Raw genomic sequence first — 57,671 nt, forward strand, 5'->3', positions numbered from 1 at the left:
CTCCATAGGATTGACTTTTCTCCGAGCTTCCCATTCCCTGTTCTCTTGGGCAGGTTAAGGGTCGGATGGACTTTGTTGGATAAGCCGCCAACATCAGCATTTCACTGAATTAATTAAAAATTAAGCCCACCTATAGAGGTGAAGCCCGTACAGCTTGTTAGGCTGCACAACGAGTCGCACTGTTTTGGCAGACAATGCGTATGGGTGTGAATGCTGCGGTAATGCTTCCGCTTCCATCATGTGAAGTTGTCAGGAAAATATACTTTTCAATTACATCATCCCCTTTCCCTACACGTATATAATCAGGGAGTTTCGCTGTAATAAAGATGCGTTCCCCCCTGCCTAAAGCCCCTGCTGTTTCGTACAGAATGCCTTTGCCACCGCCTACTATGGCATCAAAGAAACTGAACGCTTCACGGTTCTGTACAATCTGATAATCTCTGCCCACTACCCCCAGTACGGTGTTGTTATCTGTGCGGATATTCGCAAAACAGCCGTCTACTTCCAGTTCCGTGCTTCCTATTTCTATGCTGTCAGCATCCTGCAAGATACCTGAGCTTTTTGTGAATAAAGGGCTTTTTGCCACCTCGTAATCCAGTCCTGCTTGTCTGATGGCTTCCCCGCTTGTCGGATACTGCTCCACAACCTGCCCCAGACCGTGCCATGCATTTTCATTCACGCTGAAAAATGAATATTTCCCTGTCTTATCGTTATAATTGATATTATGTGCCATGATAACTAATTCTTAAAAGTTTATAATTGCCCTAAAATGTTCTCTGCCAGATGTCAAAATGGGACATCATCTTTCGGAGGCTTTGCTTTAAGTATTTTCTTTTCAACTTTAACAGCTGACTGCGCCGTATCGGATTTCTTACCGCCCCCGTGGAGCTTAATCTGTGCGGTATTGAAATTCAGTCCTGCTCGGGGTTCTCCGTCATTGCCTGTCCACGCCCTTGCGCTTACCCTTCCTGTCAGTTCCACAACAGTGCCTTTAGTAAGGATACTGGCTACTTTCGGGCTTATCCAGTAGGCACACTCAAAAAATGTAGTCTGCTCTACTTTGTTGCCTTCTTTAGTGCGGTAGCTGTCATTGATGGCTACTGAAAAATTCACTACCTGTCTGCTGTCGGGCAACGTGCGTACCTCTGCATCTTTTGTCACTCTTCCAATGATGTTCATGATTTCTGATTTTTATGATTAATTTTTATTTTTTTGAAATTTATTCGGCAATGAGAGGAGGCGCTGTTTTGTTTCATCACTGCTGTTTTCAATATTTCATTTTTCATTTCTGACATTTTTTTTTATTCGTCTAAAGAGCCGGAGTATGCTTTGTTTGGTTTCAGGAGCATAAAAAGGTTAGTGTTCAGCACCGGCAGGGCTTTGATAAAAAATACAACCCGGATGGGTGGAGATTTTTTAGCAAATCTGAAAGACACGGCCTTGCTGGTACGCTCGGAACACGGAGTTACCTTTGCTCTTGAAATCGGACAAACAGCATACTGGTTTTTTGATAAAAAGCAGCGGGAAGCAATTGAGATACTTTGGAAGAAATACAACGAGGAAGAAAAAAATAAGCAGGCCTGCGCATGAATCTACTTTTTCCATTATTGATCCTGGCATGAGGCAGTCCTAGATGCTATTCTTGATTTAAGTTTTACCGAAACGCAGTCATCCCGGGAGATGAAAAACTTTTAATTGGAATAGATCAAACTATCTGCAGCATTAATTCGAAGTTATTCCCTGCTGCAGCTGGATTACATCCTGTATCGTGCCATTTATTCTAGTAATGACATGACACAGATACTGATTTCATAGCTGCCCTCAAATACAGACATACAATAAATATCATTTAAGAAACGTTTTGGAAGTGAATTGTAATTTCATTTGATGCACTTGTTTTGCAAAAGAATTATTACTTAGCCACAACAAATAATGGCAGGATCACAACATTAGCAGTATGCAGATACTGCTGTGGCAGCACTTGTATTTTAAATATTTAAATTTCCATGATTAAAAAAAAATGACCAATTTAGTGCAGACTAATAATAGACCAGGAAAGATTTTGTAAGTAGACATAAAATGGAAGATTATGTTTATTATGGACGCCCGTCCGGTACGTAAGAGTATCGGCGGGTTTTTCCATTTGACATTTTAAATACATTTAAAATTTTACCACAAAGGGGGAAATATTATAAAATACATCAGCCTTTCAAAGCAACAAAAATTAAAACAGACATCGTTTTTTTGTATAGCTGCCTAAGTCGAATAATTATCCATCAGTTTGTTCTGAAATTGAAGATGATTTAACACTTAAGATTGTGCTGAAATATATCTTTTTTCTCCATTAGTTGAAATTTTGTTAAAAAAAACTAATCAAACTATTATTTAACAAAATAAATTATAAATTTATTAGTAGTAAAATTACACTAAAGTGAATCCGTAAGATAATTTCTAAAAAAAATATTAATCAAACTTTCGAAAAATGAGAAGAAGCGGAGAAATAATAATTATTGAGGATGATGAGGATGACAGGCTACTGCTCAATGACATTTTTGATATCTTGGATTACCCCAATAAAATCGTTTTTTTTGAAGATCCAACCCAGGTTGAAACATACTTATCAGATCCGGATGTGAGCCCCTTTATGATACTGTCAGATATCAACATGCCAAAAATGGATGGCTACGAACTAAGGAACAAAATTCTTGCCAACAAGGACCTATGTGAAAAATGTGTGCCCTACATTTTCCTTTCCACATCAAAAGATCCCCAGAACATAGCAAAAGCGTATAGCTGCCAGGTACATGGCTATTTTAAAAAAGGAGATGATTTTGAATCCTTGAAAAAAATGATCCAAAATATTGTAGAATATTGGCGTACGAGCCTTACCCCAAAATCAGTGGTTTAATTTAAATAAATCACTAATGACCATCGAAATGGCAACAATACCAATTCATTTTAGAATGTTGCCTGCTCAAATCATTGTTTGTCGGGATGATACTGATTGTTATTTCTATTACATACAAACCAACAAACTTATACAACTGATAGTATCAAAATAAAAATTAAAGATCAAGATACAGCTATAAAGGAAAGGCAAACCCCAATAGTTATATGCAATACCATATAAAAAGGTGCCCATTAGCATATAAATAATAAATACCATTTTTCTTAAACAGTATTTAACTCAACAGTACAAGATTACCGATACTATTTTTACTGCTCACTTTTGATAAACGCTCAGTGTTTATTTTTTATCAAATCTTTTTCAAACCTCATTGCATTAATTTTACAGATACAGGCGCAGGCATAAGTTTTAATCCATTGAATTGTTTAGTTACAAATAACAAGAAACAAAATTCAAGCAAAAAAGGCCGCAAAATATAAAACAAGGCATAACAACTGCCCAATGTATTTTAAATACGATCGAAATTTCATTTTTATTCAATTGCTGCAAAAAACATAATCCGTTACGTAATGCCGTAAAAAAAATATGACACTAATTAATATCTTTGCTATAATGAAAGATAAATATCAAGACATAAAAGATAAAGAAGAAATTAAACTAAGTCAAAGAATATCCAAAATTGATCGTCGACAAAACCGAATTATTTTTATTCTATTCGCCGCTTTAATTGTTACTCTTGCGGCTTTTTTGTATGTTTCAATCTGCGCACTGAAATAAACTATGGGCTTAAAAAACTAATCTGCTATCCTGATAAGCGCCTTCACTTTACATAAGTAAAATTTTTAAGAAATATAGATTTCGTGAAATCTTATATATACTGTTCTAAGGATCACTTTCATTCTTAAATAAGCGATGCAGCTGAGAGATCAAGCATCAACAAAGGATAGCCAAAAACGACAACAGAACTCATCTGCTAGAAAGTCTCCTGTGGTAATCTAAGCTCTGATAACCAGCAATTTGACAATATCTTTTTATAAAAAATTTAAGTTCAAGAAAAAAATCGCTGCACATTTATTTAAAATCTTCATCTCGAGGTTCTGCTTGTTCTATTACTCTTAATAGATCTGCTTTTAATTATAGAATCACTCTGTGTGTTTTTTATAGAATAATTTTTGGCTTAATTAATATGATTGCTTTTATAAGCAATAAACAGCTAGTAATGGCATTACATCTGGGCAGCAAGGTAGAATAACACAAAAAAAAAAATCACATTTAATATTTTGTGGCAAAATTGCGGCACAAGGGATTTTTCAAAACTTTAAATTTAGTAATGAAGCACATTGCAGCATCTGGTACGAAAATTTTTAAAAAGCTTTCTAAGCGCTATAAATATGGCTCTTTCCACGGTTCATTAAATGATTCTGCACATTCGTGTTTTATACCAGTAATCAGAAAAAAAAAGTCAAAACAGGTCTTCGAAAGCCATTTATGATTAAGAATTTTTAAACTGTATATTTTTATATGGTCATAAAATTGATTAAACAAAATAAAAAAAATTATGAGCGAGCAAATAACAAAAGACGATTTAAGACAGTTTACGCTGATGATCATTAATGAAATAAGAATTGATCGCCAGAAGCAAGAAGAATTCATTCCTGACTGGCTCAAAAGCTGTGTTGTAAAAAAAGCATTGAGTATTTCTTCGGCCTCACTTCAGAGTCTTCGTACAACTGGAAAAGTAAGGTGCAGAAAAATACTCGGTTCTTATTACTACAGTAAAAATGATCTGGCAGATCTTTTTAAAGATTAATAGGTTATGGAAATAAATACTCTATTTGATTACTTAAAGCTATTTGAAAAAGATACCAGATTAAATGTATGGCATTTTTCATTACTCAGTGCAGTTTTGTATCTAGGATACAGACAGCGCCAATCTAAAATTATTAAAGTCAGCAGAAGCAGAATAATGTCGTTGTCGCATGTAAAAACCCTGCCTACTTACCATAAATATTTTAAAGAGCTGCAGACAATGGGGTATATCAAATATACACCCTCTTATAATCCAGGATATCAAAGTGAAATTGAACTGTTGTCAATTAAATAAAAGAGAGCAATCAGACAGCAGATCTCATTATTTTTTTAAGTCGCACTTTTTCAAATTAAACACATCAATGTGCTTAGTACCAGTTTAACATCAAAAATAAAGCGCCTCTGACTGCCTTTAAACGAGCTGTTAAAAATTTATGCTTTCAATAATGATAATCCATCATTATTCATCATTATTGATCATTATTCATATTAATGAATTATCATTATTTTAGCAGATTGGTAAGTAAATTGCTTTTAATAATAATAATAATAATAATAATAATAATAATAATAATAATAATAATAATAATAATAGTAGTGCTAATATTATTATTGCAGAACAAAAAAAGCCATTGTCTTCCAATGGCCTCTATAATATAACTGCCGGGCAGTTTAAAATTTGTCGCAATCTTTCTATCTATATAAAATTACAGGTTTTAAGACTGCAGACTATGGAATCAATACGGCACGACCTTTAATCTGCCCGCGACGCATTTTATCGTAAACTTCATTTATCTGCTCCAAAGCAAACTTTTCAATTTCAATATGGATTTTTTCCTGTCTTGCCAGTCCCACAACCTCCATTAGCTCTATACGGGATCCCCAGTATGGATTAGTCATAGTGACACCAAAGGGCAACCCATTCATGCTGTATTGGTAATATCCCCCGCCTAGTCCGACAATGGTTAAATCACCGTCCATACCAACAATTTTAGTTCCCAGTTCTATCGTAGAGGTTGCGCCTACAAAATCCAAAATCACTTTGGCTTTTTTTATTCCTGTAATTTTTAAAATCTGGTCCGCGGCATCGGCATCTTTAGAATTAATAGTGTAAGCAGCTCCGAGTTCTTTGGCGAATACCAGCTTATCCTGGGTCACGTCGCATGCGATTATTGCGGCGCCTGATATTTCTCTTAAAATCTGTATTGCAACGTGGCCTAATCCTCCCACTCCTATAACTACAGCATACTCGTCCGGCATAAGTTTAGGCAGCGACCTTTTAATTGCTGAGTAAGGCGTAAGAGCGGCATCAGTTAATGGTGCCGCAATTACCGGATCCAGGTCATAAATAGGCACTAATAATCTAGAGGATGGCACCAGCATATATTCTGCCATGCCGCCATTAAGGCCCAGCCCTCCTCCGTAGCCTAATTCACTTTGATGGTCACAGTAATTTTCTTTCGACTGCTGGCATGGTTTACAATGTCCGCATCCCCAAGGTCCATATACCAGTACGGCATCGCCTTTTTTATAATCTTTTACAGTTTCACCAACCGCCTCAATCCATCCGGCATTTTCATGACCGAGAGTAAACACCATATCACCAACTGTGCCCTCATCAATAATATGCAGATCAGAATGACAGACTCCTGCCCCACCAATCTTTAACAAAACCTCATCTCCTTTGGGAACAGGTTTTTCCAAATCATTAACTACCCTTACATCTTTATGTCCAAAATAGCGTGCTGCTTTCATAACTTATATTTTTTTTTAAATCATAATTTCGTAAGAAGCAATTTACAAAAAAAAAGCTAATTGCGCAGCAGGTGTTTTTTAAAGTTTTGTTAATAAACATCTTATGCTCTTGGGATGTACAAATAATTCACGTGCATAAGGTATCTCTGACACATTTTTTATGATTCTGCAATACTCAACTTCAATTTATTGTAATCCCTGCTATTTCCCTTATTTCTTCATTAATGAAAAATAATACTTCATTTGCTGCGGCATTTCAAAAGTTTTAAAATAAACGCAATCTGAAAATTATATCCACAAGGGATCTTAAAGCTTTTGCCTGATTAAATTATTATTTAAAAATCCCAATCAATAAAGCGTATTGAGTATGTTCACTGCTAAAACAGGACTATCTTTAAAGCAAATTTTATATTAGGTTTAAAGTCATCAAGTATACAGCGAGAGCTGTAACTGCGGTGTAAATTAAACCCCCAAAAATAACATATCCTAATCTCTTATGGACTGTAGAAAACTTTCCAGGAAGACTTTTTTGAAATTTAATATTAGAAATTACAATTAGAATTGTCCATAGCAAATAACTTAAAACTGCAATAATGATATGAGAGAATAAAGTAATTTTAAAGAAGCTGGTATTATAATAATTACCTTGAGAAGCTAAACTGCCAGATCCGCCGGCTGACCGAATTAATCCTTCTAATGCTAAAACACCAATAACACATATAATAAAAGTAATATTTTGGATCCTGCGATGGGTTTGATAATTTCTTTTCTTTGCGATTTTCACTCCATAGTAAACCCCAAAAGGAGAAAAAAGCGTGAGCAGTAAAACGGCAGTCATAATAACAATAGTTGCATTCATTTTTTTGTTTTTAATTAAGTTTTATTTAAGTATTCAAAGTAGATGTTTTCCTGCGAATCATTTGTTTCGAGCTTTAATTTGCATTAACCTTTAACGTTTCAAGTTTGCGAAGTCCTTTTTTTTTATCGATCAACCATTACTTTGCTGCCAGATAAAAATCATAGGAATACACATTATAAGGCAAAAGTTTTTTTGAAAAAAAATACGAAATTACACTTCCGAATAAAATAGGAACAAACAATAAATATCCGTTTGGAAGTAAATTACATATCAGAACCAAAGAAGTAAAGGGAGCAAAAAGAGAAGCAGATAAAGCAGCAGCTGCCCCTACCAAGGCAAAATTTAATGGAATTAAATTTGCTCCAAAATAATTATTCCCGATAAAGGCAACAAGCAGCCCTAAAAATGCTCCGCAAACAATACTAGGTGCAAATACACCTCCGTCTCCACCTGCACCAAGTGTAAGGGATGCCGCCAGCGGTTTTAGCATTGTAATGATTAATAAGAAAAAAAATGAAACGTTTGGAGTTGTTGCTGATTCGTGCAGCACCTCTCGAAGGGCATCGTAACTATCACCATATAAGCCTGGGTAAAAGTAAATTAATACCCCAACAATCAAAGCTCCTAAATTAACACGTATGAAATTGTTCGAAATAGCACCGAAAAGACCTTTAATCCGGGTAACTAAAAGTGTGAAATAAACTGCTAAAACTGCTGCAAAAAGGCTTAAAATAATAAAAAACGGAAAAGCCGTCCAATTCCAATCTGCAATAGTATATAAGAGTAAAGGTTTATTATCAAATAAAGAAATAAACAGCCAGCTTACTAATGCTGAAGAAGTACAGGCAATAACCAATGTTTTGCTTATTTTCCTTGCAATAACCTCCATAGCGAATAACCAGCCAGCCAGAGGACTGCAAAATAAAATAGCAACTCCCGCGGTCACCCCTGCACAGATTAATTCCCTTTTATATATTTTTGCAGACAAATTCTTTTTGTAAGCAAAGTTTCCAATAGTAGCCGTGGCCACTACAGTAGATACTTCTATACCGGTGGAACCTCCGAATATTACTGTTAGAAAACCATTAATGTAATGCGAGGGTATTTTGAATAAAGGCAAATGGTCTTTGCGCTGGTCAAGTGTTTTATATATTTCGGTTATTCCTTTATTTTTCCTATTCTTGAATGCATATTTTCTCAAAAAATAAATCGCGGTAATTCCAATTGTAGGAAATAAAATTATTGCTACTGAATAATTGCTGGCAATATTAAATAGGCAGTGTTCAAAAAATTCTGTTAGCTTTTTTAGTGAAAATGCGAGCAATGCCCCGCAGAGCCCAACAAAAATAGATATAAGTATAAGTTTAAAGTAGTTTCGATGAATTATCTTGTGTCTTTCCATTTAGCGGGTAAATATTTTTTTGTTTAAAAAAGCAAAGTTAAATATTAAAAAAGGTTATTTGTATTTTCTATTTTTTTTACTTAGAAAATTAATAGTGAATCGTTAAAAGATTTTTTAAAGCCAAAAGAGGTCGTGCCATTCTTTGTCATTTAATTCATGAAAGAAAGCTTTTTCGCTTACTGTAATTTGATTTGATGCCATATTGTTTCTGATTAAAGTAAATATTTTTTTTTCTTCGAAACGTATTAATATTTCAAGATCTTCCTCAATAGGGCTTAATGATTTTTCAACTTCAATATTTTTTGTAAAATGTTTTTTTATTCTTCGATGCAGCTTTAATGCTTTTTTAATTATTTCATTTTCCATTCCTAATATCGGAAAAATATATTCCTCCTCTATCTCAAAATACGGTGCCAATTCATTGCTGTAATACCAATCGGCATAATTTTTAATTCTTTCATGGCAATTTTCTGTCTAATTTCTTCTTGAATTGTACAATACAATTATCAATCACTGACGACAGTCTTCTTTTGTGTCCAATAATATTCCTTTATTAGTTGATTAGCTGCAGCAAAAAAACTTAAAACTTAAATCAATATTGGATATTAGATGCTGCTTTTCATTACTCTTGTTTCATTTTACACCAAAAACATATTTTTTTTGCTGATATATTAAAAATTGTATTTCCCTCAAAAGTAAATTTTCATATTCAAGCTTCTCTTTTTGCAAATCTTGAATATTTCATAAAAAACAATGGTGCCTATTCAGAACAAAGATAGATAAGTAACTGAAAAACAATTACTTAAAATCAACAATAAACTTTTATCAATAAAATACTATTTCTGTGATCTTCAACACAATAGTATTTTTAGGTCATTTTATAAATACAAAAATGTTATAATTAATTACTTTTTTTCATCAAATCATGTTGCAAATTATAATTTGCAACAACTTTACTGAGTCGTAATTACAAAATACGCTGTAAATTTTTGTTAAATTTGATAAATGAGACATCATAAAAGAAAAACTCAACTCTCATAATTTCAAAAGTACATTTCAATATCACTGCCTTACAGTTCTAAAACTAACTATAGTTACGCTTTCGATTTTTTCAAATTTATTAACAAATTTTATCATTATGAAACAAAGTAGACTTAAGAATGGATTAAAAAACGCGCTTCTTTTGGTTGTATTACTATCCTTTAGCGGAATCGAAGTGAAGGCCCAGAACAATAAAAAACCAAATATTCTTGTTATTTGGGGAGATGATATTGGTATAAGCAATGTTAGTGCTTACAGCGATGGACTCATGGGGTACACAACCCCTAACATAGACCGAATCGCAAACGAAGGGATCCGATTTCTACAGTATTATGGCGAGCAAAGCTGTACTGCTGGACGAGCAGCTTTTTTAACAGGTCAGCACGGAATTCGCAGCGGCCTAACTAAAGTTGGCTTCCCAGGAGCACCAATGGGAATGAGCCAGTTAGATCCTTCTATTGGAGGCATTATGAAAGGTTTAGGCTATGCAACAGGACAATTTGGTAAAAATCACGTAGGAGACCGTAACGAGAGTTTGCCAACGGTAAATGGTTTTGATGAATTCTTTGGAAATTTATATCACTTAAATGCAGAAGAAGAGCCAGAGTTGCCGGATTATCCTAAAGATCCTGAATATGTTAAAAAATATGGACCAAGAGGTGTTTTAAGATGTACGGCAACAAATGTTGACGATCCAAGTATTCCTGATGCCCGTTTTGGGAAAATAGGCAAGCAAAAAATTGAAGACACAGGAGCCCTGACTAAAAAGAGAATGGAAACAGTTGATGATGAAACCTCTGCAGCTGCTATTGATTATATTAAAAGACAAAATGCTGCCGGCAAGCCTTTCTTTGTTTGGTTCAATGCTACTCGCATGCATTTACGCACACACGTAAGAAAAGAGCACCGCGGTAAATACACACACGGAGACAGTGAGTACATTGACGGTATGATTGAACATGATCAAATTGTTGGAGATCTTTTAAAAGCATTGGACGATTTAGGAATTGCCGATAATACTATTGTGGTGTATTCAACAGATAACGGGCCACATATGAACACTTGGCCTGATGGGGCTATGACTCCATTCCGCTCGGAGAAAAACACCAACTGGGAAGGTGCTTTCCGCGTACCATGTGTGGTTAGATGGCCAGGGGTAATCAAACCAGGACAAATAAGCAACGAACTAATGTCTCATAATGACTGGATGCCAACCTTGGCTTCGATAGCAGGCGAGCCGGATTTAGTAAAAAAAGCATTAACAGGGTATAAAGCAAATGGGAATACTTATAAAGTACATTTAGACGGGTTTGATCAGTCGGCATTGTTACGCGGGACCGGAAAGAGTGTAAGAGACAAATTCTTCTATTCTGATGATGATGGCTTGTTGGTGGCTTTACGTGAAGGAGACTATAAATATGTATTTGCTGAGCAACGTCTGCAGGGAACTATGGGATTGTGGGCAGAACCTTTTACGGAATTGCGTTTACAAAAGATATTTAATTTAATGCAGGATCCTTTTGAAAGAGCTGATATCACTTCAAATACTTACTGGGATTGGAATCTTAACCATGTTGGTGCTGCTTATGGTATGATGAACGATGTTTTTGCATTTGCAGCCACATTCAAAGATTATCCGCCTCGCTCTTTTCCGCCAAGTTTTAATCCTACAACGGTACTAAGACAGACCTTAGATGATATAAAACTAGAAAGAACCCTTCAAAAGAATAATACCACTAAGAAAAAGTAATAAACTGTAAAAAAAACAGGATTTTTTACCATCCTGTTTTTTTTTAATTTAATATGTTTTTGATATGTATAAAAAAGTGCTATTTATACCAGTTTTGATTTTTTTGCTTGTTTCATGCAAAGATAAATCAGAGAATAATATTGTTACAGATTCAACCAATGCTAATGTTGCGGCAACAAGCGGAGATCCTCTGCCAAGCTGGAATGATGGAACTTTAAAGAAAGACATCATTGCTTATGTTGAAAAAGTAACCAAAGAAGGAAGTCCTGATTTTATTCCGGTCGAAAATAGAATTGCGACATTCGATAATGACGGAACACTTTGGGCTGAAAAACCTTATGTTCAGGAATTATTTGCGTTTTACAGAGTAAAAAAAATGGTGGAAGCTAATCCTGCCTTAGCACAAAAACAACCTTTTAAGGCTGTAGTTGAGAAAGATAAAGCTTTTTTTGAAAAAGGCGGTGACAAAGCACTAATAGAATTAGTGGCAGCAACTCATACCGGTATGACTGAAGATGAATTTGAAACAGATGCTAAAGATTTCTTTGCAAACACCAAGTTTCCCGGCAAAAATGTCCCTCTAAAACAAATCAGATACCAACCGCAGTTAGAACTTTTAAATTATCTGCGTGCAAATGGTTTCAAAACTTTCATTGTAACAGGTGGAACTGTTGAATTGGTCCGGGCAATATCTGCTGATTTTTACGGAATTCCAAAAGAGCAGGTCGTAGGAACTTCTTTCAAATACAAATTTGATGATGCTAAAAACATAGTGCAAAGAGAGCCTGCTTTGGGTCATTTTAATGATAAAGAAGGAAAACCTGTTGGCATTCAATTACACATTGGCCAACGTCCTGTTTTTGCCTGCGGAAACGAAGGCGGTGCCGGTGATCTTGCCATGCTCAGATATTCGCAAGGAAACAAATACCCTTCTTTTCAATTAATTGTAAATCATAATGATTCGATCAGAGAATACAGTTATCAGGAAAAAGATAACCTGTCATTAAATACTGCAGCAAAATACAAATACCATGTCGTTAGTATTAAAGACGATTGGAAAAAGGTTTTTACAGATAAATAAAAAAATGGTTGTGGTTAGTTATTTTTTTTTAGCAATACAGCTTTTAAATAAAAGCTGTACGCTTTTTTTTACAATTACAAAAATTTAAAAGTATTCAATTATGAAATCTACCATATCAAGTCGCTCGATCCAAATATTATTCAGTATAACTTTTTTTCTTTTGAATTTTACTGTATCTGCTCAAGAAGAAGCACCTAAAACAGGAGCAAATGCTCAGGAAATAGCTGATAAATTAGCAAATCCGGTAGCAAGTCTTATTAGTGTCCCTTTACAAAATAATCTGAATTACGGCATAGGTCCGTATAACGGATCAAAGTATGTTATAAACGTACAGCCGGTAATTCCGTTCAAATTGTCAGAGAATTTAAATTTAATAACACGTTATATTCTCCCAGTGGTAGATCAAAGAGATATAACAGGTGAAAATACACATCAATTTGGTTTAAGTGATGCAACGGTGACAGCTTTTTTTGCTCCTAAAAGTAAAGGGTTAATTTATGGTTTTGGTCCTGCTTTTTTAGTGCCTACTGCAACTGATAAATTTTTAGGGACCGAGAAGTTTGGAGTAGGCCCAAGCGCATTAGTGATGCATCAAGGAAAAGGGCTTTCAGTAGGTTTTATTGCTAATCAAATTTGGTCTGTGGCAGGTGATGAAGACCGTGCTGATTTTAATCAGTTCTACACACAGATATTTGTTTCTCATAGTTATAAGAGTGGTGCCAGTTTAGGGGTTAATGCCGAAATAACTCAAAATTGGGAAGGAAAAACAACAATGATCACCATAAATCCATCTGTGGGCGGGGTGACAAAAGTAGGAAAACAAATGGTTCAATTTGCGATAATGCCTTTGATTCCAGTTGTTGGGCCATCAGAATCTAAACCTGACTGGGGTTTAAGAGCAGTTTTGGCTTTTGTATTTCCTGAATCATAAAAAAGGATTTTTACCAAATTATAAAAATACTTAACAGAAAAACAGCTTACCAATACAATTATAAAAAAACTAACCTTAAATTATTAAAGTTCCTTTTCAATAAACATTAAAACTTCAGATAACGATATAAATTTAAAGAGCATTTATTTCTATTGAATCTAGGAAAAAAGATTTTGTTCCCTTTATTGCGTTTTTCTATGAATTAAAAACAAATAGAAACAAAAGGATAAAAAGTAAAATGAAAACCGTTTTAAAAGTTATTAAAATAGTGCAACTAATCTGATTGATGATATGACAATAATCAAAATTAATAAAACACTGTTTGTTTTAACTGTATTTACGGTAATATCTAGTATCGAAACAATGGGGCAAAAAATGGTTCAAAATACTGCGGCTTGGATTGGTTATGAAATGTATCTGCCCTTTAAAGAAGATGGAAGATGGGGTTTACTGCTGGAAGGATATTCAAAAGGAAGTGATTTGGTATCAGAGCTGCAGGGAGCCTTTTACAGAGCAGGAGCCAATTATTATCTTAGAAACGGGAACCGGTTAGGCGCGGGTATTGCTTATCAATGGGATCTGCCTTATGACGAACTTTCCTTGCCGTACAATAATCCGGATTATAGAGTATACGAACAATTTATCTGGCGTATAGTCAAAAAAGAGGGAAATAAAGTATGGTCGCAGCGTTTTAGGTTAGAACAGCGCTGGCTTGGAAGAAAAGACGATCCATACAGCCAAAGTGACCATTTTGATTACTATAAGTTCGAAAATACGTTTCGCTACCAGCTCCGGTACCAATATTGGTTCAAACCCCGATGGGCCGCTGTGATTTATGATGAACTTCATATTAGAACCAATGCAGCAAGTAGTGATGAGAATTATTTGGATCAAAACAGGTTGTATTTAGGTGCCGCTTACAGTCTTGATAAACGAAGAGAAATTAGAATGGAATTGGGCTATATGAATCAGGTCTTTTTTAAATCATCAGATACTGAAAATGGTTTAAGCCGAATGAATCATACAATCAGAATTACCCTTACAACAGATTTGCCATTTAAAAGAAAATAAATCTAGAAGTTATGACTGACCAATTCAAATCAATCAATGATAATAAATTTGATCCGGCAGCATCAAAAGCAGCACGTTATGATAAAGGTGCCGCGATCAGAAAAGTTACGCCTCGTTCCCAGCAGCAGCAGTGGGCTCCAACCGAAAATCGTCAAGATCCAGTAGAAGTGCTGATTAAAACCAGTATTGGCAGAATCGAGAGTTTGCTGCCTATCCGATATTCACGCATGATAGAATCGCCATTTGCATTTTTTAGAGGAGCTGCTGCAATAATGGCCTCTGATTTAGCACAAACACCTAATACAGGAATTGATCTTCAGCTTTGCGGTGATTGTCATTTAATGAATTTTGGAGGATTTGCAACTCCAGAGCGTAAATTGGTTTTTGACATTAATGATTTTGACGAAACGTTTCCAGGACCTTGGGAATGGGATATAAAAAGACTTGCGACAAGTTTTGTTATCGCCGGAAGATCAAAAAAATTTTCCAATAAAACCTGTCAGGAATCCGCCTGGCTTGCAGCGGACAGCTATAAAAGGCACATGATAGAATATAGCAAACTATCTGCTCTTCAAATTTGGTACGCCGATATAGATTTAGCCCAATTGATTGAAAAAGGGCATGACCAAGATATCAAATCTTTTCAGCAGAAACAAATAAAAAAAGCAGCAGAACATACAGCCCATGAAAAAGAGTTTGCAAAAATGACACAACTTGAAGGCTCTCGAGCCCGTATAAAAGATAATCCTCCTTTAATTTTTCATCCAATAGATCATGAGGGAATACAAATTTTAAAAGAAGCAGAAACCATACATAGACGTTACCTTGAAACATTGTCTGATGAAAAAAAAGTACTACTAAGCAGGTACACTTTGCATGATCTGGCAATAAAAGTAGTTGGAATTGGAAGTGTTGGTACCCGCTGCGGCATCAGTTTATTAATGTCAGCCACAGGGGAACCCATTTTTTTGCAATTTAAAGAAGCCAGGCTAAGTGTATTAGAATCGAACTTAAAAAATAAAGGAAAGTACAGTCATCAGGGCGAACGTATTGTAAAAGGTCAGAAACTGATGCAGTCTGCATCAGATATATTTTTAGGATGGACAAATGATGATAATGGCAAGTTTGTCTATATACGACAGCTGAGGGATACCAAAATAAAACCAGTTCTTGAAATTATGAAACCAAAAAATCTTAAAGATTATGCAAAGGCATGCGGCTGGGCCCTTGCAAGAGCCCATGCTCGTACGGGAGACCCTTCAGTATTATCAGGTTACATGGGAAAAAGTAATGAGTTTGCTAATGCTATTGCAAAATTTTCAATTTCATATGCAGACCAAAACCAATCAGATTATAGTAAAATGCTTGAAGCTGTAAAAGAGGGAAAACTGCCTATTTCTACGGAAATCTAGGCATATAGTAATTAATAAAATAGAATATATGAGTAAAAAGTTTTTGTTTTTGATAGGTCTTGTGATTATGTCAATCACATCAAAAGGCCAGACGCAGCGTATTGATTCTTCTGCAGTTTATCTTTTACACCGAGCTGCCGAAACCTTGCAGGATATAAAGTCCTGCAGTTTCACAGCTGTTACAACTTATGATGTGCCCAACGAAAGCTTGGGACTTGTAAAACACAGCACAACGGACAAAGTTATTATGACGTTTCCTGATAAAATGAAGATTTCTTCCGTTGGTGATAAAGGAACCCGTGCTTTATGGTACAATGGTAAAAAACTAAATTATTATTCATTTGATAATAATACTTACGGTTTTACCACCGCTCCCGGTTCAATAATTGAAACCATTGATGAAGTAAGTAAAAAATTTGGCATTGAATTTCCCGGGGCAGATTTTTTCTACCCTGCTTTTTTACAAGATCTGCTCTCAGAACAAGGAAATTTAATTTTTCTGGGAAAAACAATAGTCGATGGCCGTGAGTGTTTTCATATTATCGGAAATGATAAAACAAAAAGCTATCAATTCTGGGTAGGTAATGACGACCTGCACCTGCCTGTAAAATTGGTCATTATTTATACTTCTGATAAAGACAAACCTCAATATGAAGCTCTTTATAAAGATTGGGCCGTTAATCTGGATTATCCAGATTCTATGTTTGAATTCATAACACCTCCAAAAGCTACTAAAGTAAGACTTGCACCTAGAGAAACCACTAAATAATCCTATAAACGATATAGTTATGAAGTCATATCCATCTAAAAATAAAATCAGCATCATAATTACGGCTTTTTTTGCTCTGTTACTTATGATTCCAGAAGAAGCAGCAGCACAGCGTTTTGGTCATTTTACCCCCGTAAGACCAATGCCCAGACCAGCACCGATGCCTCGTCCGATGCCCAGACCAATACCGCCTGGACCAAGACCGGTTCCGCCTCGTCCATTACCGCCGCCGCCACATCCGTACCCGCACCCATATCCAAGACCATTACCGCCACCGTTTCACCCTTATCCAGTTCCATATCCCTATATCTACCATCCTTTTGTGCCTTACTATTGGGGACCAACATGGTACCCGATAGGTTTTTTTATGGCAACATTAACAACAGCTGCCATTGTAATTACGGTTGAAAATAATCAATACCATTATGATGATGGAGTGTATTACCAAAAAGAATCTGGTGGGTACAAAGTAGTGCCAGCACCATTGGGGGCAACGATCTCAGAACTGCCAAAAGGTTATGTTACCATTAATGTTACCGGGACAGCCTATTACTACTATGGAGGGGCTTACTATGCAAAAGCATCCAATAAATACAAAGTAGTAAATGCGCCAGTTGGAGCCATTGTTATGCATCTGCCTGAGGGAGCTGAAGAAAAAACTATAGACGGCCAAAAATACATGATTTATAATAATGTTTATTACCAGCCTATTTCTAAAGACGGCCAGGACAGCTATGTTGTTGTTCAGGGAAAATAAGAAACTGGAAATTTAATATTTTATCATATTATGAAAAAGATTAGCAAACATAAAGCAGGAATCAGAAATCTTTTACCAAAAAAAATCATACTGTTTTTTTAACACAATTACAAAAACCAACTAGTCAGCGGCTTATAAAAGAAAAAGCATCCAATTTACAGAGCCATGCATACATTGTAATTGTTTAAGCTGAATTTTAACCTTCAAGTTAAACTAGTTCAATCATTAATTTAAAATAACCATAAGATGAACATCAAAATAAATCTTCGAATAATCCAAGCATTGATGCTTGGATTGTTTTACAGCTGTTCTCCAACTGTAAATGTTACAACTGATTACGACCATGCAGTAAACTTCAAAGAGTATAAGACTTTTTCTCTTTATGATTTAAAAGCGCAGCAGGGACAGATAAACCAGTTAAATGCAGATCGAATTACAAAAGCGATACGCAGTGAAATGATAAGCAAAGGTTTCATTGAAACAGCCTCTAATCCAGATCTAAAAGTAAACGCAGTAACAATTTTAAAAAATAAAACCCAGGTTACGGCTAACTCTGATTTTTATGGCTATGGAGGAATGTACCGCCCTTATGGATACTGGGGCGGCGGTGCAATGATGGGTGGTGCCACTACATCCTTTAATACCTATGATTATGTTGACGGCTCTCTAATAATTGATATTGTATCTACAAAAACTCAAAAATTATTATGGCAGGGAATCGGAAATTCCCAGATTGACAGCAGACCTGATAACCCTGAAGAATTTATCGCTGATTCGATCAAAAAAATTCTTGCAGGATTTCCGCCCGGCGGCACTAAAAAATAATATGTGCATTAATTTAAAAAGTATTATGCTGATTTGGAACCAAAGGCATAATACTTAAAAATACAACCAAAATTTGATAGTCTGTAATTTTATATAAGACGACAAATCCAAAAAAAGATTCAAACCTATGAAAGACACCATACTTTTACTTTCCTTCTTTATAGCTGCAATAGCTGGTCTGGCACTATCTTTTGTAATTCTGCTTTCGAAAAAAAAATATGAAGCAAGCTTTTTCTTAGGTCTTTTTCTCTTGAGTCTTTCTTTTGTAAGCATATATAATTTTCATTTAGCCTCTGCTACAATCAAAGAGTTTTCAGATATTTTAATTATTGCCAGATCATTTATTTTTCTTGCGGCTCCATGTGCCTTCCTTTACATACGATCTGTATTGTCTGCAAACCTGAAATATAAAAAGTATGACTGGCTGCATTTTCTGCCATTTATCCTTTACTTTTCTCTAAGTACAATGATGTGGCTTGATAGTTTCTTCTCTCTTAACATTCTACGGCCTTTGCCTTTTAGCTTTTATAACCCGTTATCTTTTCTGAGCTTGACAATGTGGCTTCTTTACGCACTTCTACAGACTGTTATGATTCTAAATTATGACTGGCAAAAATTTACAGAAAAAGAAATTAACAAAATAAAGGCTTTGACATGGATCAGGGTATATAATCTGATGACGCTCTTTTTATTTTCTACCCTGTTTGTGCTTTATTTTCTAAATACCCACGATAATATAAGTTTCTCATCGTACTGCTTAATTTCTTTAGCTTTGCTTTTTACATGCACCTGGCTGTACTTTCAGCCTCAGGTATTCTATGATACAGGCTTACATCTAAACACTAATGAATTCTATCTGATTGATGATGATCAAAAAGTTTTAGAAACAGAATTCAAAACAAAAAACACACCGTTTATAAGGGAATCAAATTTTGAGTCAGAAAAAAAATACCTGTATCTCGCTCGTCTTGAAAATATTTTTAGCAAAAAGAAAAGATTTCTACGAAAAGATCTAACTATTAGGGATGTAGCATCTGAAATTGGCCTATCAGTAAACCAGCTTTCCAATCTGATCAATTCAGAACTTAATGCCAGCTTTCATGACTATGTAAACCTTAAAAGAATAGAATACTTTAAGGAAAAAATTAATAGTTCCAAATGGGAAGGTTTATCATTAGAAGGTATGGCCTGGGCATCTGGTTTTAAATCCAGGACAACCTGCTTCAGGGCATTTATAAAACATACGGGGAAATCTCCTTCAGAATATTTCAAACTAATCAGAGTCAAACCACAAAAAAGAAATCCTAATTACAATTATAGCAAATAAAGGAAATTTAAAATTTTGAACTTCTTAATTTTTAAAACTATGATTATGCAAACAAAGTCTAAATGCCATATACGAACCATAAAATTAATCACTTTACTGCTGATGCTATCAGGTTTTTTAAGCCGGGCACAGCTCAAAGGAGGGCATATATTGGGGGCAATGGGACTGCAGTCCGGGACCCAGACACCTGAAAATACTTTAAGCGTATATATTCCCGGATATTTTTACACGGCATCCTCTCTTCGCAATGCCTCGGGCGAAAAGACAGCTGTCAATCCTGATTTAACTATGAGCATTACAGGCGCAGGCGCATCATATGTCAGCAGTTTTAAGATTCTCGGAGCCAATTACGGCGCCACTGTCCTTCTGGCTTTTGCTGGAAATACAATTCAGGGAAATAATGTTGACTCCAGAAATTCCCTGGCTTTCACCGATACATATATTCAACCCCTGCAGCTTGGGTGGCATACTAAAAGAGCCGATTTTGTTTTTAGCTACCAAATGTATCTGCCAACAGGAAAATTTACTGCAGGAGCATCAGACAACAGTGGACTGGGCATGTTTATGAATGAATTTTCAGCGGGGACAACCTTCTTTTTTAACGAAAAAAAAACATTTCATTTTTCAGCTTTGGCGTCATATGAAATAAATGGGAAGAAGAAAGATACGGATATCAAAACCGGAGATATTTTAAGTATTGAAGGAGGACTGGGCAAAACATTCTATTTTATGAATTCTGAAAAATCAGCTCCAAAAGGGCTGCTGAATGCGGGATTAATTTATTATCTGCAATATAAGGTCACAAGTGATGAAATTCCTCTGCCTTTAATTGGCGTTGTAGAGGGTAAAAATGACAGCATCGGCGGAATTGGAGCCGAGGTAAACTACTTTCATATAGGATGCAGCACCTCGGCCGGGCTTCGCTGGATTACGGAAGCAGATGCTATAAACAGATTTCAGGGAAACACTTTTTTTCTTACTCTTGCCCACGTTTTTAAATTTGAAAAAAAATAAAGAAAAGATCACCCTGAAGTAGTTTTATTGGGAATAATGCTATTGGAAATAAATCTTAAATTATAAAAAATGGAAAATTATTGTTCACATTATAATGATTCTGGCAGAAAATTTATTACTAAATTATTTTTAATCTGCGCATTGTTTTTATTTTCGATTCATACTGTAAGAAGTCAAAAACATCATACTGTTTTTAAAGATTCCCTTGACGGCGCCTTTGATGTTAGTGATTTTTTAATATACGCTCATGGTTTTATAGTGATCCCTACCCTTATTACCGAACCTGCTTTAGGCGGTATTGGCGGAGCCATTGTACCTGTTTTTCTTAAAAAACACGACCCAATTATTGACCAAAACGGAAAAAAAAGGTTTATCGATCCTGATATTACTGGAGCAGCGGCTCTATATACTGGAAATAAAAGCTGGGCCGCAGGAGCATTTCGCGCCGGAAGTTTTATAAAATCTAAAATAATGTATCGTGTTGGAGCTGGTTATGGTGATGTCAATATGTCTTTTTATGAAAATTTACCTACTGGTGAGGATGCAAAAATTGATCTTAATTTTCAATCATTTGTGTTCTACTCCCGAGTCATGAAGCAGTTTCGAAATGCAAAATGGAGTGCTGGGGTTCAGTATTTATTATTAGATTCTAAAATTAATTTTCCGGATTTAAACAATCTCCCTGCCTTTGCAAAGCTTAAAGATATAAAAAGTGTCGTGAGCCAGTTAGGAGGTGCAATTCAGTTTGACGGGCGTGACAATATATTTACACCAAATAAAGGAGTAAGACTGCAGGCTGATTTTTTCTGGTCTGATAATTTACTGGGAAGTGATTACGAGGCATGGAGGGTAAATTTATCAGCAATTGGTTATCAGCCCTTAACTAAAAAATTAATTGGGGGGCTCAGACTCGAGGGAGAGCAGGCATTTGGAAGTCCCCCTTTTTACCTTCGACCAGGAATAAATTTAAGAGGAGTTCCCGCGGCCAGATATCAGGGAAAAACCAGCATTATTGCTGAAGGGGAATTAAGATGGGATTTATACCGACGCTGGAGTCTTATGGGATACGGCGGTGTTGCAAGCGCATTTGATGATTGGGACAAAGCATTTGCCAAACCTGTTGTTTACAGCTATGGTACCGGATTCAGATACCTTATAGCCCGAAAATTTAAACTCCGAATGGGTGTTGATGTAGCAAAAGGTCCTGAAGACTGGGCATACTATGTCGTTTTTGGCAGTAATTGGCTTCGATAATTTTATTTCCCCTGAAATAAATTAACTCGTAAAAAATCTAATTATGCAAAAATTCCTTCTTTTATTCTTATCTTTTTTATGTTACTCAGTACTATGGAGCCAGAAAAAAACAGCGGACACTACAGCGCTACAAAGTCCTCATACCAAAAGCATAGATTTCAATATAATGCCTTATTTAAATTATAACAGGACTCTTGATTTTATGTTTGGAGCTATTCCAATGATGATGTACAAAATCGACAAAACAGATACAATATCTCCAAAATCTTTATCCGGATTAACGGCCGTATATACTACCAATAAATCGTATTTTATAGCACTGTTTAACAAATTTTATTTTAAAGAAGATCAATGGCGGCTGCAATTATTTTTTGCAGCCGGTAATCAAAATGAACAATTTTACGAGGACGATATCGATATACCAGCTTTTTACAATTATCAAAGTAAGAGAATCATGGCAGGGGGAACCCTTCAATACAAAATAGTCAAAGCCTTTTATGGCGGTATTGGCTATTCATATGCCCATTATGACACTGCATATCAAGACAATGTAGAACCATCTTCAATCACACATACAAATGGTTTACAGATAATTGCTATGTACGATACAAGAGATGCAATTTATTATCCTACAAAAGGCACTAAAACTAAATTAAGATGGATAAGTTATCCAACATGGATTGGAAATGAGGTTAGTGCAAACAAAATTCTTACAGAGTATAATAAATATTTTCCAATGCGAAAAGCTGCTGATGTGCTGGTTGCTCGTTTTTCTGGTAAATTTGGATTAGGGAATATCTCTTTTGACCAGCAGATAACTATTGGCAATGAAGATATAAGAGGGTATTCCCAAGGAAAATACCGGGGTGACGGACTTATTGACATACAGGGTGAATACAGGTACAATTTTGGCAAAAAAATGGGGCTTGTTGGATTTGCCGGTGTTGCCACGATTTACGGATCTGATACTGAAAGTTTCAATTGGGGGCTCTACCCAGGAGCAGGCATTGGTTATCGATACCGGGCTTTTAAACATGAAAAATTTAATGTAGGGCTCGATGCAGCGGTAGGAAAAGGTGATTGGGGGCTATATTTTAGAATTGGAGAAGCTTTTTAGTGATTTTACAACGATGACCTGAGGCATTACTATTTTCCAAGTCCTCAAATTTTCCTGTGGCAACAAAATATATGTAGGTCTTTTAAAATCAAATATAAAAGAGAATTTATTTGATAATATAGATTATCTACAGCCTATTTTAAAATGCAAAAAACTAAATAAACCGAATTTAGGTCTGCGCAATGATGCATTGAATTGTTGAGTAAAAAAAAACAGTGGTCACATTTTGGGAATTTACGAGATTATATCATTACGATTAATAAATTTTTCAGGTTATTAAAGCCCATTCAAAGTAATGCTTATCTTACCATCTTATGATTTGATTGGACTTCTGATTGAATCAGAAAAATTATAAGCATATAGGCACTAAGTATGCCTCTTTATTTAAAAGACAACGCTGGAGCATCATTTTCGAAGGTTATAAAATTAAATTCAAAAATCTATAATTTCCTCTCTTAGATATCCTGCTAGTAAAAACATTTATTGCTTTAAGCACTCAAAAAAAGCTTTATTTGAGATCATTGAAGACATTTTTATCCTTCAAATATGCAAATAAGCTGAATTATTAATTTATTGAGTATGTTTTAAAAAATCTCCGTCAATAATAAGAAGTTTTACATGGTTTTCCGCACCTGTAATGGAACGATGTGAGCTAAGTTCATCTGACACGACATATGTTTCTCCTTTGATTAATTTAATTTTTTCACCAGTACTCAATTCGCTGACAAATTCACCTTCTAAACAATGAACAATATGGCCTTTTTGACACCAATGATCTGCTAAATATCCCTTTGAGTATTCTACCAATCGTATTCTCAATCCTGAAAATTGAATTGTCTGCCAATATGCTGTCCCTGTTTCTCCCTTGTATTGATCCTTTTTAACTAAAGACCAATCTATTGCCTGAAATGGTATATTGCTCATTCTTGATTATTTGTTAACTTTTATTAATGCCTTTCAAATTTGTAGTTAAAGCTAAAGATCTGCAGCTATTTAAAAAACTGAATTATAAAATAATAGTAATACTTCATCCATAAATTAATTTTTAAACCACTGCATAAAATTTGGTTTAAAACAGCAGCTTAAAACTTTGTCTTAATAAGATCTTAGAGATAATTCCTTTAATAATTTTTCAGCTTAAAGTGTAAATATTCTTTCAAACTTTATTACAGAAATTCCGGTGGGCAGGACCTTAGGGGCCTTAATGAGCTTCTCCGCAAGAAGAGATGCTGGTAAGGGCCTAAACTCCTTAAGCATTCCAACAGCATTAAAGACTCGCACAGTATTAATCATAATCTTTTCGCTCATTCCTCCAGTTTCATCTCTTACCAACAATCCTGGTTTGAAAATGATGCACTGCTCGAAATAAAACTCCGAAATCATTTCTTCTAAGATTCCTTTCATCCTTAAATAGAGTATCCAGCTGTCAGAAGATGCATTAAGAGAGGATTCTAAGATGAAAGAGCTTACCCCATTTTTCCAAGCCAGCATAATGAAGCCCGTTAAGTCTATAAGGTCTGATTTCCAAGGGTTCTCTCTTTTTTTTAAAGCCGTTTCAAAACAGAAAAAAAGTATATCTCCTACAACGTATTTCTTATACGAATTAATTTCGGAGAAGTCGACAATATATTCCTTGAATTTAGCATGCTTCTTCCCTGTCGGTTTATTTACAAAAGCAACAACAGAAGTATAATCAACATCTAGTAAAAGCTTATCAACTAGTAACCTACCAGTTAAGCCAGCAGCTCCAATGACCAATGCCTTCATAATATATTTTTATAAAATAATAAGTTTATAACACCTTTATTCAACATTTTAGAGAGTTAAAATAAATCCATTTTACCTCTCTACTATTTTATTTCTTTCCTTTTTATTGTAAGAATATTTGTGTATTTTTATAAATCATTTTTAATTTCATTACAGATATGGAAAGTTTTATTATTAACAAAACATCTAGTGGAGAATTTCAGTTCATTTTAAAAAATGAAAAAAATCACATATTAATGACCAGTGGAAGCTATTTAACAGAATTAAATTGCAAAAAAGGAATTGAACGATTCAAAATTTATGCTCAGCACCATAATAAATTTTATAAAAGGACTAGCTCTAATTGGCAGTTCTATTTTTATCTCAAGGCTGCCAATGGACATATCATAAGTATCAGTAAACCTCACGATAGCGTTTTGTCAAGAGATGAGGCCATTGATTGGGTAAAAAAATTCTGCTCAAAGCAGTCCTAAGAAATATAACTTTTAAAGCAATCTAAATTTTTATGGCAGCGATGCTGTTAGATAAAAATTCCTATAAAAAAATGAACGATTTTCCTCTTATTTCTTAGCAAAACAATAACAATTTCATATAAGAAATCTATATCCCGTAAAAATCACAGATAAACACAGATCTTTCTTAAATATCTTAAAATCTCACTTCATATTAATCTTTTATTTAAAGTGAAGATAATCAAAAACACTAAAATAAACTAAGAAAATTTTTACTTTATTTTAAGATAAAAAGTCACTAAGTTACTGAGCATAAATAAATACATTTTTTCAAAACTAATAAGGCTTATTACAGATACAGAAAAAATAATGAAATAAATGACAAGCATAAAACTTAAAAAACAAACTTTTTCAATGTTGTGCAATTGATTCTTTTTATTCATTTAAAACAAACAAAGTAAAATACTTATACAGTTGAAAATGATATAACAAAATGCAAAAATACATACCATAACTGTATTGCAATTCAACAACAATGCTTTTTTAAACTAAATGACATAGGATGGATTTTTTTCTCAAAACCTTCTAATTAATAGTTATTACTGATAAATCAAGCTTAAATAGTAGTTAATTATCACTGACGCCAAATCTAAAAATATAAAAAACGCAAAAAAATCCTATTTCTTTTTTTTATCCATTTATGAATTATAAATATTGGGGTTATTATCATTTATAGAAATTATGATTAGGCAGATCAAGTTATTCCGATTACAGTATTTCCAATAATTTTAGAATATGGTTAAAGATGGAAAATAAAAACAGCCAAAATAAAATCTAAATTTCTATTTCATTCCCCATTAATGGAACATTACTTTTAAAATGATATTGATTCTGAATTTTAATTCGTAGTTCATCAGCCGGCAGGTTTTCACCATGAACTAAAAAAATGCATTTAGGAGTATTTTTTAAGGCAGAGAGCCAGTTTAAAAGATCTTTTTGGTCTCCATGTGCGGATAGCCCTTCAATTTGAAATATCTTAGCTCTTACATTGTAGTAATTCCCATATATTTTAATTTCGTCAGCGCCTTCAAGGAGCCTTCTTCCACGGGTACCCTCTGCTTGATAGCCTACAAAGATCACAGTAGTTTCATCAAATCCTATATAATGTTCAAAATACGATAATACGCGTCCTCCGGTCACCATTCCACTTGCGGCAATGATAACCTTAGGCTGAGGATTTGCAATAATACGCATGGTTTCTTCAAACTCAGAGACAATGGTGAACATTTTGGACATTTCACGACAATTATTATCTGAAAGTTTATGCCATTGCAGGTTTTCTAAAAATACACGCAGTGCATTAGCACCCATTGGAGTATCCAAAATATAGGGGATATTAGGAATCCTGCCTTCAGTTTTGAGCTGCCATAATAGGAACATTACAGATTGTGCCCTCTCGACGGCAAAACCAGGAATGATTACAGTTCCGTTCTCTTCTATGGCATTATTGATTAATGTTTCCAGTACTTTTTTTACATCCAAATCAGGATGCAGCTTATTTCCATAAGTACTTTCTAAAAAAACATAATCAGCCAGTATCGGCTTTGTTGGGGGAAACATTAGCACATCATCATCACGTCCTATATCTCCTGAAAATACTAAAGTTTTGCCTTCGAGAATTAATGTGATGCTGCAGGCGCCAATGATATGCCCGGCATTTTCAAAAAAAGCAGTAATATCATCTGCAACTATTACTGGTGTATTTGGCTGTACGACCTTAAAAAAAGAAGTAACAGTTTGGGCTTCTTGAATTGTGTAGAGAGGTTCGGCCCTTTTATGCTTAGAATACTGCTCTTTGTTGGCTCTATTGGCTTCTTCTTCCTGAATTTTGGCACTATCCAAAAGAACAAGCTTTGCTATTGATCTGGTTGGGCTGGTACAATATATTTTGCCTGTAAATCCTTGGGCCATAAGCCGAGGAAGCCACCCGCAATGATCAAGATGACCGTGCGTAAGCAGTACACAATCTATCGTAGAGGGCAAAATGGGCAATGGATTCCAATTGAGCTCTCTGAGTGATTTTAGACCTTGAAAAAGACCACAATCAATCAATATTCTTTTTCCATTAGTTTCTATCAGAGTTTTTGAACCTGTAACAGTACCCGCACCTCCTAAAAATTTTATTTTCATTTTAAATAAGTTTACAAATTTGTGAAGCTTCTTGCAGTATATTTTTAATCCTGTTTTTACTAATTCCAATTTTATGAAGACCCTGCGAATCGTCAATAAGATCTTTTACCAATATCTGGTTCAGAATAAGCAATTTTTCTTTTTCAACCGTTGATAATGTTGTGAGACAGGTGATAGGGTAAAGAACTCCTTTGTTTATTTTATTTTTAAGATTATTATCCTGGGGATAATCCCAGCTTAAAAGAGAAATTCCTGTGCAATTGGCAAAATCCTGGGCATCTTTTGTAAAACAATTGTTGGTTACGATAATACAGGAATCAAAAGTTTCATTATTAGAAAATAAAGTGTGTCGTTTCGCTTTAAGATCATTAAAACGAGAAAGAATGTACATAGGAACCTTAACATCCGAAGAACCTTCTTTGCTGCCGTGAAACTTGATTCAATCATGGTTATAATGTTATTTTTTATAATGGCTATATCTACTTCATGCGATACACATTTTCCTTGCAGCGTTAAGTTTATTTTAGTCTTAAATCCATCTTCAGCATACAATCTGGAAATAAATTTTTCAAAGAAAAAACCCGCAGGTCCCAGCATTTGCAAAGCCAATTTTATATTATAGCGTGCAGCAAATCCATTAGATGTTTTTTTTAAAATTGCAAAAGCTAGTTTGTAGATTTCTTTAGTGGTTATACCATCATACATTTGTTTTTCTATTTCAACTAAAGAATCCCTTATCAAATCAGTACCGGCTCCAGTTTTTTTTAGAGAAAGTTTTAATTTTTCTTTGTCAAAAGGGACTTTGTGTCCTGAGTGCTTTGTTATTTTCATTATAAACAATATCTTATTTCATTTACTTGAAAAGTAAGCGGTATACCCATCAGTACCTCTCACATTTATACTTCTCATAATATTTAATTATAGCTTTCTTTTCCATTAGTTTATTATAGTTTGTTAACCTGCATAATAATATTATGCTGTTGATCTTTCACTGAAAAAAACAGCCATATTAAATTATAAGAAAATCAAACCAAAAATACCTGTTTTATAACATATTTAACAAGTGCATAACCAAACCCATCATTTTAAACATCCAAAAAGGCTTAATAATTAACACCTTAACAAGTTTTATAATATTACCTTGATTCCTGTCCAATAACATCAATTTTTACTCCTCACCTAGACATAAAATCCATTATTCAAACCAGAATAGTACTAGATAATGAAAACTTTACCCCACCCTCAGCAACTTTGAAATCATAAAAATAATGAAAGATTTAATTTAGAAATATATTCCTACAAAAATATGGTATTATTAGATAGTAAGTTGTTTCAAAAAGCTAAACATTGTTTCAAATTGTAATTTGCAACCAATTTTTTAATATTCAAAATTACAATAAAAGAGAACAGCAATAAATTAAATTCTTACATTCTACACATCAATAGTGCCTATAAACTAAAGAATTATATAATAAAAAAAATATAATTCTTACTTTTTTTTAACAATTAGCATAAAATAAATATCTTATCTTTATAAAAACGTTATAGAATTCTTCTCGATACCTACCTAATCGCTATTTATCTTTTAAAACACACCTTCTTTATTTTTATCTTGAATTTCGGACACTATCATAAGTCTCAAGCCACTAGCTCAATTTAAAAAAATTAAAAATGAAAAAATTATTACTCGTTTCTGCGTTTATTATTTGTTTTCTTTGTTTTCCTTTCTCCGTACATGCACAAGTAGGTATTGGAACTGAACAGCCGTCAAATTCATCAATGCTTGATATCATATCCGCTGACCGCGGTATTCTGATTCCCCGAGTATCTTTAAGCAGCACTCAAGATTTGACGACAATTACAAATGGAAATATTAACAGTCTACTCGTATTTAATGTACAGACAATAGCCGATGTAACACCAGGATTTTATTATTGGTTTACTAATAAGTGGAATAGATTGGGAGCGGAAAATAATTTTGAGGCACTGACTTCCATTTCTCAGGATGCAAAAGCGGGAACGATTACCTATATTGATGAAAAAGGGAATTCTACTGTTTTGACTATAGGAGGATTAATTACCCAGCACGAAACACTAACCTCAGCCGTTTTTACACCGGCTACAGGAATCCTGACTTACACAGATGAGGATGGTGCTGCAACAGATATGGACCTATCGGTTATGATTCCCAATTTTGAGACCCTGACCTCCATTTCGCAGGACACTGCAGCTGGAACCATTAGTTACATTGATGAAAAAGGGGTTTCCACTGTTTTGAATATAGCAGGCCTAATCGCCCAGCACGAAACACTAACCTCAGCCGTTTTTACACCGGCTACAGGAATCCTGACTTACACAGATGAGGATGGTGCTGCAACAGATATGGACCTATCGGTTATGATTCCCAATTTTGAGACCCTGACCTCCATTTCGCAGGACACTGCAGCTGGAACCATTACTTACATTGATGAAAAAGGGGTTTCCACTGTTTTGAATATAGCAGGCCTAATCGCCCAGCACGAAACACTAACCTCAGCCGTTTTTACACCGGCTACAGGAATCCTGACTTACACAGATGAGGATGGTGCTGCAACAGATATAGACCTATCGGTTATGATTCCCAATTTTGAGACCCTGACCTCCATTTCTCAGGACACTGCAGCTGGAACCATTACTTATATTGATGAAAAAGGGGCTTCCACTGTTTTGAATATAGCAGGCCTAATCGCACAGCATGAAACACTAACCTCAGCCGTTTTTACACCGGCTACAGGAATCCTGACTTACACAGATGAGGATGGTGCTGCAACAGATATGGACCTATCGGTTATGATTCCCAATTTTGAGACCCTGACCTCCATTTCTCAGGACACAGCAGCTGGAACCATTACTTACATTGATGAAAAAGGGGCTTCCACTGTTTTGAATATAGCAGGCCTAATCGCACAGCATGAAACACTAACCTCTGCCGTTTTTGTGCCAACGACAGGAATCCTGACTTACACAGATGAGGATGGTGCTGCAACAGATATGGACCTATCGGTTATGATTCCCAATTTTGAGACCCTGACCTCCATTTCGCAGGACACTGCAGCTGGAACCATTACTTACATTGATGAAAAAGGGGTTTCCACTGTTTTGAATATAGCAGGCCTAATCGCACAGCATGAAACACTAACCTCTGCCGTTTTTACACCGGCTACAGGAATTCTGACTTACACAGATGAGGATGGTGCTGCAACAGATATGGACCTATCGGTTATGATTCCCAATTTTGAGACCCTGACCTCCATTTCTCAGGACACAGCAGCTGGAACCATTACTTACATTGATGAAAAAGGGGTTTCCACTGTTTTGAATATAGCAGGCCTAATCGCACAGCACGAAACACTAACCTCTGCCGTTTTTACACCGGCTACAGGAATCCTGACTTACACAGATGAGGATGGTGCTGCAACAAATATGGACCTATCGGTTATGATTCCCAATTTTGAGACCCTGACCTCCATTTCGCAGGACACAGCAGCTGGAACCATTACTTACATTGATGAAAAAGGGGTTTCCACTGTTTTGAATATCAGAACATTAATACTAAACACAACTGTTTCAAATGCCTCTCAAGTAAATACAGCTACAGTGACTGTTAATGGAATAACAAGCAGTGGTGCCCCTATTGTAAATTCAAACACATTAACGGTAAATAGCGGGAATTTAATATCTACGGTAAATGGCATTTCATCAAATCCCGCGGTAGTAGTTTTGACTTCTGCAGACAACGGATTAACAGCGGAAGATGGAAATATCCAATTGGGAGGAAGTTTGTTAAAACCCACTACTATTGTTACTGATAACGTCAATACATTAGCAATAACTGGTTTGCAGACTGGAGCAGTTACCGATAAACTTTTAGTTAACGATACGAACGGAATTTTAAAAAACGTTTCCGGTGCTATGCCGAGATTTTTTTATATGCCGGCTGTGACATTTGATACTTCTAACATTTTAACGGGACTGACAAAAAACTTACATCAAGAATACATCAATCAATTTACAAACATTACTGTTAAAAGCGCAGGTGCTCCAGTTGATATCCCTAACGTTCCTTTAAGTACAGATCTTTATTATTATGTGACTTATTATGATCCAGCAGTTTTTGCTAATTTAATTATTGATGCACAAGGTATACTAACATACGACATCATCGGATCTGGCACTCCTGTTTCATATATAAATATTGTATTTGTTTTAAAGTAGGTTATAATTCTATGGTTTAATTAAAAAAATGATCGCATTGTTGAATAGAAAAAGTTAGTTATGAACTTTCTATTTTAAATTGACATTAGCATTGTTACATCTTTTTTGGAAATAAGAGAATCACTTATAGTTGAATAATGTTTAAATCTGCAAGAATGGTAAATAAAATAAACATCGGAAGAAAGAAAGTGATCAAATTATTGATGATGCATATCATGATGTTGATTTTCAGTAATGGTGTAAGAGCACAATTTACTTACAAGGATGATTTTAAAAACAGTACAGCTCCAGATCTTATCTTGGGTGGTCCAGGCGGGGCTTCAGGTCAAGCATATCTCACATCAGGGATAAATGATCCAAAAGGGGCAGGATGGCTGAGGCTTACTAAAGCTATCACAAGTCAAAGAGGTTACGCGTATGTCAATAAGTCATTTCCCTCTACTTTAGGGGTATTACTTGATTTTGAATATAAAATGTGGCGTGATGCCAGTGATAGCGGCTTTAATGGAGCTGATGGTATTGGTGTTTTTCTTTTTGATGCGCAGGAAGTAGCTGCAAATGGGTTTCGATTAGGCGGATACGGCGGGTCTTTGGGATATGCTCCACATCAGCAAAATGGAACACCTCTAGGTTTAAGGGGTGGGTATATAGGAATTGGACTTGATGCATATGGTAATTTTTCACAGCCTACAGATGGACCAAAAACAGGAGGACCTGGTATTAGACCTAATTCCATAGCTCTTAGGGGACCTACAGATGATGTTACTATTTCTAACAGCAATGTCTTTTTGGCAGGAAGAACACTTTTATCTGCACAAGATATTAGAGATATTACTGAAGTTGGAGATCCAGCAACCGATGCTGTTGATTATAATACCATTACTTCTCAAAGACCCACAGATGATTTGTTTTATCGAAGAGTACAAATTGAAATTATTCCAACTTTAACTGGGGGTGTTTATGATATTATTGTCAGGTGGAAAACTACTCTCGATGGAGATTTTCAAGAAATATTTCGTTATACGACTACTGAAATTCCTCCCGCCTTATTATCAGTTGGCTTTGCAGGTTCTACGGGATCAGGGTTTAATTATCACGAGCTTAGAAATATTTTAATGACAACTCCGGGTAATCTTAGAATAAGTAAACATGCGAGTAAAGATTATTTGAGAGCCATTACAGGCAGTGGTTTCAATGAGATTACATATTACATTGAGGTCGTCAACGATACAGACGCAGCTTTGTCTAGTATTAATTTTGAGGATAAAATTACAGATTCTCAAGGTAATATTATTAACCCATCGATGTTTACAATAACAAGTATTACGCATTCAGGTTTTCTGTCAGGGACGGTATTACCAACAACATCTTCTATCAATGAATTCTCCGGGAGTTTAAATCTGGCTGCTAATTCAACAGGAAAAATTATGGTAACTGGACAATTATCAGTAAATCAGATACCTATTGGAAACGTTTTAATCAATACTACTACTGTCAATCCACAGGATATAACAGATGAGGATCTTACTAATAATACCTCTTCTGTCACTACTCCGGTTTTAGCTGAACAGGTAGATCTTATTCTTGTGGCGAGTTCACAAAATCAATGTGTTGACGGATCTAATTCTTTTGATCTGAAACTTGCCAATATTGGTACCCAGGATGCAGTTTACAGACGTATAGGGACTACAGGTCAAAGAATGGTCATTACTAAGGTTATCGAGTCAGGCTTTACTTATAATGATAGTGCTACACCCGGCGGATTTGATAGTGGCAGCGGGACGGTGGCAAGATGGACAAGGTTTGTCCAAACAAATACACCAGCTGCAGGACAAACAACATACAATTATATTGCTCGTTATCCAATAGCAAATACTGATCAGATCCTGAAAGGATTTGGGACAGTTTATGAACCTGATTATCCTATACGTTATACCATAACACCTCCTGCAGGAACAAACAGTTATACCGATGTTTCAACAGTAGCATATAGAGCCGCGTGCTCCGGTGCTGGATCTGCTAATTGTTATACAGGCAATAATATCGAAATATTAACCCCTACCGATAATACAGCCAATAATACCGTTTCGACAACTTTAAAGCTAACACCAATAGCCCCAACTGTAGTAAGTCCAATAGAATATTGCATGAATGATACTGCTATAGCCCTTAGCGCTACAGCTGATACTGGAAATTCGTTACGCTGGTATACCAATATAGGAGGAATAGCTTCAGACGATGCCTTTATTCCGCTTACGAATGTTTCAGGAGTATATACCTATTATGTAAGTCAAGTTAACGGATCATGTGAAGGTCCCATGGCAGAAATAAGCGTAACAATTCTGCCAACACCAGTCTCCGGCACAATATCAGGCCCGCAGACAGTATGCAGTGGTATTAGTCCCGGACTTATCAGTTCATCAGCTGATGGAACGGGAACGGGAACCATAACTTATCGCTGGGAATCTTCCATAGACAATGCAGCTACATGGCAGACCATTGCAGGTGCAAGTATTGCAACCTACCAGCCACCTCCGCAAACAAAGACTACACAGTATCGCCGTATTACAATTGCCTCAACAACAGCAGGAACAATATGTGAATCGGTCCCAACCACCCCCGCAATTATCACAACAAAAGATTGCAAGGTCGTTTCAAATCCTATGATAAGACAAAGGGTAAAATAAATTTAAAAGAAAAGAAAATGAAACAGATTCAACTCATATTTATTCTCCTACTTATTACCAAACCTCTTTTTGCACAAGATTTGAAAACCGTAAATAAAGGTGTTTTATATGTAAGCCCGAATACACTTATGACTGTATTGGGTAGTTTTGATAATAAAAATATGGCTCAATATGAAAACAATGGAGAGGTTCTTTTTAAAGGAAACTTCAACAATGACTGGATAACAACTTTTAATCCTTCCCTTGAAGGATATACACGTTTTGAAGGTTCAACATCTCAGGAAATAAAAGGCAGTAAAATTATTGATTTAAAAAAAGTAAAGTTTGATAACAGTAGCACACAGCCTGCCTTTAGACTCCACGGTACAGCAGTTTTTAATGATCAGGTTGATTTTAGCAAAGGAATTCTGAATTCAGATGATTATGGAGGAATGGTTGTTTTTACTCAAAATGCTGCCCACATCAACACATCAAATGACAGTCATGTAGATGGACAGGTATATAAGGACGGAAGTACTGCCTTTTTGTTTCCGGTAGGTGATAAGAATTTTTTCAGGTTTGCCTCCATGTCAGATTCCGGACAGACTACAGCCAGTTATGCCGCTAAATATTACTTTGAAAACTCAGACCCGCTATTTCCACACAGCAGCAAAGCGTCCAATATCGATCTAATAGACAATACGGAATATTGGACTTTTGACAAAATCAACGGAACCGATGTGCTTCTCACTTTAAGCTGGGATGAAAATACAACCCCGTCTTTAATATTAACACAACCATTGGAACTCATACACATTGTAAGATGGGATTCAACACAGCAACAATGGATTGATGAGGGTGGTGCCGTAGACATCAATCAAAAAACAGTAACAACATCTGTTAATGTCTCTGGGTACGGAACTTTTACTTTAGCAAGGATAAAAGACAACAATACTGGTGATTTAATTATATACAATGCCGTTTCTCCTAATGGAGATAATTATAACGAGTACTTTTTTATTGACGGCATTACAAAGTATCCAAACAACAAGGTGACTATTTACAACCGCTGGGGAATTAAAGTTTTTGAAACCGAAAATTACGATTCAAAAGGAAATATTTTTAATGGATACTCACAGGGAAGAGCCACAATAGCTAAGGATAACTCTCTTCCGGATGGTACTTATTTTTATACCCTCGAATATGAAATTCCAAATCTCTCCGGGAACTCTCAATTTATTAAAACTGCAGGATATTTATATTTAACTAAACAGTAGATACTTTATAAAAACTATTTATGTGGCAGACATCTTTTCCATTCTGAACAATGGTCATTACCTGTCAATAAATGTAAAAGTATTGAACAAATTAAGAAACTATGGGAACAAAATTACTACTTTATATTGTACTGCTTGCAGCAATGCAGAGTTATGCTCAGCAGGACGCCCAGTATACGCAGTATATGTATAATACAATCAGTATCAATCCTGCTTATGCAGGATCACGTGGAGCGCTAAGTTTTTTTGGATTGTACCGCACACAATGGGTGGGACTCGATGGTGCGCCGGAAACCAGCAGTTTCTCAATAAACACTCCCATAAACAACAGCAATTTAGGAGTCGGGCTTTCGCTTGTGAATGATAAAATTGGCCCCACTAATGAGAACAATATATCTGCAGATATCTCTTATACCATTCAGGCTTCCGCTGATTTTAAACTGTCATTTGGGATAAAAGGAACCGCCAGTATATTTAATCTGGACATCAACAAGCTAAATCCTGCAGACCAGGGAGATCCGCAGTTTCAGGATTTAAACAATAAGTTTTCTCCTAATGTGGGATCCGGTATTTACTGGCATTCAAACAAAGCCTACATCGGGCTTTCGGTTCCTAATTTCATCGAAACCAACAGATACGATGATAATGATGTTGCAATCTATAAAGAGAAAATCAATTATTATTTAATGGGAGGCTATGTTATTAATCTTGATAAATTAGAGTACTATAAATTCAAACCGGCCGTGCTTGCAAAAATGGTCGAAGGAGCACCGCTCCAGGTTGATATTTCTGCCAACTTTATGTTCATCGACAGATTTGTAGTAGGAGTGGCTTACAGATGGAGCGCTTCTTTAAGTGCCATGGCTGGTTTTCAGATCACAGACGGACTTTATTTAGGATACGGGTATGATCGTGAAACCACCAACCTGAACAATTATAATTCAGGATCTCATGAGATATTCCTGCGGTATGAATTCTTCAAAAACAATGGTAAAATGACAACACCCCGTTTCTTCTAAAAACAAGTATTATGAAAAATCACAGACTTTTCTGCTTAATAATTCTAAATGTTTTTTACGGCTATTCACAAGAATCAAAAGTGAAATTGGGTGATAAAAAATACGATGACTATGCCTATATCGACGCCATAAAAACGTACGAAAGAGTGGCCAATAAAGGATACAAGTCTGAAGATTTGTTTAAAAAACTTGGAAACTCTTATTATTTCAATTCTGAGTTTGAAGGAGCTGCCAAATGGTACGGTGAGTTATTTGCCATCAATACCACTCCCGAAGCCGAATACTATTACAGATATGCACAGTCTTTAAAATCAGCAGGGCAGACTGATAAGGCTGCTAAAATTTTGGATGAATTCAGCATCAAATATAAAAACGATTCCAGAGGAAAACTTTACAAGAAAGATATCAATTATCTCGATGAAATTAAAACTAATTCAGGACGTTACAAAATTGAAGATGCCGGCATTAATTCTAAATATTCTGATTACGGAAGTTTTGTTTACGACAACAAAATCTATTTTGCATCGGCCAGAGATACAGGGAATTTTTCTCAAAGGAAACACAAATGGACAGGCGAATATTTTACCAATATTTACAATGCCGATCTTGATACTCAAAGCAACAGCGTATCAAAAGTAAACAAAATAAAATCTGAGATCAATAGGCGTTTTCATGAATCATCACCAGTTTTTACCAAAGACGGAAAAACGGTTTATTTTACAAGAAATAATTATGTGGACGGTAAAAAAGGAAAAGATGCTGATAAAATTACGCTGATAAAAATTTATCAGGCCAGTCTTGAAAACGAAAAATGGACAAAAGTTACTGCCCTTCCTTTTACAAGTGACAACTACAGTACGGGACATCCTGCGTTGAGTCCGGATGAAAAAACTTTATACTTTGCATCTGACATGCCAGGAACCATCGGTCAGTCTGATATCTATAAAGTCATCATCAATGCTGATGGCAGTTTTGGGACTCCGCAAAATCTTGGTGCATCAATTAATACAGAAGGAAAAGAAACTTTCCCCTACATAACTAGTGAAAACGAAATTTATTTTGCCTCAGATGGTTATCCCGGACTTGGCGGACTTGATGTTTTCGTGGGACGGATCCAAGATAACGGAACCATCAGCAGTATTCAGAATTTAGGAAATGACATTAATTCTCCCAAAGACGATTTTGCTTATATCATCGACCCGGTTTCCAGACAAGGTTATTTCAGTTCAAATAAAGACGGTGGACTGGGTTCTGATGATATCTACAAATTTTTAGAAACCAGAAAATTAGAATGTCTACAGGAACTAAACGGAATAATAACAGATTCTGAAACCGGTGTTGTGCTTCCTGGAACAAAAATTGCTTTATACGAAAATCAAAAAATTAAAAATTCAACAGTTTCCAACAAAACCGGAGAGTATAGTTTTGATGTTGACTGTGGTAAAACCTATAGGGTTAGAGCTGAAAAAACAGGATATGCAACAACAGAAGTTGATATTATTATTGGAAAAGTAACAGGTAAAACCGATCTTCCTATTGGATTGGATAAATCCGTTTGCCAGGTTGCTGTTGGAGATGATTTAGGAAAGTGTTTTGGCATTAAAATGATTTATTTTGATCTGGATAAATCCAACATCCGCACCGAAGCCGCTTTAGATTTAGAAAAAATACTAGATGTTTTAAACCAGCATCCCAATATGAAACTTGATATTCGCTCGTATACTGACTCCAGAGCATCACATCCATACAATCAGGTATTATCTGATCGAAGAGCCAAATCAACCATAAACTGGCTTATTAAAAACGGAATCGCAAAAAATCGCTTGACCGGAAAAGGATACGGTGAAAACCAATTGATAAACCTATGTTCTGACGGGGTAAACTGCACTGAAGAGGAACACCAAATGAACCGAAGAAGTCAATTTATAATTATTCATATATAGACATACATTAAAGGAAAATTCTTTGTTTTCACTTCATGATCAACATTTACACTGACATTTTCATAAAGACTTTATCTGCTTATAAAACTATTATTTTATATTGAAAATTTCAAATTCACCTAAAATATCTTTATGATAGATTCTAATAAAAAGAAAATGTTCTGAAAATTCACTTTAAATCTTCCTTTTTTTCTATTCTTCACGCTAACTATGTGTATCGAAGGATCCTTTCTGGATAAACGAACAGTAAATTGAATCTTCTCGCGGAATAATTTTGTAAATTAAATTTGATTTTTAATTAGAAATCATAACATTAAACTTAATATCATAGACTGGTAACAATTTGGTAAGACAAACGTCTTACTATAAAACTAACTAAAATATGAAACCAAAAAAAATTGAAACTTCTCCTCAATTTTATGCGAGAATTGCAGGACTGTTCTATTTAGTCATTATTCTAACAGGTTTGTTTTCTGAAGTTTTTGTCAGAAATAAATTGTTTGTTTCGGGAGATGCGAATGCCACAGCAAACAATATTATCCATTCTGATTTTTTATGGAGATTGGGTATTAGTGCCGATTTGATTATGCAAATTTGCGATCTGCCTGTAATGATTATACTTTATTATCTTTTTAAACCGGTAAATAAAAAACTTGCTTTGCTTAATTTGTCTTTTAATTTGATACAGACTGCCGTTTTGGTAGCTAATAAATTAAATCTTCTGGCTGCTTTATTTTTCTTAGGAGATACTGAATATCTAAAATCTTTCAGTCCAGATCAATTGCATACGCTTGCTTATCTTTCTATAAAATTGCATGGCTATGGTTTTGGAGTCGGACTAATCTTTTTTGGTTTTGTTTGTCTGATTGAGGGATATTTAATCTATAAATCAGGATATTTCCCAAAAGTTTTGGGAACTTTAATGACAATTGCCGGTCTTTGTTATTTAGCAAATAGTTTTGCATCAATCCTGGCTCCGGAATTATCGAGTTTTATATTATTATTTCCGTGTATTGTTGCCGAATTAGGTCTGACTTTATGGCTTATTTTTAAAGGCTTAAACATCACAATATGGAAAGAAAAGGTAAAACAAAGATAATTGTATTGTGGACTTAAGATAGTAAAAAAATAAAATATCAAATAAGTAAACTATCATGTAAGAATTAAGAAGAAAAAAAGCGTCTTTAATAGACGCTTTTAGTTTGTTTTTTATTTGAAAAATTATTTTAAATCAAATCGATCTAAGTTTATTACTTTACTCCATGGGGCTGTAAAATCAGTGATGAATTTTTCATTTGCATCATTACTTGCATAAACTTCTGCAATAGCTCTTAATTCCGAATTAGATCCTAGCTACTTGTAAATAAAGATTCTTATACATATACTCAAAGTTTTAATTTTAATGTGTTACTTAACGCAATATCATTTTAAAGCTTATCAAATATATCATCCATTTATAAATGTTTGTTGATAGATTTCTAAAATTAAGCGCAAGAAATTCAAATTTATAAGATTTTTAACTAATTTTATGGAATGATTGAACAATTAATAGGGTGATTATGTTACATTTTAAATAGCGATATTCATAAATTATTATATCAGATATAACTACTGTTAAGTCTTTTTTTATTTTAATGACAGCAGTATATTTTTTATCTCAATTAGAGCAGAACCTTTTCAAAATATATTTTTTCGTTAAAAAAACTAAAATGATTTAAAATTAAAAATCTTAATTCTAATAAATTAATGCTATGGAAAAAATTGCCATTTCATTTTTGTCTGTGTTTCTTTTGGTTGCTTGCAATCAAAACTCAAAATCAGATACTGCTCTGAAAGATAATATTTCAGATACAGCAGCTGTAGTTTTTAAGCCTGTAAATATTAATGAACAAATTTTATATCAGCGGGGTGTTGAGGCTGCGATATGGGCAATGCCTGCTGTAAATTTTCAATTAATGTATGATGCTTTTGCTAAAATAAATGGTAAGTACAATCAGGTTGTTATTTGGCCAAATTTATTAGATTGGAAAAATCAGACACTAACGCCTAATCCTGATGTAATTTATTTAATGCCGTTTTTCAATACAGAAAAAGTGGGGCCGGTAGTACTTGAAATTCCTCCTGCAGATACTGGGGTTTTCAATGGAAGTGTTATGACATATTGGCAAAATTCTATTCAAGACGTTGGTCCAGGCGGAGTTGATAAAGGAAAGGGAGGAAAGTATCTTTTTATACCACCAGGCTACGACAAAAACAAAATACCTGCTGGTTATATTGCCTTGCAATCTAATACGTATCGTGGTTATGCACTATTGCGTTCTGTGTTAAAAAGCGGAAGTGATACTGATGTCGCAGCAGCGGTAGCTTATGCAAAGCGAATAAAAGTTTATCCGTTGAGCGAAGCTTCAAAAAATCCAACAACACAATTTGTCGATGCCAGCGAAAAAGTATATGAATCTAATATCCCATTTGATTTTACTTTTTATAAAACATTAGATAAAATAGTTCAGGAAGAACCATGGCTGGAAAGAGACAAAGCCATGATAGATATACTAAAATCAATTGGTATTGAAAGAGGCAAACCTTTCAGCCCTGATGAGCGAACAAAAGAAATACTGACAGCCGCTGCTAAAACCGCCCAGTCTTGGCTGGACTCAAAACTTGAAGAAACAGAACCCTTTTTCAAAGGAACACACTGGATTTTTCCAGTTACGCCCGAGTTTGGAAAAAATATACAAGGCGATTATCTTATTGCCGATTCCTATCCTACAACAAATAGAGGTCTTCTATATACAGTTGGTTTTTTTAGTGCGAAACACATTGGTGAATCTCAATATTATTTAATGCAGATTGTAGATAAGGAGGGTAATCCTCTAGACGGAAGTGCTTCATATAAACTAAATGTCCCAGCCAATGTCCCAGTTAAACAATACTGGTCAATGACGGTTTATAATCGAGATACCCATAGTTTTATTCGTAATGCAAAATGGTCGGGGCGTTCCTCTCAAACACCAGGTCTAAAAATAAATAGTGATGGTTCAGTTGATCTCTATTTTGGCCCTACTGCTCCTGCAAGTGGCGAATCGAACTGGGTACCAACAGATCCAAAAGGCAAATTTGAAATATTGGCTCGTTTTTATGGCCCTAAACCTAATTTATACGATCAGAGCTGGAAATTAAATGATGTGGAAAAAATCAAGTAGTTTAATGAATTTATTTTCTTTTAAAAATAGATCAAGATGAGAAAACTAGCTTCCTTAATTTCACTTGTTGTTCTGACAGCTTGTAACCAAAATAAAAATATAGAAACCAGCACAACAGTTCTTGTGCCAGATGACACTACAGCTATAAACTCTTCTAATTCAACACCATCAGGACCTGATGTTAATGTTAAGATTACCGAAGCTTATGCAAGGCAGGTGGCAAGAGATGCTTACTTCTGGGCATGGCCAATGGAGAATATTTATAACCGACGTCTTGCTTTTAAGCAGTCTCCAAAAGTAGGATTGATGAATGGTGTACTTCCTTTTGCTCCACTGAATTCTCTGGCGATGCTTCATGATTACATAAAACCAGAACAGCGCTGGGTTGCATGCCCAAATCAGGATGTGGTATATGGAGCAGCAATTGCTGCACTAGACGAAACTCCAGTAGTGATTCAAGTACCAGATTTTGGTGATCGTTTTTGGGTTTATCAGGTCGTAGATCTACGAACAGATGCTTTTGCACAGTTAGGGAAAATGTACGAAACAAAACCGGGTTTTTATTTATTGACAGGCCCAAACTGGAAAGGAGAAGTACCTAAAGGAATTACAAAAACTTTTCGCAGTAAAACAGGAACTGCTTTTATTGTTCCAAGAGTATTTCAAGATGATACGCCCCAAGACAAAGCTGCTGTACAAAAAATAATTAATAACATTGATGTATATGCTTTGAATAAATTTGATGGTAAAGTTAAAAATCAGGATTGGAGCAAACTTCCATCATTAGCTTCGCCTACAAAAGATGAAGGTACTGGCGAAACCAAATGGGTGTTTCCTGATAACTTTTTTGATTTACTTCCTACTGTGTTAAAAGATGCACCGCCATTAAAAGGTGAAGAATCTCGATATGCGCAAATACTTGCCGTAATTGAGGCAGCAAAAAAAGATCCGGCATTAAAAAAAGCAATGATCGAAGAAGCACATAAAGCCGATAAGGAGCTAATTGATCCGTTGTTACAATTTCGAAATTGGGGAGTACCACTTGAAAATTACTGGTCAACTGTTAATAATTGTGCTGCTTTTGGAACAGATTATTTCACACGTACAGCTATTGCAAAGTCTAATATATTGGTAAATGTTGGCGCTGAAACAAAATATCATTATCAGGATCTAGATTCAAAAGGCACAAGACTAAATGGAACAAATCAATACATTGTAACATTTGCAAAGGGCAAAATACCGCCTGTAAAAGGGTTTTGGTCGCTTACTTTGTATGACGAACACCATTTTTTTTCACCAAATCCTATAAAACGTTATTCTGTTGGTACTAAGAATAAAGGCTTAAAATATAATGCAGATGGTTCATTGACTTTGTATGTGCAGAATTCTGAACCGCAGGGAGATAAAAAAGCCAATTGGCTTCCTAGTCCTAAAGGTGTTTTTTGTCTGTATTTTCGATGCTATTGGCCAGAAGAAAAGATAATTAAAAATGAATGGACACCCCCTGCAGTAATGAAGACAAACTAAAGTTACGTTCAATTTATAAGTTATGCAGAGCTTGGTGTAATTCCGAACCTATTCGTACGACCCTTTGATTGAATATACAAATAAAAATTGCACATAAAGTTAAATACATTTTTGTAATAAATTTGGTAATCCAAATTTATTATTACTCGTCATAATTTACAAACTCGAAAGTCATTTGATTTTTGAGTTTTTTTGTTCAAAGTTATTGATGAATTTCTCTCATTTTGTGAAAACACTATTTGTTAGGATTATTGATTAGAATCCATTAAATGCTATTTTAATAATTTTGCATGAACAAATTTTTAATACCAGAATATTTAATTTATTAAAATTTAAATATTCTATTTTTATTTTCTTAAACAGATTAATTTAAAAAGAAGCATATGTGAGGTCATCAAGAAAAAGCTTATTAATATATTAGTTTAGAAAACTTTTTTATTCTCATATTATTTTTAATTTTATACTAAAACTCTTAAAATCTGTAAATTATGAAATTGAATCTTTTAAAAGTAATACCTCAAAATCAATACAAAATAATTTCGATTATTATGTTTATGATTATTGGTTCAAGCGGAGAAGTTTTGGCTCAGAAAAAAGATGATAAAGGCGAAAAAAACAAACTCCCCTATTCAGATCCTGTTTTTAAAGGAAAAATTGGAAAAACATATAAAGAATCTATGGCCGTCTGGCCCGAAATTCCAAAAGCAGCTGGCGGGGCACCAAACATAATTATTGTATTACTCGATGATGTCGGGTTTGGTCAGACTTCTACTTTTGGTGGATTAATCCCTACTCCAAATCTGGATAAGCTTGCCTCTGAAGGGATTAAATATAACAGGTTTCATACCACAGCAATATGCGGTCCCTCAAGAGCGGCACTTCTTACAGGAAGAAATCATCATGATGCTGGAAATGGATTTTTGATGGAATGGGCTACAGGATTCCCCAATTATTCTACCATGATTCCAAAGTCAACTGCAACAATGGGAGAAGTTTTAAAAGATAATGGCTATTCTACTTGGTGGTACGGAAAAAACCATAATACACCAGATTGGGAAACCAGTGTTGCAGGACCATTTGACCGCTGGCCAACAGGTTTGGGATTTGACTATTTCTATGGCTTTAATAATGGTGAAGCTCACCAATATTATCCCGTAATATTTGAAAATACACTGCCGGTAGAGCCTAATAAATCGCCAGAAGAAGGGTATCATCTGCTCACAGATATGACCGATCGAGCCATTTCTAAAATGAAGTATTCTAAATCTGTAGCACCAAACAAGCCTTTTTTCATGTATTTCGCGCCTGGAGGTATGCATGCGCCACATCATGTTACAAAAGAATGGCGCGATCAATTTAAAGGCAAATTTGATATGGGATGGGAAAAATACAGAGAAGAGGTTTTTGAGAATCAAAAGAGAAGGGATTATTCCCCCAGATACAAAACTGACCGCAAAACCTGATTGGGTTCCAGCTTGGGAAACATTAAATGACAAGCAGAAAAAAGTTTATAATGCACTCTTTGAAAATTATGCAGGGTATTTTGCTTTTACTGACCATGAAGTTGGACGACTTTTAAATGCTATTAAGGAACTTCCAGATGCCGAGAATACTTTAGTAATTTATATAGTGGGAGACAATGGAGCTTCTTCTGAAGGCGGGCCAGATGGGACAATGGATGAAATGAAAAGTCTTGCAGGTATGAATGCCAGCTTAGACGATATTATTAAAGATCTAGACAAACTTGGAGGTCCAGAAACAGAACCACATTATCCAGTGGGATGGGCTTGGGCAGGAAATACCCCTTTTCAATGGGTAAAACAAGTAGCATCTCATTTAGGCGGCTCCAGAAATCCAATGGTAATAAGCTGGCCGGCACGTATCAAACATGATGATAATCCTAGAGACGCCTTTTTACATCTGATAGATGTTGCACCAACTATATATGAAGCAGCTCATGTTACTATGCCTGAATATGTAAACGGAATAAAACAAATTCCGTTGGAAGGCAAATCATTTCTTCCAACTTTTACTGATAACACATACAGAGGAAGAACAGAGCAATATTTTGAAATTTTAAGCAATCGTTCGATATATGAAAACGGATGGAAAGCCAATGCACAGCACACTTTGCCATGGAGACAGGATGTAGCACCTGGAAATTGGGATAATGATAAATGGGAACTTTACAATCTAAATTCCGACTTTTCAGAAGCAAATGACCTTGCAGCAAAAATGCCTTCAAAATTGGCCGAAATGAAGAAGAAGTTTGATCAGGCAGCAGCAAAATATCATGTTTATCCATTAGATGACCGTGGTGTAGCCAGGGCTTTAATTCCTAAGCCACTGCCTCCCGGAGTTGATCCTAAAACGACACATTTTGTGTATTATCCTGGTGCCACACGACTTCCAGAGACTGCCTCTCCTTCTATCAAGAACCGAAGCTGGACTATTACGGCGGATGTGACAGGAAATGGTGAGAAAACCAATGGGGTTATTATTGCTGCAGGTGGAGTGTCTGCTGGAATCACACTGTATGTAAAAGATGGAATTCCTGTTTTTGATTATAACTATTATGGTAAACATACCATTATCAAATCTCAAAAAGCGACAGGCAAAGATCCTGCTACTATAACTCTGGATTTTGTGTATGCAGGCGGCGGTATGGGAAAAGGTGCTGATCTGGTTATGAAAGTTAACGGAAAAGAGACTGGAAGGGGGAAAATGGATGCAACTGTCTTTGCTCGTTTTGGAGCAGATACTTTCGGAATTGGAGAAGACAGCGGTCAGCCGGTAACATTCGATTATAAACCGCCTTTTAAATTTAATGGTGCAATAGAAAAAGTCACTATTGATTTAAAATAAATATTTCCCAAAACCATCATAAATCGTTATTTTGAAAGCAAGATTAATAAAAGACTTGTCTTACAATTAAAAATATTTTTTAAATACCTAGGTTCCTTTTAAAAAGATTAAATTTATAAAATAATTACTACATAAAACACATCAAACAATATGTTCCTATATGTTAGAAATTATAATCGAAATACAATTTTGAAAGCAATTCATAATAAATAAACAATAGTACTAAAAAACAACGCCATTGTTTTCCAATGACGTTGTTTGTCTTTATGTGGACAACTTTGAAAATCTAAATTCGAATCTTAGGTCACAACTTCGCATCATTCACTATAAACTCAGAAATTTCAAAAATCGTTTACCATAATTTTGCTACATTATTTGATATTTTAAAAACCAACTTATTTTATTGATTCCGGAGAATATTATAATTCAAACGTAAATTATTAAAAAAAACGTTTAAACTTTATTTTTTCAAAAAGAACACTAAAAACTTTAGCTGGTATTTTAAATATCTAAAAAAAAAAACTAAAGTAGAAAAAAATCAGTCAGATAAAAAACTAGTAAATCAAATATTTTGAAAAATTACATGAGATACTACAACCATCAAGTTTGCTTGTATTTTTTACACAAACCTTTCAATACAGCATGTATTTAATGACTTGCTATAAAATTATAATAAATTCTACTCCATAAATCCTGCCTTAATCTCAATCAATCTATCCATACCATCCTGAACCGCGTTTTCGTAAAACTCAGCCATGATTTTTGATATTTCACTAGTGGTCAAACTCACTGTATTTTTAACCAGCAAGGCAGAGATCCTCTCCAACAACTCTTCATTCAGTCTAGCTATTTTTACCATATTCCATCCCATAACACGGGCAGCCAGCATATCAGGTTTTGCCCCTGACCAAATAAATCTAGATGGTTCGCATAAATCTCTTCAGCATACATATCAAAAAAATGTTTTAAAATCTTACAGTTATCTTCGATAGCGTCCCCACGGATTTCAAGCTGGTTCTCATAGGTCATGAGCTTTAAGAATACTATTCCAGGAAGCATACAGAATTTAAAGTGGTGCTTTCCTTCCAGCTCAACTTGTGGAAAACCATAATTATATCTCTTTTTATAACCAGGAATGCTTACATCTGTAAGCCCGATGTCTTCAACCGTTACATAAGTTCCTTTACCTTCTATTTCACCAAAAGGCAGTAAATCGATTTCTATAATACTTTTCCATACCAATACGAAAGCATTGCCTTTATAATGATGAAACCCTGCGGTCTCTATCAGATATTTTTTTAATGTTTCATAAGTTCCTTTGTCATTAATAAAAACACTTTCGCCATCTATTTATCCTGAAGATGTCGATTAAAAAACATTGAGCATTAATTAATGCCTAAATTACTTTCCTTCCCTCTTGATATTTCACGCGGAGACGAAAAATTCATCTTCAATATTCCTTTTCTACCTGATTTGAAAATTGAATTGAAGAGTGATAATTATGAGTTTGACTAGAGCCTTGAAATTAACCAATCAATTATAGTAAATAAAAAAATAGTTATTAATTACACCATAAAGTTAAAAATCTTAGATATCTTCCAAATTACAATATCTCTTTACTTACAAGAATTGTTAAGAAATTATTTTGGTTTCATCCTATAAAATGAAACATAATTATACTATAATAAGTGTATTATTTTTTACTGTTTACACGCTTTAAAAGTCTAAGAAACATCAAAAAAAATACTTCCAAGATAAACTTTTATTGCAATGTTTTTTTATTTCAAAATTTCATATCTTTAAGTTTAAAACTTTCATTCCTAAAAAGTTATGACTATGAAAATAAAAATTTACTTGCTCTCTACCCTGATTACAATATTAATCGTTTCCATCACTTACCGCTACACACGATCAGCTTTTGTGCAACAAAGAATAATATCTAGCTCAACAAACTGTACTGTAAATCCAAACAATACGGTATTAACAGCATTTAAAAAAACTATTGAAAATAAGTATAAACCTGCGGGGAAGGCTCCAAAAGGAATGGTTTGGGTTCCTGGCGGCGAATTTTCAATGGGAAGCAATGTTAAAGATGAAAGTCTTTGCAGCATAAAAGGAATCACAAAAGATGCTGCTCCTGTACACAGAGTCTACGTTGATGGTTATTATATGGATGAAACTGAAGTAACTAACGAACAATATGAGCAATTTGTAAGAGCAACCGGTTATATTACAGTTGCAGAACAAAAACCTACTAAGGAAGAATTTCCAACTGCTAATGAAGAAGATTTGGTTACAGGTTCAGTTATTTTTACTCCTACTCCAACTGCCGTCAATTTGAATAATTTTCTGCAATGGTGGCGTTATGAACCTGGTACAGATTGGAAACATCCAAATGGACCACAAAGTAGTATAAAAGGAAAAGAAAAATACCCGGTTGTACATATTACTTATGAAGATGCTACTTTCTATGCAAAATGGGCAGGAAAAAGACTTCCTACAGAAGCAGAATGGGAATTTGCAGCTCGTGGTGGCAAAACAGGAAATTTATATACTTGGGGAAATACTTTAAAACCAAACGGGAAATTCCAGGCGAATATCTATCAGGGGCATTTTCCTATTAAGGATGGAGACACTGGAGAAGATGGCTTTAAAGGTATCGCTCCTACTGCACAATATTCTCCAAATGGATACGGATTGTATGATATGGCCGGAAATGTTTGGGAGTGGACTAGTGATTGGTATAGCATAGATTATTACAAAACATTAAGCGAAAGCGGAATGGTAACTAAAAATCCGCAAGGACCGGATTCTTATAATGACCCTGCTGATCCAAATCAAATAAAAAGAGTACATCGCGGAGGATCCTTTTTATGCACTGATCAATATTGCACACGTTACATGGTTGGAACCAGAGGAAAAGGTGAAGTCAGATCCGCAGCTAATCATCTTGGTTTTAGATGCGTAAAAAGTATTTAGAGAAAAATCGATTTCAAAATGAATTATTATTAAAAAATGGTAGAGCAATAATTGTTTACATTAAAAATTCAAGAAATATATTACTGTATCAGCTTCTAAAATAAGTGGGAGTTACTGCACCTGTCTCAAGAGACAGCACGTAATTTTGCAGCCAATTCAAAATTCAGAAGTTTGTCTTAAAAAAACTATGTTATAGAAGGCAGTCGAAATTCTGTCAATACTGTGAAAAAATAAACGTCATTAAGGACACTGATTCTCAAAATGAAGTGACAAATAAAATTTACTACAAATTTATAGTTTTAACAAATTTCATAGTAAAGTAAACGAAAAAAAAGATCTTGTTTACAGCGATTTACAAAGACTGGTTAAATTTTATGATGACCTATATAATATTGAACCAAAATAATGTTCCGGACAATCCAAAACTAGTGATTAAATTATAACGAACAAACATATCCTAAATGACCATATTCCCAGATTAATATCAAATTATTTATGTCTTATAATATACCCAACCATCTAAAAGGTCTTAATAATAACGAGGTGACCGCTTTAAGAAAGAAATATGGCTACAACCAGATAGACGGTATCAATAAAAATGCTGGGCTTGAACTACTAATGGATATACTGAAAGAGCCAATGCTAATGCTCTTGTTTGCTATTTCGATTATTTACCTCATCATAGGTGATTATGGTGAAGCTCTATTTATGTTTCTGTCGATCGCAGTAGTTTCTGCTATTTCATTATATCAGGATACCCGAAGTAAAAAAGCATTAGAGGCATTAGAAAAACTGAATGAACCATTGAGCAAGGTTATCCGAAATGCGCAGGTAATTGAAATTCCAACCCATGAAATTACAGTAGGAGATCTCTGTATTATCGAAGAAGGAAAAATGGTTAATGCAGACGGTGAAATTATACACAGTAACGATTTTTCCGTTAATGAAGCCTCTCTGACTGGTGAAAGTCTTTCTGTATTCAAAAACAGCGAAAGTGAAGACAATAAAGTTTATAGCGGGACTTTAACTGTTTCGGGACTGGCAGTATTTAAAGTAGAAAAAATTGGAAAAGACACCCGCATTGGTAAAATTGGTATTTCTATTTCGGAAATAAAAGAAGAAAACTCGCCTTTACAGCTTCAAATACGCAGATTTGTAAAGGCAATGGCCATTGTAGGGATTGTTATTTTTGGGATTGTATGCACCGTTAACTACTACCATACGAACAATCTCATTGATAGCCTGCTCAACGGGCTAACACTCGCAATGTCGGTCCTGCCGGAAGAAATTCCCGTAGCATTTACCACATTCATGACATTGGGGGCATGGAAGCTGATGCGTGATGGCATTATTGTCAAACGTAGCAACATCGTGGAAACATTAGGCAGTACAACGGTTATCTGCACCGATAAAACTGGAACTATTACCGAAAACATAATGCAGCTAAAGCATCTTTACAATTACCAGTCTGACACAATTTTCAATGAAACAGATTTCGATAATACCTCACTTTCTCCACTTATTGACTATGCAATGTGGAGCAGTGAGCCTGTACCTTTTGACCCAATGGAAAAAACCTTACACAGTTTGTATACGCAAACAAAAAGAGGCGACCAACAAAAAGAATTTCAAATGATACACGAATATCCGCTGGACGGGAAGCCACCAATGATGACACACCTTTTTGAGAATAAGAAAAAGCAACGGATTATCGCAGCAAAAGGGGCACCGGAGGCCATTCTCAATGTTTCAACACTTTCCGGAAATGAAAAAGATAGGGTGCGCAATATTATCAAGACTTTAGGACAGCAGGGATTTCGGATTTTAGGTGTAGCAAAATCAAATTTTGAAGGCAATAATTTTCCTGAAAAACAACAAGATTTCAGGTTTGATTTCCTAGGGTTAGTGGTTTTCTATGACCCACCAAAGAAAAATATACAAGAAGTTTTTCGCCATATTTATGATGCAGGCATCAAAGTAAAAGTAATTACTGGCGATAATATCGATACTACAAGAAGTATCGCTACACAGGCAGGAATTAAGCATACATCTGAAGCCATAGAAGGTAAAGACATCATGGAATACACAGAAGAACAGCTTTTGCAGGCTGCCCAAGAAAAAGTATTATTTACGCGGATGTTTCCCGATGCAAAACTAGCTGTGGTAAATGCACTAAAAAAGAAAGGCGAAGTGGTGGCAATGCTGGGCGATGGTGTAAATGATGGTCCTGCCCTCAAAGCAGCTCATATTGGTGTGGCAATGGGGAGTAAAGGAACAGAAATTGCCAAAGCGGCAGCCGCATTAGTGATTACTAATGATGATTTAGACAAATTGATTACCGGCATTGCATCAGGCAGAAGGATTTATGCCAATATCAAAAAAGCCATTCAGTATATCATTTCCATTCATATTCCAATTGTTCTTACCGTTTCACTTCCGTTGTTTTTAGGCTGGAAATTTCCACAAATATTCACACCTGTACACGTTATCTTTTTAGAATTGGTAATGGGTCCTACCTGTTCCATTGTCTATGAAAATGAACCGATGGAGCGAAATACAATGTTGAAAAAGCCACGGAAAATGACTGATACATTCCTCAATTGGAAGGAACTGGTTGTCAGTATAATTCAGGGGTTAGTTATAACGATTGGTGTATTGTTCGTTTATCAATATACAGTACAAAACGGTGGTCGCGAAGAAAAAACAAGAGCAATGGTTTTTACTACATTGATTTTTGCCAATATTTTGTTGAGCCTCGCGAACCGTTCCTTCCATTACAGCCTGTTTGAAAGTTTCAAAAATAAGAATATACTGTTTGTAATAATTAACTTCCTAACTATCATTATGTTATTCGCCATCTTATATATTGGCCCTTTGGCTAATTTCTTCCACTTAACCGGATTAAATATAGCGGAATTAGGTATGGCAGCCATTATCGCTTCCACATCCGTATTATGGTTTGAAGTGTATAAATTGGTTAGACGTCTAAGATAAAAACAACACAGAAATCATAAATGAGCATTTTTTACTCCAAACATTTTTTTCTAAAAGCATAACCAAGATAAAATCAGACTCTCTCTTTGTTAGTGAATACTTATTGACTTAGTTAATAATTATAATCAATAAACGATAGAATTAATTCCAAATTATGAAAACCAATTTAAATTAGATACTGTTGATCCACGCATTTCCAAACTAGCAAATTATACACAAGCATTCGGTTGGCTGACCAATTTTTCCTAAGTAGACCAGAAATTGGAGCTGATAACTTTTGCCCCAAAAAGTTAAGGTTGTAATCTTAAAATAAGCAGCAAAAATTCTGAGCCATTACATCAGATAAGTCTTTATAATTTAAAAAAGCCCTCTTCAGGGCTTTAAATTTGTTGTATAAAACTTAGACTATTTCTACCAAATTACGGTAATCATATTTTTTATACTTCTCAACATTTTTCTTTTCTTTATTTAATTCGATCAACTCATTCTTTATTTGAACTCTATACCAATATTCAGGTTTAGTGTGCGAAAAACAACTTAACTTTAAAACTAACTCTGCATTAAGTTTTCTAACTCCTGTCAAATATTTATGAAGATTACTATCTTCCATTCCAAAATACGTTGCTAGTTCCTTTTTAGTTAATTTAAGGGCTTTCAAATACATTTTAACAAAATCAAGTACCTTTAAAACTTCAATATCATCACTTTCGTTCTGAATATAATCTTCTAATTTATACTGAATAGAAAGCAATTGATTTGTTAATATTCTTTCTTTGGATTGTTTAGAAGAATGCAATAAAATAGTCTGCTTAATATCTTCTCTTTTCTTGTCATTCCAAATATTTTCAAATTTAATTTCTTTATTTTTCATCTTAATTAATCTAAAAACTCGGTTATTAATTTTTGTCCCCCTTCAGGAGGGATAAGCATAGTCGTACTATCTCCTAATCGTACAGCATTATATTTTGTTGAATACACTTTCATTAATTTAGTCTCATCTTCTATATTTTCTTCCAAAACATCAAAAGCCAACCAACCTTGAAAATGGTCTTCACCATTCATAAAACTCAGCCTGCAGGCAAAAGCAATTAAACAACCTGCAACATTATCATATTCTTTTACTGTACCAACATTATGAGGTGCTATTTCAATAAAAGCCATATAAGGCTCAATTTTATCTCTCATTTCAAATGATAGGCAGCCTTCAATTCTTTCAGAAGTTTCCTCAGAAACTAAAACATAAGTTTCAAAGTTTTTTTTCTTTAAATGCTTATGAAAATCAAACCTCCATCCATCAACTACAGAAGGAAGACTCACTTTCAATAGTTTTGCATCTGAAATTTTAGCATTAACTAATGTATTTCCTTCTATTTTTAATATTTTTACATTCATTATTTGAATTGATTCGTTATACAAATATACAATTTTAATTATACAAATTGTACAATTTAATTGCGTTTTTATTTTAATATTTCTTTTCTAGTATGCAATTTAAATATTTGGAAAATAACGATTAACAAACCAGCACCGTTATGCATTTATCTTAATATTCCTCAATAGTAACCATTTATACCCTGATAACAAGACACAATTAGATATGAATTTAATTGTGCCTTATTAAATTAAGATTTTAAACCAAGACTTTTCTTCATTTGAATCAGTTCTTGTTCCATTTTTTCAATTGTTTCTATAGTTACCTTAACAGAATTGCCTTGCTTCTCTTCTAGTCTTTGTTTTAATCCCTGCATCTCACGCCCGATGGTAAGCTCTTCAGTTATAGCATATCCTTCTGTCTGGCTTACAGACTGATGTCCCAGCATTTCCTTTACTACATGAATTGGTACATTATTATTTAACGTAACAGTACTAGCGAAGGTTCTTCTCGCCTTGTGGGTATTTAACACACTTCTTATCCCGCACAAATCAGCAATTTCTTTAAGGTATTCATTCATTTTCTGATTTGAACTTACAGGCAGTACAGAATTTCTCTGTATGCATAAAGGGTGATTTTTGTAACTCTCTATTATTTCAATAGCTTTTGGCAGTAAAGGAACATTTATTGTGTTTTTTGTTTTCTGTCTTGCAGACATTATCCATTTCTCTTGATCAATACCAAACTTTAAGTCAGACTGCTTTAAATTAAATACATCAATATATGCAAGACCAGTATAACACTGAAAGACAAAAACATCTCTTACCACACTGAGACGATCTGTTAAAAATTTATGCTTTTCCAATAGTGACAACTCATGATTAGTTAAAGGCTTTTTAGGCACTTTAATCTTTTTAGATTTAAAACGCTTAAATGGATCTGCAGAAATAATTTCTTTATCAACCCCGATAAGAACAACCTTCTTAAAATTAGAAATATATTTGAGAGCAGTGTTATTGCTTATATTCTTTACTGTTTTAAGATAAAACTCATAATCTTTTACAAATTCAAAATTCAGCTCGCTAAATTCCATATCCCTTAAACCGTATTTATAAAACATAAACTCGGTAACATGTTTTTTTGATATCTCGTAACGCTCATGGGTGCCAATAGCATACTCCTCTTTTTCTACTAAAGCTAACATTTGATCATTGTGGAGCTGAAATTCCTGCAGCACTGTGGACTTTACAGTAGTTTTACCTAAAGCATAGTTAATAAGTTTTACACTGCTGACAATCTCTCGTTTCTCAGAGAGTTCGTCTCTGTATTTGTTTATTTTTAATTCAAGCGAATTCAAAAACAAATTTAAAGCCTTAGCATCTTCTTTATTTCCTGTCGCCCTTGCAGTCTTCTGCTCCCACCGGTTAAAATCCCATTTTCGTTTAGTGGATGTTTCTTTAGGAACTCCATCTACAGTAATTCTCAGATAAATATACTTCTCTTTGGTACTTTTTACGGAACTCTTCAAAAAGAAGGTAATTCCAAAACTGTTTTCTAACATAATTCAACAATTTAATAAGTTAATAAAGGTCGAATTATAATATCTCTAAATCAAGTCGTTAACCAGCTTTACATGTTGAAGAACAACACTTTAACTCGTTTTTTGTGGCAATTTTTTTTAGCAGAATAAATTGCCACGAATGTGCCATAAAAATTAGCGAAAGAATGAGCGTTTTTGAAACTAGAATGAACAAAAAAAAACCCGCATCTCAGTAAAGATGCGGGTTTTCAACGTTTTGACCGATTCAAAAAATCGGTCTTAGTGATCCCAGAAGGATTCGAACCTTCGACCTACGCATTAGAAGTGCGTTGCTCTATCCAGCTGAGCTATGGAACCATTTCTTTTTAAACTTATGGTAAAGTTTAGTCGGGGTGGCAGGATTCGAACCTGCGGCCTCCTGCTCCCAAAGCAGGCGCGATAACCGGGCTACGCTACACCCCGAAGGCAAAATTTAAGCGGAGAGACAGGGACTCGAACCCTGGCGACGGTTACCCGTCGACAGATTAGCAATCTGCTCCATTACCGCTCTGGCACCTCTCCAAGCTCAAGAAACGTGTTCTGTTTTGCGGTTGCAAATGTAAGACAACATTCCATATCTCACAACTATTTTTGCGCTTTTTTTAAAGTTTTTTTCATCTTTTTTCTAAAACACTTCACAATCAAACGAATAGAATTAACAAAAATTTCATCTTAAATTTAAAATCACCCTATTTGACACAAAATTTGAATTTATTCAAATAAAGAGTAAATTTGCTAGATAACTAATATTAACAGAAAATGAACAAAAGAGTTGTGATTGTTTCTGCCGTTAGAACACCTATCGGAAGTTTCATGGGAGGGTTATCTACCGTAACCGCACCAAAATTAGGCGCTGCCGCTATTAAAGGAGCCCTTCAAAAAATTAACCTAGACCCAAAATTAGTTGATGAAGTTTTTATGGGTAATGTAATTCAGGCAGGCGTTGGACAAGCTCCAGCCCGTCAAGCAGCTCTTTTTGCTGGTTTGTCTGAAGAAGTTGTTGCTACTACTGTAAACAAAGTTTGTGCTTCTGGAATGAAAGCAGTAATGTTCGCTGCGCAAGCAATTGCCTGCGGAGATGCAGAAATTGTAGTTGCTGGCGGAATGGAAAGCATGAGTTTAATTCCACACTACGTACAAATGCGTGCCGGAAATAAATTTGGACCAGCAACAATGTTGGACGGAATGCAAAAAGATGGTTTGACAGATGCTTACGATAACAACGCAATGGGAGTTTGCGCTGATTTATGTGCAACTGAATACAACATCAGCCGTGAAGAACAAGATAATTTTGCCATTCAATCTTACGAAAGAAGTGCAAAAGCTTGGGATGCCGGAAAATTTGACAATGAAGTTGTTCCTGTTGAAGTACCACAAAGACGTGGTGAACCAATTATATTCTCTAAAGATGAAGAATACACTAATGTAAAATTAGATAAAATTCCATCATTAAGCCCAGTTTTTACAAAAGACGGAACTGTAACTGCTGCAAATGCCTCTACAATTAATGATGGAGCTGCCGCTTTAATTTTAATGTCGGAAGAAAAAGCAAATGCATTGGGTTTAAAGCCTCTTGCTTACATAAAAGGCTATGCTGATGCTGCACAAGAACCTAAATGGTTTACTACAAGTCCAGCAAAAGCATTACCAAAAGCATTAGACAAGGCAGGAATTTCAATTTCAGATGTAGATTATTTTGAATTCAATGAAGCATTTTCTGTGGTTGGTTTAGCCAATGCAAAAATCTTAAATTTAGATAACAACAAAGTAAACGTAAACGGTGGCGCTGTTTCTCTTGGACATCCTCTTGGAGCATCTGGAGCACGTATTATCGTAACTTTACTAAACGTTTTAGAACAAAACAATGCAAAAACCGGAGCTGCTGCAATTTGCAATGGCGGTGGAGGTGCATCTGCAATTGTTATCGAAAGAGCTTAAATACTAATAAATCAAAATAGGAGTTATTGATTTAACTCCTATTTTTCAACTTATAAATTACCTTAAATGTTCGGAATTTGCAATTTAGCCATAGTACCCGTTCGAGCCGAAGCTAGTGACAGAAGTGAAATCGTTACACAACTTTTATTTGGCGAGCATATCGAAATCTTAGAACGCCATAATCAATGGGCAAAAATCAAAATTCAGTTTGATGATTATGAAGGCTGGGTCGATTCGAAACAATATCAGGTAATCTCTGAAGAACAGTACAATCAATTAAGCAAAGAAGCCATTATCTTAAATGCCGATTTGATTGATTATATTACAGCTCCAAATAATTTATTACTTCCAATTCCGCTTGGAGCCTCGCTATCTTTTTTAAATAACAGCGAAATCAACATTTCAAACTTTGATTTTGAAGGAACCAAAACCAGCGGTATAAAACCGAAAAGCGCTCTAATAAATACAGCTTTTATGTATTTAAATGCACCTTATCTTTGGGGCGGAAAAACACCTTTTGGAATCGATTGCTCTGGTTTTACCCAAATGGTTTACAAATTAAAC

General features: G+C 35.0%; 45 protein-coding genes, 3 tRNA genes and 1 pseudogene (1 of these 49 running past the window's edge). 31 read left to right on the forward strand and 18 right to left on the reverse strand.

The window, feature by feature from the left end:
* Positions 1-178 precede the first annotated feature (178 nt).
* Both RB619_RS08035 and RB619_RS08040 read right to left on the reverse strand, forming a co-directional pair.
* Positions 179-733: pseudogene (locus RB619_RS08035) on the reverse strand (DUF932 domain-containing protein); the annotation flags it as partial.
* Positions 734-786: 53 nt separating this feature from the next.
* On the reverse strand, positions 787-1,179 hold the full coding sequence (locus RB619_RS08040) for a single-stranded DNA-binding protein (RefSeq protein ID WP_308071074.1): 393 nt from the start codon (positions 1,177-1,179) through the stop codon (positions 787-789).
* Between the two features lie 222 nt (positions 1,180-1,401).
* Here RB619_RS08040 and RB619_RS08045 point away from each other — a divergent pair, with 222 nt between their 5' ends.
* The 4 genes from RB619_RS08045 (at position 1,402) to RB619_RS08060 (ending at position 5,012) form a co-directional block, all read left to right on the forward strand.
* Positions 1,402-1,590, forward strand: a complete 189-nt coding sequence (locus RB619_RS08045; RefSeq protein WP_308071075.1) for a hypothetical protein — start codon at positions 1,402-1,404, stop codon at positions 1,588-1,590.
* Between the two features lie 892 nt (positions 1,591-2,482).
* Positions 2,483-2,908, forward strand: coding sequence for a response regulator (locus RB619_RS08050; RefSeq protein ID WP_308071076.1), 426 nt, complete (start codon positions 2,483-2,485; stop codon positions 2,906-2,908).
* Between the two features lie 1,558 nt (positions 2,909-4,466).
* Complete coding sequence (locus tag RB619_RS08055; protein ID WP_308071078.1) at positions 4,467-4,718, forward strand: DNA-binding protein; 252 nt, start codon at positions 4,467-4,469, stop codon at positions 4,716-4,718.
* Positions 4,719-4,724: 6 nt separating this feature from the next.
* Positions 4,725-5,012 (forward strand): hypothetical protein, encoded by a 288-nt coding sequence (locus tag RB619_RS08060; protein WP_308071079.1) that lies wholly within the window; start codon positions 4,725-4,727, stop codon positions 5,010-5,012.
* 434 nt (positions 5,013-5,446) lie between these two features.
* On the opposite strand, the gene RB619_RS08065 is transcribed toward RB619_RS08060, so the two are convergent.
* The 4 genes from RB619_RS08065 to RB619_RS08080 all read right to left on the reverse strand — a co-directional run bounded on the left by RB619_RS08065 (position 5,447) and on the right by RB619_RS08080 (position 9,099).
* On the reverse strand, positions 5,447-6,472 hold the full coding sequence (locus RB619_RS08065; RefSeq protein WP_308071080.1) for an NAD(P)-dependent alcohol dehydrogenase: 1,026 nt from the start codon (positions 6,470-6,472) through the stop codon (positions 5,447-5,449).
* A gap of 406 nt (positions 6,473-6,878) precedes the next feature.
* Entirely contained in the window at positions 6,879-7,331 is a 453-nt protein-coding gene (locus RB619_RS08070) for a DUF420 domain-containing protein (RefSeq protein WP_308071081.1), read from the reverse strand.
* Positions 7,332-7,467: 136 nt separating this feature from the next.
* On the reverse strand, positions 7,468-8,733 hold the full coding sequence (locus tag RB619_RS08075) for a chloride channel protein (RefSeq protein ID WP_308096193.1): 1,266 nt from the start codon (positions 8,731-8,733) through the stop codon (positions 7,468-7,470).
* Positions 8,734-8,847: 114 nt separating this feature from the next.
* A complete protein-coding gene (locus tag RB619_RS08080; RefSeq protein ID WP_308096195.1) occupies positions 8,848-9,099 on the reverse strand; it encodes a hypothetical protein in 252 nt (83 codons plus the stop codon).
* Between the two features lie 850 nt (positions 9,100-9,949).
* On the opposite strand from RB619_RS08080, the gene RB619_RS08085 reads away from it, so the two are divergent.
* From RB619_RS08085 to RB619_RS08140, 12 genes are all read left to right on the forward strand, one after another.
* Positions 9,950-11,524, forward strand: coding sequence for an arylsulfatase (locus RB619_RS08085; protein WP_308096198.1), 1,575 nt, complete (start codon positions 9,950-9,952; stop codon positions 11,522-11,524).
* A 64-nt stretch (positions 11,525-11,588) separates the two neighbouring features.
* The gene (locus RB619_RS08090) at positions 11,589-12,605 is read left to right on the forward strand and encodes an HAD family hydrolase (RefSeq protein ID WP_308096201.1); all 1,017 of its coding nucleotides are present in this window, start codon (positions 11,589-11,591) and stop codon (positions 12,603-12,605) included.
* Positions 12,606-12,705: 100 nt separating this feature from the next.
* Complete coding sequence (locus RB619_RS08095) at positions 12,706-13,536, forward strand: hypothetical protein (RefSeq protein WP_308070996.1); 831 nt, start codon at positions 12,706-12,708, stop codon at positions 13,534-13,536.
* A 291-nt stretch (positions 13,537-13,827) separates the two neighbouring features.
* Positions 13,828-14,607 (forward strand): DUF2490 domain-containing protein, encoded by a 780-nt coding sequence (locus RB619_RS08100; protein ID WP_308096203.1) that lies wholly within the window; start codon positions 13,828-13,830, stop codon positions 14,605-14,607.
* 11 nt (positions 14,608-14,618) lie between these two features.
* The gene (locus RB619_RS08105) at positions 14,619-16,019 is read left to right on the forward strand and encodes a DUF2252 domain-containing protein (protein WP_308096206.1); all 1,401 of its coding nucleotides are present in this window, start codon (positions 14,619-14,621) and stop codon (positions 16,017-16,019) included.
* Positions 16,020-16,047: 28 nt separating this feature from the next.
* A complete protein-coding gene (locus tag RB619_RS08110; protein WP_308070999.1) occupies positions 16,048-16,788 on the forward strand; it encodes a DUF2092 domain-containing protein in 741 nt (246 codons plus the stop codon).
* Positions 16,789-16,807: 19 nt separating this feature from the next.
* The gene (locus tag RB619_RS08115) at positions 16,808-17,545 is read left to right on the forward strand and encodes a DUF6515 family protein (protein ID WP_308096208.1); all 738 of its coding nucleotides are present in this window, start codon (positions 16,808-16,810) and stop codon (positions 17,543-17,545) included.
* A 246-nt stretch (positions 17,546-17,791) separates the two neighbouring features.
* A complete protein-coding gene (locus RB619_RS08120; protein ID WP_308071001.1) occupies positions 17,792-18,370 on the forward strand; it encodes a DUF4136 domain-containing protein in 579 nt (192 codons plus the stop codon).
* Positions 18,371-18,497: 127 nt separating this feature from the next.
* The gene (locus tag RB619_RS08125; RefSeq protein WP_308096211.1) at positions 18,498-19,697 is read left to right on the forward strand and encodes a helix-turn-helix domain-containing protein; all 1,200 of its coding nucleotides are present in this window, start codon (positions 18,498-18,500) and stop codon (positions 19,695-19,697) included.
* 45 nt (positions 19,698-19,742) lie between these two features.
* A complete protein-coding gene (locus RB619_RS08130; RefSeq protein WP_308071003.1) occupies positions 19,743-20,711 on the forward strand; it encodes a transporter in 969 nt (322 codons plus the stop codon).
* Positions 20,712-20,780: 69 nt separating this feature from the next.
* Positions 20,781-21,965 carry a BamA/TamA family outer membrane protein gene (locus RB619_RS08135; RefSeq protein WP_308096213.1) on the forward strand — a complete coding sequence of 395 codons (1,185 nt, stop codon included), beginning with the start codon at positions 20,781-20,783 and terminating at the stop codon, positions 21,963-21,965.
* A 43-nt stretch (positions 21,966-22,008) separates the two neighbouring features.
* On the forward strand, positions 22,009-23,082 hold the full coding sequence (locus RB619_RS08140) for a BamA/TamA family outer membrane protein (protein WP_308096216.1): 1,074 nt from the start codon (positions 22,009-22,011) through the stop codon (positions 23,080-23,082).
* Positions 23,083-23,652: 570 nt separating this feature from the next.
* On the opposite strand, the gene RB619_RS08145 is transcribed toward RB619_RS08140, so the two are convergent.
* Complete coding sequence (locus tag RB619_RS08145; RefSeq protein ID WP_308096218.1) at positions 23,653-24,006, reverse strand: DHCW motif cupin fold protein; 354 nt, start codon at positions 24,004-24,006, stop codon at positions 23,653-23,655.
* 213 nt (positions 24,007-24,219) lie between these two features.
* Positions 24,220-24,849: a semialdehyde dehydrogenase gene (locus RB619_RS08150; protein WP_308096220.1), complete on the reverse strand. Its 630-nt coding sequence runs from the start codon at positions 24,847-24,849 to the stop codon at positions 24,220-24,222.
* Positions 24,850-25,085: 236 nt separating this feature from the next.
* On the opposite strand from RB619_RS08150, the gene RB619_RS21080 reads away from it, so the two are divergent.
* Complete coding sequence (locus RB619_RS21080; RefSeq protein WP_374119688.1) at positions 25,086-25,322, forward strand: YegP family protein; 237 nt, start codon at positions 25,086-25,088, stop codon at positions 25,320-25,322.
* An 813-nt stretch (positions 25,323-26,135) separates the two neighbouring features.
* Here the strand turns inward: RB619_RS21080 and RB619_RS08155 are convergent.
* The 3 genes from RB619_RS08155 to RB619_RS08160 are packed head-to-tail and all read right to left on the reverse strand — an operon-like array spanning position 26,136 to position 28,322.
* A complete protein-coding gene (locus RB619_RS08155; protein WP_308096222.1) occupies positions 26,136-27,491 on the reverse strand; it encodes an MBL fold metallo-hydrolase in 1,356 nt (451 codons plus the stop codon).
* Position 27,492: 1 nt separating this feature from the next.
* The gene (locus tag RB619_RS21085; RefSeq protein WP_374119677.1) at positions 27,493-27,882 is read right to left on the reverse strand and encodes a hypothetical protein; all 390 of its coding nucleotides are present in this window, start codon (positions 27,880-27,882) and stop codon (positions 27,493-27,495) included.
* The gene (locus tag RB619_RS08160) at positions 27,792-28,322 is read right to left on the reverse strand and encodes an ATP cone domain-containing protein (protein WP_308096224.1); all 531 of its coding nucleotides are present in this window, start codon (positions 28,320-28,322) and stop codon (positions 27,792-27,794) included. The genes RB619_RS21085 and RB619_RS08160 overlap by 91 nt, the downstream gene beginning before the upstream one ends.
* Before the next feature lie 840 nt (positions 28,323-29,162).
* Between RB619_RS08160 and RB619_RS08165 the strand changes: the two genes are divergently transcribed.
* From RB619_RS08165 to RB619_RS08210, 10 genes are all read left to right on the forward strand, one after another.
* Positions 29,163-31,745, forward strand: a complete 2,583-nt coding sequence (locus tag RB619_RS08165) for a hypothetical protein (protein ID WP_308096227.1) — start codon at positions 29,163-29,165, stop codon at positions 31,743-31,745.
* 155 nt (positions 31,746-31,900) lie between these two features.
* Positions 31,901-34,432, forward strand: a complete 2,532-nt coding sequence (locus RB619_RS08170) for a hypothetical protein (RefSeq protein WP_308096229.1) — start codon at positions 31,901-31,903, stop codon at positions 34,430-34,432.
* A gap of 17 nt (positions 34,433-34,449) precedes the next feature.
* On the forward strand, positions 34,450-35,688 hold the full coding sequence (locus tag RB619_RS08175; RefSeq protein ID WP_308096231.1) for a gliding motility-associated C-terminal domain-containing protein: 1,239 nt from the start codon (positions 34,450-34,452) through the stop codon (positions 35,686-35,688).
* Between the two features lie 101 nt (positions 35,689-35,789).
* Entirely contained in the window at positions 35,790-36,707 is a 918-nt protein-coding gene (locus RB619_RS08180) for a type IX secretion system membrane protein PorP/SprF (protein ID WP_308096233.1), read from the forward strand.
* A gap of 11 nt (positions 36,708-36,718) precedes the next feature.
* Positions 36,719-38,650, forward strand: coding sequence for an OmpA family protein (locus RB619_RS08185; protein ID WP_308096235.1), 1,932 nt, complete (start codon positions 36,719-36,721; stop codon positions 38,648-38,650).
* Positions 38,651-39,032: 382 nt separating this feature from the next.
* Positions 39,033-39,749, forward strand: a complete 717-nt coding sequence (locus RB619_RS08190) for a DUF4386 domain-containing protein (RefSeq protein ID WP_308096237.1) — start codon at positions 39,033-39,035, stop codon at positions 39,747-39,749.
* Positions 39,750-40,401: 652 nt separating this feature from the next.
* A complete protein-coding gene (locus RB619_RS08195) occupies positions 40,402-41,853 on the forward strand; it encodes a DUF1254 domain-containing protein (RefSeq protein ID WP_308096239.1) in 1,452 nt (483 codons plus the stop codon).
* A 36-nt stretch (positions 41,854-41,889) separates the two neighbouring features.
* A complete protein-coding gene (locus tag RB619_RS08200) occupies positions 41,890-43,380 on the forward strand; it encodes a DUF1254 domain-containing protein (protein WP_308096241.1) in 1,491 nt (496 codons plus the stop codon).
* A gap of 488 nt (positions 43,381-43,868) precedes the next feature.
* On the forward strand, positions 43,869-44,843 hold the full coding sequence (locus RB619_RS08205) for a sulfatase-like hydrolase/transferase (RefSeq protein WP_308096242.1): 975 nt from the start codon (positions 43,869-43,871) through the stop codon (positions 44,841-44,843).
* Positions 44,785-46,245, forward strand: coding sequence for a sulfatase-like hydrolase/transferase (locus RB619_RS08210; RefSeq protein WP_308096244.1), 1,461 nt, complete (start codon positions 44,785-44,787; stop codon positions 46,243-46,245). Before RB619_RS08205 ends, RB619_RS08210 begins: the two co-directional genes overlap by 59 nt.
* A gap of 852 nt (positions 46,246-47,097) precedes the next feature.
* Here the strand turns inward: RB619_RS08210 and RB619_RS08215 are convergent.
* Positions 47,098-47,487: a hypothetical protein gene (locus tag RB619_RS08215; RefSeq protein WP_308096246.1), complete on the reverse strand. Its 390-nt coding sequence runs from the start codon at positions 47,485-47,487 to the stop codon at positions 47,098-47,100.
* 594 nt (positions 47,488-48,081) lie between these two features.
* Here RB619_RS08215 and RB619_RS08220 point away from each other — a divergent pair.
* Both RB619_RS08220 and RB619_RS08225 read left to right on the forward strand, forming a co-directional pair.
* On the forward strand, positions 48,082-49,224 hold the full coding sequence (locus tag RB619_RS08220; protein WP_308096248.1) for a formylglycine-generating enzyme family protein: 1,143 nt from the start codon (positions 48,082-48,084) through the stop codon (positions 49,222-49,224).
* A 495-nt stretch (positions 49,225-49,719) separates the two neighbouring features.
* The gene (locus RB619_RS08225) at positions 49,720-52,218 is read left to right on the forward strand and encodes a cation-translocating P-type ATPase (protein ID WP_308096250.1); all 2,499 of its coding nucleotides are present in this window, start codon (positions 49,720-49,722) and stop codon (positions 52,216-52,218) included.
* Positions 52,219-52,618: 400 nt separating this feature from the next.
* On the opposite strand, the gene RB619_RS08230 is transcribed toward RB619_RS08225, so the two are convergent.
* The 6 genes from RB619_RS08230 to RB619_RS08255 form a co-directional block, all read right to left on the reverse strand.
* Positions 52,619-53,089 carry a helix-turn-helix domain-containing protein gene (locus tag RB619_RS08230; protein ID WP_308068891.1) on the reverse strand — a complete coding sequence of 157 codons (471 nt, stop codon included), beginning with the start codon at positions 53,087-53,089 and terminating at the stop codon, positions 52,619-52,621.
* Between the two features lie 5 nt (positions 53,090-53,094).
* The gene (locus RB619_RS08235) at positions 53,095-53,610 is read right to left on the reverse strand and encodes a hypothetical protein (protein ID WP_308096252.1); all 516 of its coding nucleotides are present in this window, start codon (positions 53,608-53,610) and stop codon (positions 53,095-53,097) included.
* A 230-nt stretch (positions 53,611-53,840) separates the two neighbouring features.
* Entirely contained in the window at positions 53,841-55,151 is a 1,311-nt protein-coding gene (locus tag RB619_RS08240; protein ID WP_308096254.1) for a site-specific integrase, read from the reverse strand.
* Positions 55,152-55,413: 262 nt separating this feature from the next.
* Positions 55,414-55,487, reverse strand: a tRNA-Arg gene (locus tag RB619_RS08245).
* A gap of 30 nt (positions 55,488-55,517) precedes the next feature.
* Positions 55,518-55,592 (reverse strand) — tRNA-Pro (locus RB619_RS08250).
* A gap of 15 nt (positions 55,593-55,607) precedes the next feature.
* Positions 55,608-55,691: transfer RNA gene (locus tag RB619_RS08255), tRNA-Ser, on the reverse strand.
* 237 nt (positions 55,692-55,928) lie between these two features.
* Here RB619_RS08255 and RB619_RS08260 point away from each other — a divergent pair.
* Positions 55,929-57,107 carry an acetyl-CoA C-acyltransferase gene (locus tag RB619_RS08260; RefSeq protein ID WP_308096256.1) on the forward strand — a complete coding sequence of 393 codons (1,179 nt, stop codon included), beginning with the start codon at positions 55,929-55,931 and terminating at the stop codon, positions 57,105-57,107.
* A 66-nt stretch (positions 57,108-57,173) separates the two neighbouring features.
* Positions 57,174-57,671, forward strand: partial view of a C40 family peptidase gene (locus RB619_RS08265; RefSeq protein WP_308096258.1) — the 5' portion only. It continues 264 nt past the right edge of the window; only the first 498 of its 762 coding nucleotides appear in the window; it begins with the start codon at positions 57,174-57,176; its stop codon lies beyond the right edge, outside the window.

It is taken from the genome of Flavobacterium sp. LHD-80, from assembly GCF_030929605.1.
Taxonomy (GTDB): domain Bacteria; phylum Bacteroidota; class Bacteroidia; order Flavobacteriales; family Flavobacteriaceae; genus Flavobacterium.

Coding starts and splice junctions, on each gene's coding strand:
- RB619_RS08040 (WP_308071074.1), bottom strand. CDS start 1,179: ATGAACATCATTGGAAGAGTGACAAAAGATGCAGAGGTACGCACGTTG.
- RB619_RS08045 (WP_308071075.1), top strand. CDS start 1,402: ATGGGTGGAGATTTTTTAGCAAATCTGAAAGACACGGCCTTGCTGGTA.
- RB619_RS08050 (WP_308071076.1), top strand. CDS start 2,483: ATGAGAAGAAGCGGAGAAATAATAATTATTGAGGATGATGAGGATGAC.
- RB619_RS08055 (WP_308071078.1), top strand. CDS start 4,467: ATGAGCGAGCAAATAACAAAAGACGATTTAAGACAGTTTACGCTGATG.
- RB619_RS08060 (WP_308071079.1), top strand. CDS start 4,725: ATGGAAATAAATACTCTATTTGATTACTTAAAGCTATTTGAAAAAGAT.
- RB619_RS08065 (WP_308071080.1), bottom strand. CDS start 6,472: ATGAAAGCAGCACGCTATTTTGGACATAAAGATGTAAGGGTAGTTAAT.
- RB619_RS08070 (WP_308071081.1), bottom strand. CDS start 7,331: ATGAATGCAACTATTGTTATTATGACTGCCGTTTTACTGCTCACGCTT.
- RB619_RS08075 (WP_308096193.1), bottom strand. CDS start 8,733: ATGGAAAGACACAAGATAATTCATCGAAACTACTTTAAACTTATACTT.
- RB619_RS08080 (WP_308096195.1), bottom strand. CDS start 9,099: ATGGAAAATGAAATAATTAAAAAAGCATTAAAGCTGCATCGAAGAATA.
- RB619_RS08090 (WP_308096201.1), top strand. CDS start 11,589: ATGTATAAAAAAGTGCTATTTATACCAGTTTTGATTTTTTTGCTTGTT.
- RB619_RS08095 (WP_308070996.1), top strand. CDS start 12,706: ATGAAATCTACCATATCAAGTCGCTCGATCCAAATATTATTCAGTATA.
- RB619_RS08100 (WP_308096203.1), top strand. CDS start 13,828: ATGACAATAATCAAAATTAATAAAACACTGTTTGTTTTAACTGTATTT.
- RB619_RS08105 (WP_308096206.1), top strand. CDS start 14,619: ATGACTGACCAATTCAAATCAATCAATGATAATAAATTTGATCCGGCA.
- RB619_RS08110 (WP_308070999.1), top strand. CDS start 16,048: ATGAGTAAAAAGTTTTTGTTTTTGATAGGTCTTGTGATTATGTCAATC.
- RB619_RS08115 (WP_308096208.1), top strand. CDS start 16,808: ATGAAGTCATATCCATCTAAAAATAAAATCAGCATCATAATTACGGCT.
- RB619_RS08120 (WP_308071001.1), top strand. CDS start 17,792: ATGAACATCAAAATAAATCTTCGAATAATCCAAGCATTGATGCTTGGA.
- RB619_RS08125 (WP_308096211.1), top strand. CDS start 18,498: ATGAAAGACACCATACTTTTACTTTCCTTCTTTATAGCTGCAATAGCT.
- RB619_RS08130 (WP_308071003.1), top strand. CDS start 19,743: ATGCAAACAAAGTCTAAATGCCATATACGAACCATAAAATTAATCACT.
- RB619_RS08135 (WP_308096213.1), top strand. CDS start 20,781: ATGGAAAATTATTGTTCACATTATAATGATTCTGGCAGAAAATTTATT.
- RB619_RS08140 (WP_308096216.1), top strand. CDS start 22,009: ATGCAAAAATTCCTTCTTTTATTCTTATCTTTTTTATGTTACTCAGTA.
- RB619_RS08145 (WP_308096218.1), bottom strand. CDS start 24,006: ATGAGCAATATACCATTTCAGGCAATAGATTGGTCTTTAGTTAAAAAG.
- RB619_RS08150 (WP_308096220.1), bottom strand. CDS start 24,849: ATGAAGGCATTGGTCATTGGAGCTGCTGGCTTAACTGGTAGGTTACTA.
- RB619_RS21080 (WP_374119688.1), top strand. CDS start 25,086: ATGACCAGTGGAAGCTATTTAACAGAATTAAATTGCAAAAAAGGAATT.
- RB619_RS08155 (WP_308096222.1), bottom strand. CDS start 27,491: ATGAAAATAAAATTTTTAGGAGGTGCGGGTACTGTTACAGGTTCAAAA.
- RB619_RS21085 (WP_374119677.1), bottom strand. CDS start 27,882: ATGTACATTCTTTCTCGTTTTAATGATCTTAAAGCGAAACGACACACT.
- RB619_RS08160 (WP_308096224.1), bottom strand. CDS start 28,322: ATGAAAATAACAAAGCACTCAGGACACAAAGTCCCTTTTGACAAAGAA.
- RB619_RS08165 (WP_308096227.1), top strand. CDS start 29,163: ATGAAAAAATTATTACTCGTTTCTGCGTTTATTATTTGTTTTCTTTGT.
- RB619_RS08170 (WP_308096229.1), top strand. CDS start 31,901: ATGGTAAATAAAATAAACATCGGAAGAAAGAAAGTGATCAAATTATTG.
- RB619_RS08175 (WP_308096231.1), top strand. CDS start 34,450: ATGAAACAGATTCAACTCATATTTATTCTCCTACTTATTACCAAACCT.
- RB619_RS08180 (WP_308096233.1), top strand. CDS start 35,790: ATGGGAACAAAATTACTACTTTATATTGTACTGCTTGCAGCAATGCAG.
- RB619_RS08185 (WP_308096235.1), top strand. CDS start 36,719: ATGAAAAATCACAGACTTTTCTGCTTAATAATTCTAAATGTTTTTTAC.
- RB619_RS08190 (WP_308096237.1), top strand. CDS start 39,033: ATGAAACCAAAAAAAATTGAAACTTCTCCTCAATTTTATGCGAGAATT.
- RB619_RS08195 (WP_308096239.1), top strand. CDS start 40,402: ATGGAAAAAATTGCCATTTCATTTTTGTCTGTGTTTCTTTTGGTTGCT.
- RB619_RS08200 (WP_308096241.1), top strand. CDS start 41,890: ATGAGAAAACTAGCTTCCTTAATTTCACTTGTTGTTCTGACAGCTTGT.
- RB619_RS08205 (WP_308096242.1), top strand. CDS start 43,869: ATGAAATTGAATCTTTTAAAAGTAATACCTCAAAATCAATACAAAATA.
- RB619_RS08220 (WP_308096248.1), top strand. CDS start 48,082: ATGAAAATAAAAATTTACTTGCTCTCTACCCTGATTACAATATTAATC.
- RB619_RS08225 (WP_308096250.1), top strand. CDS start 49,720: ATGTCTTATAATATACCCAACCATCTAAAAGGTCTTAATAATAACGAG.
- RB619_RS08230 (WP_308068891.1), bottom strand. CDS start 53,089: ATGAAAAATAAAGAAATTAAATTTGAAAATATTTGGAATGACAAGAAA.
- RB619_RS08235 (WP_308096252.1), bottom strand. CDS start 53,610: ATGAATGTAAAAATATTAAAAATAGAAGGAAATACATTAGTTAATGCT.
- RB619_RS08240 (WP_308096254.1), bottom strand. CDS start 55,151: ATGTTAGAAAACAGTTTTGGAATTACCTTCTTTTTGAAGAGTTCCGTA.
- RB619_RS08260 (WP_308096256.1), top strand. CDS start 55,929: ATGAACAAAAGAGTTGTGATTGTTTCTGCCGTTAGAACACCTATCGGA.